General features: G+C 61.6%; 50 protein-coding genes, 1 tRNA gene and 1 pseudogene (1 of these 52 cut by a window edge). 24 read left to right on the top strand and 28 right to left on the bottom strand.

The genetic code is table 11. From position 1 onward, the window contains the following. Positions 1-120 (top strand): annotated as a pseudogene (locus tag KGA98_RS08640) (IS30 family transposase); the annotation flags it as partial. A 69-nt stretch (positions 121-189) separates the two neighbouring features. On the opposite strand, the gene KGA98_RS08645 reads toward KGA98_RS08640, so the two are convergent. Then, the gene (locus KGA98_RS08645) at positions 190-1,026 is read right to left on the bottom strand and encodes an MliC family protein (protein WP_223502076.1); all 837 of its coding nucleotides are present in this window, start codon (positions 1,024-1,026) and stop codon (positions 190-192) included. Between the two features lie 407 nt (positions 1,027-1,433). Between KGA98_RS08645 and KGA98_RS08650 the strand changes: the two genes are divergently transcribed. Further along, positions 1,434-1,784: a BON domain-containing protein gene (locus tag KGA98_RS08650; RefSeq protein ID WP_057715287.1), complete on the top strand. Its 351-nt coding sequence runs from the start codon at positions 1,434-1,436 to the stop codon at positions 1,782-1,784. A 235-nt stretch (positions 1,785-2,019) separates the two neighbouring features. On the opposite strand, the gene KGA98_RS08655 is transcribed toward KGA98_RS08650, so the two are convergent. The 3 genes from KGA98_RS08655 to KGA98_RS08665 all read right to left on the bottom strand — a co-directional run bounded on the left by KGA98_RS08655 (position 2,020) and on the right by KGA98_RS08665 (position 5,854). Beyond that, complete coding sequence (locus tag KGA98_RS08655) at positions 2,020-4,452, bottom strand: SAM-dependent methyltransferase (protein WP_223502077.1); 2,433 nt, start codon at positions 4,450-4,452, stop codon at positions 2,020-2,022. A 2-nt stretch (positions 4,453-4,454) separates the two neighbouring features. Further along, positions 4,455-5,198, bottom strand: coding sequence for a protein-L-isoaspartate(D-aspartate) O-methyltransferase (locus KGA98_RS08660; RefSeq protein WP_223502078.1), 744 nt, complete (start codon positions 5,196-5,198; stop codon positions 4,455-4,457). A gap of 287 nt (positions 5,199-5,485) precedes the next feature. Next, a complete protein-coding gene (locus KGA98_RS08665) occupies positions 5,486-5,854 on the bottom strand; it encodes a hypothetical protein (protein ID WP_223502079.1) in 369 nt (122 codons plus the stop codon). A 559-nt stretch (positions 5,855-6,413) separates the two neighbouring features. On the opposite strand from KGA98_RS08665, the gene KGA98_RS08670 reads away from it, so the two are divergent. After that, positions 6,414-7,547: an aminotransferase class V-fold PLP-dependent enzyme gene (locus KGA98_RS08670; RefSeq protein ID WP_223502080.1), complete on the top strand. Its 1,134-nt coding sequence runs from the start codon at positions 6,414-6,416 to the stop codon at positions 7,545-7,547. Positions 7,548-7,636: 89 nt separating this feature from the next. Then, positions 7,637-8,191, top strand: a complete 555-nt coding sequence (locus KGA98_RS08675; RefSeq protein WP_223502081.1) for a YdeI/OmpD-associated family protein — start codon at positions 7,637-7,639, stop codon at positions 8,189-8,191. Positions 8,192-8,303: 112 nt separating this feature from the next. On the opposite strand, the gene KGA98_RS08680 is transcribed toward KGA98_RS08675, so the two are convergent. After that, on the bottom strand, positions 8,304-9,188 hold the full coding sequence (locus KGA98_RS08680) for a serine hydrolase domain-containing protein (protein ID WP_223502082.1): 885 nt from the start codon (positions 9,186-9,188) through the stop codon (positions 8,304-8,306). Between the two features lie 317 nt (positions 9,189-9,505). Between KGA98_RS08680 and KGA98_RS08685 the strand changes: the two genes are divergently transcribed. Beyond that, positions 9,506-10,270, top strand: a complete 765-nt coding sequence (locus KGA98_RS08685) for a tetratricopeptide repeat protein (protein WP_223502171.1) — start codon at positions 9,506-9,508, stop codon at positions 10,268-10,270. An 80-nt stretch (positions 10,271-10,350) separates the two neighbouring features. Here the strand turns inward: KGA98_RS08685 and KGA98_RS08690 are convergent, their stop codons facing one another. The 4 genes from KGA98_RS08690 to KGA98_RS08705 form a co-directional block, all read right to left on the bottom strand. Then, positions 10,351-11,523, bottom strand: coding sequence for a helix-turn-helix transcriptional regulator (locus KGA98_RS08690; RefSeq protein WP_223502083.1), 1,173 nt, complete (start codon positions 11,521-11,523; stop codon positions 10,351-10,353). A 129-nt stretch (positions 11,524-11,652) separates the two neighbouring features. Beyond that, positions 11,653-13,545 carry a sulfate adenylyltransferase subunit CysN gene (gene cysN / locus KGA98_RS08695; RefSeq protein WP_057715276.1) on the bottom strand — a complete coding sequence of 631 codons (1,893 nt, stop codon included), beginning with the start codon at positions 13,543-13,545 and terminating at the stop codon, positions 11,653-11,655. After that, positions 13,545-14,639 carry a sulfate adenylyltransferase subunit CysD gene (gene cysD, locus KGA98_RS08700; RefSeq protein ID WP_317848815.1) on the bottom strand — a complete coding sequence of 365 codons (1,095 nt, stop codon included), beginning with the start codon at positions 14,637-14,639 and terminating at the stop codon, positions 13,545-13,547. Before cysD ends, cysN begins: the two co-directional genes overlap by 1 nt. Beyond that, entirely contained in the window at positions 14,554-15,024 is a 471-nt protein-coding gene (locus tag KGA98_RS08705; RefSeq protein WP_223502084.1) for an SRPBCC domain-containing protein, read from the bottom strand. The genes cysD and KGA98_RS08705 overlap by 86 nt, the downstream gene beginning before the upstream one ends. Before the next feature lie 209 nt (positions 15,025-15,233). Between KGA98_RS08705 and KGA98_RS08710 the strand changes: the two genes are divergently transcribed. The 7 genes from KGA98_RS08710 (at position 15,234) to KGA98_RS08740 (ending at position 22,586) form a co-directional block, all read left to right on the top strand. Beyond that, a complete protein-coding gene (locus KGA98_RS08710) occupies positions 15,234-16,349 on the top strand; it encodes a DUF1214 domain-containing protein (RefSeq protein ID WP_159389773.1) in 1,116 nt (371 codons plus the stop codon). After that, entirely contained in the window at positions 16,346-17,515 is a 1,170-nt protein-coding gene (locus tag KGA98_RS08715) for a sulfotransferase family protein (protein WP_223502085.1), read from the top strand. Before KGA98_RS08710 ends, KGA98_RS08715 begins: the two co-directional genes overlap by 4 nt. A gap of 32 nt (positions 17,516-17,547) precedes the next feature. After that, entirely contained in the window at positions 17,548-18,336 is a 789-nt protein-coding gene (locus tag KGA98_RS08720) for an SDR family oxidoreductase (protein WP_223502086.1), read from the top strand. Positions 18,337-18,348: 12 nt separating this feature from the next. Beyond that, a complete protein-coding gene (locus KGA98_RS08725) occupies positions 18,349-19,317 on the top strand; it encodes a DHH family phosphoesterase (protein WP_223502087.1) in 969 nt (322 codons plus the stop codon). A 188-nt stretch (positions 19,318-19,505) separates the two neighbouring features. Continuing rightward, complete coding sequence (locus tag KGA98_RS08730) at positions 19,506-20,327, top strand: ABC transporter substrate-binding protein (RefSeq protein ID WP_223502088.1); 822 nt, start codon at positions 19,506-19,508, stop codon at positions 20,325-20,327. Beyond that, entirely contained in the window at positions 20,324-21,169 is an 846-nt protein-coding gene (locus tag KGA98_RS08735; RefSeq protein ID WP_223502089.1) for an amino acid ABC transporter permease, read from the top strand. The genes KGA98_RS08730 and KGA98_RS08735 overlap by 4 nt, the downstream gene beginning before the upstream one ends. Positions 21,170-21,203: 34 nt before the next feature. After that, complete coding sequence (locus KGA98_RS08740) at positions 21,204-22,586, top strand: LLM class flavin-dependent oxidoreductase (RefSeq protein WP_223502090.1); 1,383 nt, start codon at positions 21,204-21,206, stop codon at positions 22,584-22,586. Positions 22,587-23,372: 786 nt separating this feature from the next. On the opposite strand, the gene KGA98_RS08745 is transcribed toward KGA98_RS08740, so the two are convergent. The 7 genes from KGA98_RS08745 to KGA98_RS08775 all read right to left on the bottom strand — a co-directional run bounded on the left by KGA98_RS08745 (position 23,373) and on the right by KGA98_RS08775 (position 31,485). Beyond that, entirely contained in the window at positions 23,373-24,845 is a 1,473-nt protein-coding gene (locus tag KGA98_RS08745; RefSeq protein WP_223502091.1) for an aldehyde dehydrogenase family protein, read from the bottom strand. Beyond that, positions 24,838-25,665, bottom strand: a complete 828-nt coding sequence (locus KGA98_RS08750) for an ABC transporter permease (RefSeq protein WP_015095519.1) — start codon at positions 25,663-25,665, stop codon at positions 24,838-24,840. Before KGA98_RS08750 ends, KGA98_RS08745 begins: the two co-directional genes overlap by 8 nt. Position 25,666: 1 nt before the next feature. Further along, positions 25,667-26,584, bottom strand: a complete 918-nt coding sequence (locus tag KGA98_RS08755; protein WP_223502092.1) for an ABC transporter permease — start codon at positions 26,582-26,584, stop codon at positions 25,667-25,669. A gap of 31 nt (positions 26,585-26,615) precedes the next feature. Next, entirely contained in the window at positions 26,616-27,758 is a 1,143-nt protein-coding gene (locus KGA98_RS08760; protein ID WP_057715263.1) for a PotD/PotF family extracellular solute-binding protein, read from the bottom strand. A 39-nt stretch (positions 27,759-27,797) separates the two neighbouring features. Then, positions 27,798-28,913: an ABC transporter ATP-binding protein gene (locus KGA98_RS08765; protein WP_223502093.1), complete on the bottom strand. Its 1,116-nt coding sequence runs from the start codon at positions 28,911-28,913 to the stop codon at positions 27,798-27,800. A gap of 355 nt (positions 28,914-29,268) precedes the next feature. Next, positions 29,269-30,093 (bottom strand): response regulator transcription factor, encoded by an 825-nt coding sequence (locus tag KGA98_RS08770; protein ID WP_150814504.1) that lies wholly within the window; start codon positions 30,091-30,093, stop codon positions 29,269-29,271. Positions 30,094-30,264: 171 nt separating this feature from the next. Further along, positions 30,265-31,485: an MFS transporter gene (locus KGA98_RS08775; RefSeq protein WP_056727878.1), complete on the bottom strand. Its 1,221-nt coding sequence runs from the start codon at positions 31,483-31,485 to the stop codon at positions 30,265-30,267. A 133-nt stretch (positions 31,486-31,618) separates the two neighbouring features. Here KGA98_RS08775 and KGA98_RS08780 point away from each other — a divergent pair, with 133 nt between their 5' ends. Next, complete coding sequence (locus KGA98_RS08780) at positions 31,619-32,392, top strand: AraC family transcriptional regulator (RefSeq protein ID WP_057715259.1); 774 nt, start codon at positions 31,619-31,621, stop codon at positions 32,390-32,392. A gap of 53 nt (positions 32,393-32,445) precedes the next feature. Here KGA98_RS08780 and KGA98_RS08785 read toward each other — a convergent pair whose 3' ends face one another. Further along, positions 32,446-33,792 carry a 2-hydroxycarboxylate transporter family protein gene (locus KGA98_RS08785; RefSeq protein ID WP_223502094.1) on the bottom strand — a complete coding sequence of 449 codons (1,347 nt, stop codon included), beginning with the start codon at positions 33,790-33,792 and terminating at the stop codon, positions 32,446-32,448. A 128-nt stretch (positions 33,793-33,920) separates the two neighbouring features. Here KGA98_RS08785 and KGA98_RS08790 point away from each other — a divergent pair, with 128 nt between their 5' ends. After that, positions 33,921-34,838 (top strand): LysR substrate-binding domain-containing protein, encoded by a 918-nt coding sequence (locus KGA98_RS08790; RefSeq protein ID WP_057715257.1) that lies wholly within the window; start codon positions 33,921-33,923, stop codon positions 34,836-34,838. 123 nt (positions 34,839-34,961) lie between these two features. On the opposite strand, the gene leuD is transcribed toward KGA98_RS08790, so the two are convergent. Next, positions 34,962-35,570, bottom strand: coding sequence for a 3-isopropylmalate dehydratase small subunit (gene leuD / locus KGA98_RS08795; RefSeq protein WP_223502095.1), 609 nt, complete (start codon positions 35,568-35,570; stop codon positions 34,962-34,964). 3 nt (positions 35,571-35,573) lie between these two features. Further along, positions 35,574-36,995 (bottom strand): 3-isopropylmalate dehydratase large subunit, encoded by a 1,422-nt coding sequence (leuC, locus tag KGA98_RS08800; RefSeq protein WP_223502096.1) that lies wholly within the window; start codon positions 36,993-36,995, stop codon positions 35,574-35,576. Between the two features lie 250 nt (positions 36,996-37,245). On the opposite strand from leuC, the gene KGA98_RS08805 reads away from it, so the two are divergent. Continuing rightward, the gene (locus KGA98_RS08805; protein ID WP_223502097.1) at positions 37,246-37,869 is read left to right on the top strand and encodes an NIPSNAP family protein; all 624 of its coding nucleotides are present in this window, start codon (positions 37,246-37,248) and stop codon (positions 37,867-37,869) included. A 33-nt stretch (positions 37,870-37,902) separates the two neighbouring features. Here the strand turns inward: KGA98_RS08805 and KGA98_RS08810 are convergent, their stop codons facing one another. Continuing rightward, a complete protein-coding gene (locus KGA98_RS08810; RefSeq protein ID WP_223502098.1) occupies positions 37,903-38,817 on the bottom strand; it encodes a LysR family transcriptional regulator in 915 nt (304 codons plus the stop codon). 106 nt (positions 38,818-38,923) lie between these two features. Here KGA98_RS08810 and KGA98_RS08815 point away from each other — a divergent pair, with 106 nt between their 5' ends. After that, positions 38,924-40,663, top strand: coding sequence for an amidohydrolase (locus KGA98_RS08815; RefSeq protein WP_223502099.1), 1,740 nt, complete (start codon positions 38,924-38,926; stop codon positions 40,661-40,663). Positions 40,664-40,748: 85 nt separating this feature from the next. Continuing rightward, positions 40,749-41,489 carry a TorF family putative porin gene (locus KGA98_RS08820; RefSeq protein WP_057715251.1) on the top strand — a complete coding sequence of 247 codons (741 nt, stop codon included), beginning with the start codon at positions 40,749-40,751 and terminating at the stop codon, positions 41,487-41,489. Between the two features lie 46 nt (positions 41,490-41,535). On the opposite strand, the gene KGA98_RS08825 is transcribed toward KGA98_RS08820, so the two are convergent. From KGA98_RS08825 to KGA98_RS08845, 5 genes are all read right to left on the bottom strand, one after another. Further along, on the bottom strand, positions 41,536-42,822 hold the full coding sequence (locus tag KGA98_RS08825; protein ID WP_223502100.1) for an NAD(P)/FAD-dependent oxidoreductase: 1,287 nt from the start codon (positions 42,820-42,822) through the stop codon (positions 41,536-41,538). A gap of 3 nt (positions 42,823-42,825) precedes the next feature. Further along, positions 42,826-44,403: an aldehyde dehydrogenase (NADP(+)) gene (locus tag KGA98_RS08830; protein WP_223502101.1), complete on the bottom strand. Its 1,578-nt coding sequence runs from the start codon at positions 44,401-44,403 to the stop codon at positions 42,826-42,828. Between the two features lie 106 nt (positions 44,404-44,509). Then, positions 44,510-45,457: a dihydrodipicolinate synthase family protein gene (locus KGA98_RS08835; RefSeq protein ID WP_223502102.1), complete on the bottom strand. Its 948-nt coding sequence runs from the start codon at positions 45,455-45,457 to the stop codon at positions 44,510-44,512. Between the two features lie 57 nt (positions 45,458-45,514). After that, positions 45,515-46,441, bottom strand: coding sequence for a 4-hydroxyproline epimerase (locus KGA98_RS08840; protein ID WP_223502103.1), 927 nt, complete (start codon positions 46,439-46,441; stop codon positions 45,515-45,517). A gap of 45 nt (positions 46,442-46,486) precedes the next feature. Next, positions 46,487-48,133: an APC family permease gene (locus KGA98_RS08845; protein ID WP_223502104.1), complete on the bottom strand. Its 1,647-nt coding sequence runs from the start codon at positions 48,131-48,133 to the stop codon at positions 46,487-46,489. Between the two features lie 187 nt (positions 48,134-48,320). On the opposite strand from KGA98_RS08845, the gene KGA98_RS08850 reads away from it, so the two are divergent. The 3 genes from KGA98_RS08850 (at position 48,321) to KGA98_RS08860 (ending at position 51,792) form a co-directional block, all read left to right on the top strand. Then, complete coding sequence (locus KGA98_RS08850) at positions 48,321-49,115, top strand: AraC family transcriptional regulator (protein ID WP_223502105.1); 795 nt, start codon at positions 48,321-48,323, stop codon at positions 49,113-49,115. 76 nt (positions 49,116-49,191) lie between these two features. Further along, positions 49,192-49,572, top strand: a complete 381-nt coding sequence (locus tag KGA98_RS08855; protein ID WP_008021538.1) for a RidA family protein — start codon at positions 49,192-49,194, stop codon at positions 49,570-49,572. A 231-nt stretch (positions 49,573-49,803) separates the two neighbouring features. Then, complete coding sequence (locus KGA98_RS08860; RefSeq protein ID WP_223502106.1) at positions 49,804-51,792, top strand: peptidase U32 family protein; 1,989 nt, start codon at positions 49,804-49,806, stop codon at positions 51,790-51,792. 103 nt (positions 51,793-51,895) lie between these two features. On the opposite strand, the gene KGA98_RS08865 is transcribed toward KGA98_RS08860, so the two are convergent. Then, positions 51,896-52,324: a hypothetical protein gene (locus KGA98_RS08865; protein WP_057715243.1), complete on the bottom strand. Its 429-nt coding sequence runs from the start codon at positions 52,322-52,324 to the stop codon at positions 51,896-51,898. 321 nt (positions 52,325-52,645) lie between these two features. Here KGA98_RS08865 and KGA98_RS08870 point away from each other — a divergent pair. Next, positions 52,646-52,720 (top strand) — tRNA-Gln (locus KGA98_RS08870). Between the two features lie 99 nt (positions 52,721-52,819). On the opposite strand, the gene KGA98_RS08875 is transcribed toward KGA98_RS08870, so the two are convergent. Continuing rightward, positions 52,820-53,482 carry a glutathione S-transferase family protein gene (locus tag KGA98_RS08875; protein WP_223502107.1) on the bottom strand — a complete coding sequence of 221 codons (663 nt, stop codon included), beginning with the start codon at positions 53,480-53,482 and terminating at the stop codon, positions 52,820-52,822. A gap of 158 nt (positions 53,483-53,640) precedes the next feature. Here KGA98_RS08875 and KGA98_RS08880 point away from each other — a divergent pair, with 158 nt between their 5' ends. Further along, entirely contained in the window at positions 53,641-54,573 is a 933-nt protein-coding gene (locus KGA98_RS08880; RefSeq protein WP_223502108.1) for a GlxA family transcriptional regulator, read from the top strand. 101 nt (positions 54,574-54,674) lie between these two features. After that, positions 54,675-55,649: a carbon-nitrogen hydrolase family protein gene (locus KGA98_RS08885; RefSeq protein ID WP_223502109.1), complete on the top strand. Its 975-nt coding sequence runs from the start codon at positions 54,675-54,677 to the stop codon at positions 55,647-55,649. 69 nt (positions 55,650-55,718) lie between these two features. On the opposite strand, the gene KGA98_RS08890 is transcribed toward KGA98_RS08885, so the two are convergent. Next, positions 55,719-56,225: a DoxX family protein gene (locus tag KGA98_RS08890; protein WP_218498280.1), complete on the bottom strand. Its 507-nt coding sequence runs from the start codon at positions 56,223-56,225 to the stop codon at positions 55,719-55,721. Positions 56,226-56,571: 346 nt separating this feature from the next. Here KGA98_RS08890 and KGA98_RS08895 point away from each other — a divergent pair, with 346 nt between their 5' ends. Continuing rightward, a protein-coding gene (locus KGA98_RS08895; RefSeq protein ID WP_223502110.1) for an aldehyde dehydrogenase family protein crosses the window boundary here: on the top strand, positions 56,572-56,899 show its start. It continues 1,175 nt past the right edge of the window; 328 of the gene's 1,503 nt are visible here — the first part of the coding sequence; the start codon lies at positions 56,572-56,574; its stop codon lies beyond the right edge, outside the window.

Below are 56,899 nucleotides of genomic sequence, written 5' to 3' on the forward strand. Positions count from 1 at the left end.
GAGCACTCGCAAGCCACGCTCAATGAAGTCGCAAGGCAGCTAAATAGCCGCCCTCGGAAAACACTAGACTACGAAACACCCGCTGAACGATTTAGCCAATCTGTTGCGTCGACCGGTTGAATCCACAGCCGATTTCTGCCTGTCACGAGGGGCAGCAATATGCAATTACCCAGCTGATTGAATCGTTGCTCAAGGCTTTCTTTTGCACTGCGACTTGGGCCCACCATATCCCCACGTGATTATGGTCTCGGCCTGATGCTCCCAAAGCGTTTCATTGCGCCCAAGGTACTTTATGCCACTGCCACTTGGCTGCTGGTACATCAGCGATACGCTGTCGCCACGCTCGGCGATTAATGTCGGCGGATCGGTTTTGAAGAACATGACAGTCACCTCTCTAGCAGGGTTGCCGTCGCATTCGTAATAGACAGGCCCAGTGCCCGATACCAGTCGGTACCGTGCTTGCAACTCGGCGATGCGGCGCTGGTATTCCATGCGCAAGCATGCACCGACGTCATCACTCTTCCAGCAGTCGTCGCGTCCCTTGATCCATCCACGTTGTTCTGCTTTTAGCCGGGGAGGATGCTCGTTGCCGGCCTTAATACTCGCACTGGCATAAACTGCCGACAGATTGCGATCGAGCGCGGATAACGCCTTGTCCTCACATATCATCGCTTCGATACCGCCAGACTCCACTCTGGCGCAATCGTATGAAGGGCCAGGTGTCACATTGGCAGTCGACGATTTTTCCGTGCCGCCCCCAGTCGGCTGCATTGCATTGATATGCTGATCAATGTACTGGCACCACTGTTCGGAGCTTCGTTCAGGGACGTTTGCTCCATCGCGAACCCCTAACTTGAATTCGATCACCGATTTCCATTCGTCGGAGCCTATATCTGGCCCGTGCCCTTGCGCATCGGCTGTGTGCAGTATCTTATCGATCGATTGATACCATGGGTAAGTGCATATGGATTGCGCCTGAGCAACGCCTGTGGCGCCAGCCAGTAACAAAACCAAATATTTGCTCATGCGCGGTCCCTTTTGATTTATGCAGTCGCCAAGCACCGACCTAAGCTTGATTCATCCGCCAGCGATCGGTGAATCACGCCCGATTTATCTTAGACCCCAGGGGCAGTTCTTGGCCGGTATCTCCCCGCCGCGAAGGGCAGCTAAGGGTTGATCAGGGCTGATCGCAATAAGGACTGTTTGGAGTGCTCTGTAGGTGTTGCGCCTGGCACAGAGCGACCAAGGCGGACGTTCACGGGGACAGCGCTCTGACCGCAGGCAACGGCCGTACTATAATTAATTTCTGTCAATGTTTGCGTGACGAGCGCTCCAAAGCGAATCAGGTATCCATAGCGTTCACCTGACAGGCAGAGGGCGACACAGCAAATGGGATGGACGGTACGTCTGATTACGCGACAGAGGGTTCAGCCATGAAAATTCACTCCTTCCAGCATTACTCCCATGGTCTGGAAATGGCCGTTCACGATGCATGGATTACCGCCAAGGTGAAGTCGGCCCTGGCATTTTCCGATCCGACCCTTAGCCTGCATATCAATGTCAAAACCCATGCGGGCATAGTGGGGTTAAGCGGCCGCGTCAACACTCATAGACAGTGTGAACAGGCCATTGTTCTGGCTCGTTCGGTTCATGGTGTCGCCGAAGTCGATGCCAGCGACTTGCAGACCCATGTGTTCACGCCAGGGAGTTTTCCAGAAGCGCCCAACGCCGAAGAGAGCACTGAGCGCCGGCCACAATCGTCAACAAAGATGGACGACAAATGATAATGGCAACATTGTAGGCGCCGTGCTCCCGGTCGGGAACCGAGGGCGGAGGGAAGCTGAATGCCAATGTGCCCCGGAGTGAATCGCCCATGGTTTCGTGGACATTTCCGACTGGCTGCTTTTGGCCGGTTTCTGCCGGTCACCACCGGCGAGACGTGTGGACTGGGCAAGCGGCGTTCCAACAGACCATTCGTCTCACCAGGGTCTGTTGACGTTTTGCTGCGAACCGCCGCGATCAGGGAAACATGACTGCCGCCACGAGATACAGTAGCAACGCCAGCAGCAACACCACGGTGAAACCCAGGTGGATCGCCAACAGGGTCGCCAGCACGGCCGCCACCACCGATACGCTGGCGTTGACGCCCCAGGCGATCGGCACCAGTGCTTCGGCGCACGCGGAGACGCGCCCGAGTCCGAGCGGAAACGGCATGCCCATGGCGAACGCCAGCGGCGCTACCAGCGCGGCGCAGATGCCGAACCTGGCGAGGGTCCCCACCGGCGCCAGCAGCTGGAACAACGGGGGCAGGGCGATCAGGTAGAGCAGGGCGATCGCGCAGATCGCCAGGACTGGCCGCGCGAGCGGATGATGGGGCCCCACACCCGTTCCAATGTCCCCCCGCCGCCGGCCGGAGTAACGGCTGCCGAGGCCAGCGAAGATCAGGAACGCGCTGAGCGTGACCGCCACCGAATACAACGGGTGGCTGAGGAACAGGGTGAACTTCTGGATGAAGGCGATTTCCACGAACATGAACGCAAAGCCGATGGCGGCGAAGTAGGACACGACCCGAAGTTCGAACCTGGCCAAAGCCGCATTTCGAGAGCGCCGCTGGCGCCGCCGCGCCCCCCATAACGGCGCCAGAATCAGCAGCACGGCGGCCACGCTGGACTGCAGAAGTGTGGCGATCAGCACCGGATAGCCCCACTCCAACATTGACAGGCCGCCCTGCGCCTTCAGTGCCAATAGTTCCGGCAGCGAGCGCCACTTGAAGAAGTGGAAGAAATACGGCCGATCATCCGTAGTCGGACGCACGTCGAACTTGTAGCGCGCCAGGAACTCCGCGCGCTCGCCGGACAGCAGGGCCTGCGCCGCTTCGAAGAACCAGGGCCGGTCGAGCAGGTTGTAGCGGTTCGCCTCGGCCACGGTCATCCCGGGGTAGTAGGCCAGGTCGAAGGAGCGCGCCCGGCAGAATTCCCGCAGCACGGCGATGCCAGCGTCGTCGAAATCCCTGTTGCTGACCAGCAGCGTCGCGGTCTTCCAGCCGCGGATCATGACGATGCGGCGCGCCGCGCTGGCCTGCCCGTCGCGCTCGATGGCCGCGGCCGCGGTGGCCAGCAGCCTGGGAACATCGCGCGGCGGCAGGGCGACCCAGCGGGTGATGGCCAGCAGGCCGCCGGGCGCGAGATGGCGCAGGTACTCGGCGAAGGCATCCACCGTGTACAGGTAGTTCTCGGACAGCGCATGCAGGCCGCCCGAGGCAGTGCCGAAGGAGTCCAGCAGGGCGATCTGGATCAGGTCGTAAGGCTCGCCGCGCGAAGCCACCAGGCCGCGCGCCTCGCCGATCAGCACACGGACGTTGGGCGCGCTGTACGGCTTGCCGGAGAAGTCGGCGAAGCGGCGCTGGACCAGATCGATCACCTGCGGGTTCAGTTCGATGGCATCCACCGCGCTGGCGCCGTGATAGATCGCCTGCAGCACATCGGCGCCGGCGCCGCTGCCCAGCACCAGCACGCGGGGTTGGCGCAGCAAGTGATAGGGCAGAGCTGAGGTCAGGTAGTCCAGGTAGGCGAGCGGCTCGCGGCGCCCGTCATAGCGGTTCAGCACGGAAAGGCCGTCGCCGTCGGTAAAGATGGCCAGTTGTGCGGGCGGTTCCTGTGTCGCGTTGAGGCTCAGACCAGGCGCGTAGCGCAGGGGAATGGTCGGGCTGTCGACGACCGTGAGCAGACCCAGCGGACTCCAGGTCTGGGCGATTGCGCGCGCATCCTTGATACGCAGCGTCTGGCTCAGTTCCTTGTACTCGGAGGGCGACAGGGCGATCCAGCGCCCGGGCACGCCGGCCGGCACCGCGACTGCCGCCGCCAGCAGCAACGGCGCGAGCCAGTGCCTATGCCCCGTGCAAGCCATTGCGGCCAGCGCCCCGGCGGCGATGCCGGTGCCGCCCAGCAGCCGCAGCGCATCGATGGGCGTCAGGGCGAACAGCGCGGCGACGATCGCCAGGCTGCCCACGCCGGCGCCGAGTATGTCGAAGGCGTAGATCCGATGAATCTGTTCCTGAAAGCAGGTGAAGGTCAGGCAGATGCACACCGCCGCGCAGAAGAACGGCACGAACAGCAGCAGGTAGATCATCAGCAGGCGCGCCGACTGCCGCGCGTCCCAGAGGATCTCGAGGGGATTGAACGGAACCTGCTGGGCCAGGCTGAAGCAGGCGATGGCGCTCAGCCCGAACAACACCGCGCCGCCAATGAACACGCCGTGGAAGCGCGGCGCCAGCACAGGCCGTGCCAGCGCCACGGCGGTGCCGGCAGCGCCGTAGCCGAGCAGCGCGACGCTGATCATCATGTAGGCGAAATGGTGCCACTGGATTATCGAAAGCAGTCGCAGCAGCAGCACCTCATAGCCGAGCGCGGAGGCAGACAGCAGCGCCAGGGCGAGCAATGGCGGCGAATGCATGCTCAACCGCCTCCGACCAGCGGCACGAAGCGCACAGGCAGCACCTGCCGGGTGGACACACTGCCATCGCCGGCCTTCTCGATCAGCAGCAGGTACTGGATCATGAACGGCGCGCCGACCGGGATTACCATCCGTCCGCCGGCCTTGAGCTGGGCGATCAGTGGCGGCGGCACATGGCTGGCGGCGGCGGTGACGAGTATGGCGTCGTAAGGCCCGTGCTCGGGCCAGCCGTGGTAGCCATCGCCCAGCCGGGCCTGCACCTTCGCATATCCTAGACGGCCCAACCGCTCCCCGGCCTGCACTACCAGCGGTTCGATGATCTCCATCGTGTAGACCGCCTGCGCCAACTCGGCGAGGATCGCCGCCTGATAGCCCGAGCCAGTGCCGATCTCGAGTACCACGTCGCCGGGCCCGACCTGCGTCAGGTCGGTCATCAGGGCGACGATGTAGGGTTGGGAGATGGTCTGACCGTAGCCGATCGGCAGCGGACGATTCTCGTAGGCGTAGGGCACCTCGTCGGGCGGGACGAATTTATGGCGTGGCACCTTGGCCATCGCGGCCATCACCGGCGCGGCAAACTCGACCCTGCCGGTTTCGTCGCGGGTGACGGACGACATGTTGGCGATCTCCCGCACCATGGCGTCGCGCAATGGCGCGAACGGGTCGTCGGCATTCAGGCCGGCAGATACCAGCGCCAGAGCGATGGCAGGTGCCAGGATGCGCGTCAGGAGCATCACCGGCTTCACAATGACTCCTCCGCCTGAGGAATAGTCGAATCGTATGGCCGGCGGGCTGACTCGGCAAGCCGGGGGTGCCGGCGACCAAACCAGGCTGCGGCGACTGCCCGGGAAAATATCGCAACCCGTAACTGCACTGATAGCACCCAGCCAGTTCAGGCGGTGATACAAAAGTGAATGCGATTGTCAGCTAGTGGCCGGTTTCTGCCTGTCACGAAGGGCCGCAGTCCAAAGCAGCCGCTCGCCAAGGCGTACTTTCGGCACCTCCCGAACAGGGAGCCAACGTCGTCATCGGCCTATTCAATTCCCCCCTGGCTGTTGAGGGTAGCCATTGCTCGCTGCTCTGAAATCGGCATAAGCACTGGATTTGTGTCCTCGACATGGATGTAGACAAACCAGCGATCCGGCGGGCAGTGAAGAATCCTGTGGACATCGAACAGCTTTTTCCCGACTTTCCCATGGGCCCCTAACGTTGTGTGATCCTGTCGGATTTCCACATTTTCAATACCGTGCTGCGCCATGGAATTGCGAAACGCTTCATCGATTTGTTTTTTGTTGCGGCGCTGATGGGTCACATGCATGTGGTACATCGCATAGCAAAAAAATACGCTGAACGTCATCAATATCAGTTCGAGGCCGAACCTGCTCCAGAAAGAATTGCCCATGCCAGGTAGTCCTGAGATAGTCCTTGGGTTGTACTGTCTGTAAACGTCTACCTACCACCCTTGCGTATGTTAATCAGGTGTTCATTTATGTTATGCGGCAGCAGCTCGGCAATGTCATTTGCCTACTGCGTCAGCAAACACGTGAGCACGACCTTCAAAAAAGCATACGAACCATGCCAGTTGAGCCATGCTGACGAGATTCGACTCAGCATAGCAGCGGCTCGCTGGCCGCTGCTTAGTGACGTTTTCTTCTGCTCGAAAGCAGCTTTGCATCGACCGGTTGAATCCACAGCCGATTGCAGTCGTTAGCGAACGTCTGCATTGGGTCGGCTGCCGCCTTTTGTAGTTGGTCGCTATCGAACGAATGTAAGGAGGTAGGAACCTTTAAGCCCCCCTCCCACAACTCAGCAGCCACCTGCGAGCATTGCAACGTCCAGTAATCGACCTGATGCTGCCAGCCGCTCGACAGAAGTCGCCATTCAATCCCGAGCAATCTTGTCATTTGCCAAGGCTTAGGGCAGGGTCGATACCACTGAGATCCCTGCCAAAGGAGTCACCCATGTCAAAGCTATATCCCAGTATCGATCCCGAGGGGCTGGTCGAGTACTCAGTGGTCTACACCGACCGCTCACTCAACCACATGTCGCAGTCATTTCAAGGCGTGATGAAGAACATTTCCAAGACCCTGAAACAGGTCTACAACGCCCAGGCTGTTGCGGTGGTCCCGGGCAGCGGCACATTCGGCATGGAAGCGGTGGCACGACAGTTTGCCACCGGCCAGCAATGCCTGGTGATACGCAACGGCTGGTTCAGTTATCGCTGGAGCCAGATCCTTGAGATGGGCAACATCCCGGCGGCCACCACGGTGCTCAAAGCCCGACCGGTCGACACGGGTCGCCAGGCTGCCTACGCTCCACCCCCTCTGGACGAAGTGCTGGCAGCCATTGCGGCGCAGAAGCCGCAGATTGTCTTCGCCCCCCACGTTGAAACCTCATCAGGGATTATCCTGCCCGACGAGTACCTGCGGGCCGTTGGCGACGCGGTGCATGCGGTGGGTGGCCTGTTCGTGCTGGACTGCATCGCCTCAGGCACGATTTGGGTTGATATGCACAAATGCGCAGTCGACCTGCTGATCAGCGCACCGCAGAAAGGCTGGAGCGCCTCCCCTTGCTGCGCCCTGGTGATGCTCAGTGCTTTGGCCCTCGAGCGCATCGAACAGACGCAGAGCAGCAGCTTCGCCTGCGACCTGAAAAAGTGGCTTCAGATCATGCAAGCCTATGAACAGGGCGGACATGCCTACCATGCGACCATGCCCAGCGATTCCCTCGCACGGTTTAACGAAGTGATGAAAGAGACGCAAGCCTACGGTTTCGACAAGGTCCGCGGCGAACAACAGGCTCTGGGCGATCGGGTGCGCGCAATGTTGACCGGCAAAGGCATCAAAAGCGTGGCCGCAGCCGGCTTTCAGGCTCCTGGCGTAGTGGTGAGCTACACCGATGATGCCGACATCAAGAGCGGTAAGAAATTTGCCAGCCACGGCCTGCAGATCGCCGCCGGAGTGCCATTGCAATGCGACGAGCCGGCCGATTTCCAGACCTTTCGCATCGGTCTGTTCGGACTCGAAAAGCTGCACAATATCGAGCGCACGGTCAGCACCCTCGAGAAGGCACTGGACGAGGTGATGGATAACTAAGCGCCCATCTTGGCGTCATCAATGTCGTATTTAAACGCTACAGTGATGTTGCCAGAAAGTAGTCAGGCGTATTAGTTGGAGGAGTGGCAATGACAATAATCGATGTGAAATCCCGATTCGAAGCAAAGCTTCTTCGTCCGGCAAAGCCCGGTAATGATACGTCGTGGGCGTTCGCAGTACTGCCAAGAGACGCGAGTGAACCGCTTCCGAGGCGGGGAAGGACGACAGTTGAAGGCACAATCAATGGGCACCATTTCCAGGCAACCCTTGAGCCCGATGGTCAGCTGAGCCATTGGCTGAAGGTAAGTAGCGAGTTACTCGACGCCGCAGGTGTGGCCGTTGGGGATATCGTTACACTCGAGCTAACCCCTGTGAAAAAGGAACCCGAGCCTGACATCCCGGCAGACTTTGAGGAGGCACTGGCAGCCACTCCTGAGGCTCGTAAAGTTTGGAATAATACAACGACCATCGCACGAATAGACTGGATCCACTGGATTACTTCAGCCAAGCAACTCAAGACGCGCGAAAAGCGAATTGGTGATGCCTGCGATATGCTTGCAACCGGCAAGAAGCAGGTTTGCTGTTTCGACCAGTCCGGCTATTACAGTAAGGCCTTCCGTGCGCCCGAGGTAGAAAACTCTTAAATGGAATGTTCCGTTGAATACGCCTGACGATTTTTGGTTGACTGACTTCCTCAGGGCGTGAAGCGGTCATCCGGCAAATCATGAGGTCGACGCCAAAAGGACTTAGCCATCTTCAGCCACCGCGCATAACTTGCATCAGCTGTTTCACAGCGATGGCTTCGACGGCACCTTCACTGGCACCCGCTTCAAAAACAGCGCAACAAGCCGATGCGTCGCCGTCGCGGATACGGTAGACAGCAATGACACTGCCTGGCCCGCAGCCTGTGTGCCCGCATAGGGAATGTCCGCCGTCAATCGACCCTTGCATCACACCTAGGCCATAACCCGGAATGATCCATGGACGCCCGGGAATCGGGCCGCCCAATGTTCGTGCTGTCTGCATTTCCTGGAGCAAGCCCGTGGAGAGCAGTTCTGCGCAGAGGAGTCGATCCAGAAATAGCGCTGCTTGGGAAATTGGGCCGATCAGCAAACCATGATAGACCCACGCGGGGTCATAATTCGAGGTGCTTCCAAGATGGGTCGTTTGCAAGTCTGCTCGCGTTTTAGCAAAGCGAACGTTCGACAGGCCCAGGGGAGTAAGTGCACGTTGAGTCACCGCATCATCAAGCGTCAGATCAGTTAGCCGTTCAATAAGCCTGCCGATGAGCAAGTAGCCAACATTCGAGTAACGCCAATCGGTTCCGGGATTGCATCGAAGTCGAGCACCGTCAAGGCGTTGCATCATTTCATCTGCCGACCAGGCTGGCTCACTGTTCGTAACAGCGGCGTGGTACTCAGCAAGTTCGCCGTAATCGGCCAGACCTGCTTCATGCCGCAGTAGCTGGCGTAACGTGAAAGGCTGATCAGAAATTGGGTCGTCCAGTCCGATGAGCCCGTCACGTACCAACGACAGGGCTGTCGCAGCCAGGACTGTTTTCGTAAAACTCCACCAGGGGGCCGTCAGTTCTAACCGGTCAGGCGTTTGTGGCTGACCATTTGATACGAGTGAACTGAGCATTGGCTTCCTTGGAATGTTGAGCGGATCGACAGCTCGACAAGATATCTCACTCACTCTTCTTCGCCAGAGTGAAAAGTCAGCCGTTTGTACTGCCCTGAACGACGGCTCTTGGCCGTTTTGCGCCCTGCGTGAAGAACAGCAACAGATCGTGCCTGGATGTTGGGGGTGGTAAAAAATGGTACTGATCGCGACGGTCGTTGCAGCAGGAACTTCAGGGTATTGGCCAGGTCAATAGCGGCCCTGTATCGCAAATGCCGAGCAGCGTTGTGGCCTGTTTTACGGCAGTGCCGTTTGAATTCAGTCGAGTCCGCCCCCTGATGCCAACCAAGAGTTTTCTGCCGGGCTTCATCCTGGTGTTCTGCGCTGTCCCGTCGCTTTGTTCGGTTGCTGCCGAACGAAGCGCGCCGGCGCAGAGTAACAGCGCATCAACCACCCTGATCGAAACCGCCTCGCGCCAGTATGAAAATGGCCAACTGGACCAGGCCGCCGCCACGCTGGAGCGTGCCCTGCATATCCAGCCGAACAATCCCGCGACGTTGCATTACCTGGGTGTGTTGCGCCTTCAGCAGGGGCAGTACCAGCAGGCTGAAACCCTGGCGGCGCGCTCGAACATACGGGTTGGTCGCAACGTCGAGTTACGCAACCGCAACTTCCAATTGATCCAGGCGGCGCAGCAGGCCCAGTCTTCGGGTACCCCACCCAATGCAAAAGAGGACTTGGTCGCAGTACAGAAGGGGCTGCAAGAGGAGGCCCAAAGGCGTCGTGAAGCGGAAATGGCCGTTGCTGCGCAATCCACTCCGGACACTGGGAGCGACGCTGGCAACTTGGCTCGCGCAGAGGCAGATCGGCTTCTGGATGCGCCGTCGGCTGGCAGAGCCGGGCCCGAAGGAAAATTACAAATGGCTAATGTCGAGCCAGAGCGGGCGTACGCTGAGGTCGAGATTCCCCGCGGCCATATGCCGCGTCCGGGCAAATGCCGAATCTGGTTTCCTGATCGCCCGGCGGGGCATCAGCCCGCACCCGGCAAATGCAAGAAGCTGCGACATCGGGTTCCCCCGGGGGCCTACCTGGTGCGCGGTTGAGTTTCTGAGTGTCCACTTCAGCCGATTGCTGCCTGACGTGAAGGTCCGTGAGTGCAGTCATGGGCATCATCGGCAGACAGCTACCCCAACGACGCCACGCTATTGAGCAAGGTCTTGACCAGTTGTGCCTGGCGCGTGGCGCCAGTCTTGGCGAATACACCGCGCAAGTGAGCGCGCACGGTGTTGCGCGAAACCCCGAGTGTCTCGGCTGTTTCATCGAGGGTCTGGCCGTCCATGACCAGCATGGCCACTTCGGTTTCCGTGCGGGTCAGTTGGAACAGGCTACGCAGCAGGTCACGCGAGGCTTGTGGCGAGTCGGCGGGATCGCGGATGAACACCACCACTGCCGGGCGTCGGGCGCTGTTGTGGGTCTGGTAGTTCATGGCAATCGGGCGCAGCAGCAGGTTCAGCGGCATCTCACCGCTGGGCCGCGACAGGGTCAGGACTTGCAGGTCGTCGAGGCCGCGGGGGCGTTGTTTCAACATGGCCTGGATGGCCTGCTGCAGTGTGCGGTTCTCATGGTTGGCGAAGGCACAGAGCTTGTCGTGCTTGCACTCCAGACCGTCATGGCTGTCGAACAGGCGCTGGGCGGCACGGTTGCAGCGCATCATCCGGCCGTTCTCGTCGAGGATGGCCGTGCCCACCATCAGGCGGTCGATGGTTGCCGCGTAGAGCTGGCGTTCGGCATCCAGTTGATCCACCGCCGAGTGCAGGTCCACCGCCTGTTGCAGGTGCGGCAGCAACAGGCGGATCAGGTTGATCTGCGCCGGGGTGAACGCTTCGCTGGCGTGGTCGCGGCAGGCGAACAGTGCGCAGTGCATGCCGGCGGCAGTGCGCATGTTGGCCACCAGCACATCGCGCAGGTCCAGGGGGTGCAGGTAGTTGCGGTAGAAATCATGGGCCAGCCAGGCCTCCGTGCCCAGCACCTGGTCGGCACTGGCCACCTGGTCCGCGGGCCAGTCGAGGAACGGGCAGATCGAATAGAAGTGTTCGCTGTAAGAGGGCTCGCCGGGCAACAGCGCGCCATGCACCGAGGCATTGACGATCAGCCCGGGGCGTTCATGGTCGGGGTTGCGCAGCACCAGGGTGAAGAAGCTGGCGGCGAATCGCTGGCGCAGGGCTTCCAGCAAACTGGCCCAGGGCGTGGGCTCCAGCGTACCGTGGTAGACCAGCCCGAGCAGGCTGCTGAGCTCGGCAGAGGGGATGTCGATGCTGGCGTGCAGGTCCGGGCAGGTGGAAAAGGGCAGGGTCATGCGCGCCTCTTTGGCTGCGTGTTGTCATGGGCGAGTATCGACCGGGGTCACGACGGCAAAATCGTCCGTTTGGCCTAGGCACTGACGGGCGCAGCGCATGCCCAAGGGGCAGGCTGCGCCCGGTAGCTCTTACAGCGCCAGCAGGGCTTCGACTATGCGTTCGGCGGCGGCCTCGGCAGACTCGTGCCGGGTGTCGATATGGATATCCGGCGCCACTGGCGGCTGGTAGGGCGAGTCGATGCCGGTGAAGTTCTTCAGCTCACCGCGCCGGGCTTTGAGGTACAGGCCCTTGGGGTCGCGCTGCTCGGCCAGGGCCAGCGGCGCATCGATGAAGATCTCGAGGAAGTTGCCGTCACCGGCCAGGCTGCGGGCCATGTCACGCTCGGCCCGGAACGGCGAGATGAACGAGACCAGGGTGATCAGTCCGGCATCGAGCATCAGCCTGGCCACCTCCGCGACCCGGCGGATGTTTTCCACCCGGTCGGCTTCGGTAAAGCCCAGGTCGCGGTTCAGGCCGTGGCGCACGTTGTCGCCGTCGAGCAGATAGGTGTGCCGGCCCAGGGCATGCAGCTTGCGCTCGACCAGGTTGGCGATGGTCGATTTACCCGCGCCGGACAAACCGGTAAACCACAGCACCCGTGGCGACTGGCCCTTGAGCGCGGCGTGGGCCTCGCGGTTGACGTCGATGGCCTGCCAGTGCACGTTCTGCGCACGACGCAAGGCGAAGTGCAGCATGCCGGCACCGACCGTGCGATTGCTCAGGCGGTCGATAACGATAAAGCCCCCGGTATCGCGGTTGTCGGCATAAGCATCGAAGGCGATCGGCCGGTCCAGGTGCAGGTTGCATACGCCAATGCCGTTCAGCTCCAGGGTCTTGGCCGCCAGGTGCTCGAGGCTATTCACATCGACCCGGTGCTTGAGGTTGGCGCAGCTCATGCCGACGGTGCGGCAACCGATCTTCATCAGGTACGGGCGCCCCGGCAGCAGGGGTTGTTCGTCCATCCATACCAGGGTCGCTTCGAACTGGTCGGCCACCGCCGGCGGGGTGTCGGCCAGCGCGATCAGGTCGCCGCGGCTGATATCGATCTCGTCCTTGAGGGTCAGGGTCACGGCCTGGCCGCACAGGGCTTGCTGCTGCTCCCCGGCGCTGCCAAGGATGCCGGTGATCTCGCTCTGCTGGCCCGAGGGCAGCACGCGGATGCGCTCGCCGACGCGCACGCTGCCGGCCACGACGTTGCCGCAATAGCCACGAAAATCCAGGTTCGGCCGGTTCACCCACTGCACCGGCAGACGGAACGCCGCCTGGCTCTGCCGGTCCTGCTCCAGCGGTACGTCTTCAAGGTAGGCAAGCAGGCTCGGGCCCTGGTACCAGGGCGTGTTGGGGCTGGCCTGGAGCATGTTGTCGCCGCGCAGCGCCGACAGCGGGATGCACTGGATATCCTGCAGGCCGATCTGTGCGGCGAAGGCGCGATACTCGGCTTCGATGCGCTCGAACACCGCCTGGGAGTAGTCCACCAGGTCGAGCTTGTTGATCGCCACCACCACCTTGCGGATGCCCAGCAGCGACACCAGGTAACTGTGCCGGCGGGTCTGGGTCAACAAGCCCTGGCGGGCGTCGATGAGGATCACCGCCAGGTCGGCGGTGGACGCGCCGGTGACCATGTTGCGGGTGTACTGTTCGTGGCCGGGGGTGTCGGCGACGATGAACTTGCGCTTGTCGGTGGCAAAGAAGCGATAAGCCACATCGATGGTGATGCCTTGCTCGCGCTCGGCGCTCAGGCCGTCGACCAGCAGGGCGAAATCCAGTTCGTCACCCTGGGTGCCGAGCTTTTTCGAGTCGGCTTCGAGCTGGCCAAGCTGGTCCTCGAACAACACCTTGGATTCATACAGCAGTCGGCCGATCAGGGTGCTCTTGCCGTCGTCGACACTGCCACAGGTGATGAAGCGCAGCAGCTGCTTGTTCTGCTGTTGTTGCAGGTAGGGCGTCAGGTCGCCATTGCGTGCGTCGGTGATTGCGTTCATCAGAAATACCCCTCTTGTTTTTTCTTCTCCATGGAGCCCGCCGAGTCGCTGTCGATCAGGCGGCCCTGGCGTTCCGAGGTGCGGCTGACCAGCATTTCGCCGATGATCGCCGGCAGGTTGTCGGCGTCACTGTCGATGGCGCCGGTCAACGGGTAGCAGCCCAGGGTGCGGAAGCGCACCTTGCGCAGTTCCGGGGTTTCTCCCGGCAGCAGCGGCAGGCGCTCGTCGTCGACCATGATCAGCGTGCCGTCACGGCGTACCACCGGGCGCTCCTTGGCGAAGTACAAGGGCACGATGGGGATCTGTTCCAGGTAGATGTATTGCCAGATATCCAGCTCGGTCCAGTTCGACAGCGGGAACACACGCAGGCTTTCACCCTTGCGCTTGCGTGTGTTGTACAGATGCCAGAGCTCCGGGCGCTGCTGCTTGGGGTCCCAGCGGTGCTGCTCGGAGCGCAGCGAAAACACCCGCTCCTTGGCCCGCGACTTTTCCTCGTCGCGCCGGGCGCCGCCGAACGCGGCATCGAAACCGTAGTGGTCCAGGGCCTGCTTCAGGCCCTGGGTCTTCCACACATCGGTGTGCAAGGCCGAGCCGTGGATGAAAGGGTCGATGGCCTTTTCCACGCCTTCGGGGTTGATGTGCACCAGCAGTTCCAGGCCCAGACGTTCGGCGGTCTGGTCGCGAAAGGCGATCATTTCGCGAAACTTCCAGGTGGTGTCCACGTGCAGCAGGGGGAAGGGCGGCTTGCCCGGGGCGAAGGCTTTCATCGCCAGGTGCAGCATGACCGCGCTGTCCTTGCCGATGGAGTAGAGCATCACCGGGTTTTCACACTCGGCCACCACTTCACGGATGATCTGGATGCTTTCCGCTTCCAGCCATTGCAGATGAGTCAACATCGAATACCTCCTCGAGTTCTGCCGGGATTGGCGCCGGCTGAACACCACGGTAGGTAAAGCACCGCCGGCACATCTTCGTCTGCTTGGACGAAGAGGCGCCGGCAGCTGCAGGTCACGCGACGGACGCGTACAGCGTCTCGACACGGATCTTGAGGGCGTGGGCAACGGCATCGAACCCTTGTTTGACCCAAGCGCCATGATCGGTCATGACCTGGTCGGCGGTGGCGCCGAGGAACTGGTCGGTGGTGTGGTATCGGCAACTGGCCGCGTCGGTGGGCTCGATGTGCTGCTCGCGACGGGCCGCGTCGGGATTGTCGGCGTTGGCATACATCTCCCAGGCGAGTAACCGGTGGGGTTCGAAGTCAGCCAGGTACTCGACCACGTGCAGCAGTTCACCGGGTCGCCCCGGATCGGGCAGAAACAGATTGACCGGTTCGCCCAATTGCAAGCTGGACTCGACCTTGACGGTGTAGGGGTTCCACTGCGGATAACGCACCAGGTCGATCAGTACCGACCAGACAAATTCGGCCGGTGCGGCGATGTCCACGGTCACTGAACGGACCAGATTTTTCTCTGCGGTCATGGGTAACTCCTCTGAGGATGACTGCGCGCCACGAACTGCGGCGGGAAGTAAGCCATGGGCTCAGGCGCGATCCTCGCCGCTCGCGGCGCACGGCTCCTCGTCCGTGCGGACTAGCAGGCGATTTAGTCCGCTTGGACGAAGAATCGGCAAGGGGGTGCTCCCTAAGGTCACTGGCAGCGGCGGGCTTTCCGCCAACAGAGGAGACCGACATGGTTACAGACAGGATCGATCAGGAGGTGCTCAGCGGCGAAAGCTGGAACCTCTTCTGCGAGCAACTGCGGCGCAGCGGCGAGCAAATATTGCGCGCCGAGGCTCCGGCCGATGTGCAGACCCGCGCCGAAGGATTTCGCTATCTCACGCGCTTGCTGCGCATTGCATTGGAAATGCACCTGGAATTTGCCGATCCGGACTTCCCGGGCTTCATCACTCCCTCCCATGAAACCGCGAAAATTGGCGCCGACAACCCCGATAATCTGTATAGCTATGCGCGTCTCAACGGCGCGCATGAGTATCGGGTCAGCGGCCAGCGCGGCAGTGTTGCCTACCTCAGTTTCGGCTCCCAGAAGGGGGGCTACGAGACGGATGGAAAGATGATCCAGACCGGCTTTCTCGATGCAGGCATGTTGCAGTCGGATGCCGAAGGCAACTTCGAAATCATCCTCAGCCAGCATCCACCCGGCATCGGTAACTGGCTGCGGCTCGAACCGCAGAGCAATGCCTTGATTGTCCGCCAAACCTTTCTGGACCGTAGCAGCGAGCAGCCGGCGCAACTGCGCATTGAACGCCTCAATGCCCGCCAGACACCCGAACCGCTGAATGCGCCGCGCTTGCAACAAAGCCTGCAGCGGGTGGGAAGTTTCGTCGAGAACACCGCGCGGTTATTCGCCGACTGGGCTCAGGGTTATCAGAAACACACCAATCAACTGCCCGCCGCCGACCAGGCACTGTGCCAGTCGGTGGGGGGCGACCCGAACATTTTCTATTACCACTCCTACTGGGCTCTGGCTGATGACGAGGCATTGCTGATCGAGGTCGATCAGGTGCCCGACTGCGATTTCTGGAACGTGCAGATCAACAACTACTGGATGGAGTCGCTCGACTACCGCTACCACCGCATCTGTCTGAACAAACAGTCGGCGCAACTGGAGGCGGATGGCCGCTTGCGCATGATCCTCTGCTGCGTTGACCCTGGTCTGGCGAACTGGCTGGAAACTGCCGGCCATCCCCATGGCACCCTCTGCCTGCGATGGGTGGGAGCAAAGCAGCCGGTGCAGCCAACGACACGCGTGGTCAAACTCAATGATCTGAAGGAGCTTGTGCGATGAGTGCCAATGACTTCGCCCTGGATACCTTGCTGGCTGAAGCTTGCGCACGTGCGGGCGGCCTCGACGATTTCGGCCCCGGCGATTTTCGCCAGGGCCTGGTGGTGCTGGCTGACGCCCTGGAAAAAGAAGCGCGGCTATCCGTGTCGGGGCGCGGACTGTTGCGTGAGAAACTGTTGGCGCAACTGGTCAACCGTCTGATCATCGAGGATCACTGTCGGCGTTACCCACAAATCCTCGAGCTGGAAATCAACGACCCACTGGTGATCGTCGGCCTGCCACGCACCGGCACCACGCTGCTGCAACGCACCCTGGCGGTGGACCCGCAGTTCAGCAAGGCGCAGTGGTGGGAAACCCGCTACCCGGCGCCCCTCGACGGGGAGACCGTGGAGCAGCCGTTGCAGCGCCTAGGTCGGGCGCGCGCCGAAGTCGCGGCGATGGTCGAGTTCCTTCCGCAACTGCTGGCCATTCACCCACTGGACGCCGAGCAGCCCGACGAAGAGTTCATGCTGATGGAGCACTCGTTCCTCTGCGCCATGGACTCCTACGTCAACGTCCCCAGCTACACCGCCTGGCTCGACCGTCAGGACCAGACCCAGGTCTACCGTTACCTCAAGCGCTCCCTGCAGTTCCTGCAATGGCAGCAGGCACGCCGTGGCATCGCCCCCGGCCGGCGCTGGTTGCTCAAGAGCCCGCAGCACCTGCATACCCTGGAGCTGTTGTTCGAAGTGTTCCCCGGTGCGCAGGTGGTGCTCACCCATCGCGAACCGGCCAGGACCATTCCCTCGCTGGCCAGCTTCATCCATACCCTGTGGCAGTTGTACAGCGACCAGGCCGATTCCCAAGCCGTCGGCGAACAGTGGAACCGGCGCATGGCGCGGGCCTTGCGCCATGCCATGGCGGTGCGCGAGGGCATGCCGGCCGGGCGCTTTCTCGATGTGCAGTTCGAAGACACCCTGGCCGCGCCTCAGGCCGTGGTCGAGCGCATCTATCGCTTCGCCGGCCTTGAATGCACGGCAAAGGTTCAGGCGGCGATGGGCCAATGGTTGTCCGTCAATGGCCGGGAAAAACGCGCTGCCCATCACTACAGCCCTGACCAGTTCGGCCTCAGCGATGCGCTGCTGCAGCGTGACTACGCCGAGTACCGCGCCCGGCATCTGAGCGCCTGAGCCTGCCCCATAACAATAAGAGGATTCATCCCATGCTGCTTAAAGACAAAGTCGTGATGGTCTCGGGCGTCGGCCCCGGGCTGGGTATCAAACTGGCCCTGGAGGCCGCGCGCGAAGGGGCGCGGGCCGTGGCCATCGGCGCCCGCGACAAGGGCCGACTGCTTGAGGCGCAACAGCGCATCAAGGCGGTCGCCGGGCATTGCGAAGTGCTGTGCGTGGCCACCGACATCACCGATGTGCAGGCCTGCAATCGTTTCGCCGAAGCCACCCTCGAGCAATTCGGCCGTATCGATGCGCTGATCAACAGCGCCTTTTCCCATGGTGGTTTCCAGGCGGTGGACGAGGCGGACAACGACCCGCTGCGCGAGGCCCTGGAGGTCAACCTGCTGGGCTCGCTGAACATGAGCCGCGCGGTGCTGGCGCCAATGCGCGCGCAGGGCGCGGGGGCGATCGTCATGATCAACACCCTGGGTGTGCGCAAACCGTATCAGGGGGGCGCGGCCTATGCCGCGTCGAAAAGCGCCCTGGCGGCCAGTGTGCGCTACCTGGCCAGCGAGCAGGCGGCCCACGGTTTGCGGGTCAACGCTCTGGCCTGTGGCTGGATGTGGGGCGAGCCGGTGCAGGCCCTGGTACGTCAGAGTGCTGCCGCCCGGGGTGTCAGCGAAGAGCAGGTGCGCGCTGAGTTCAGTGCCGGTATCCCCGGCGGGCGCATGCGCAGCGACGAGGAGTGCGCCCGCGCTGCGTTGTTTCTGGCATCGGACTACGCCAGTGCGATCAATGGCGCGCAACTCGATGCCAACGGCGGCGAAGTCATGTACTGAGGAGCAGGGCAGATGAACACAATCGATCACTGCGCTTTCAACGGCGATGCCGACGGTCTGTGCGCCCTGCAGCAGTTGCGCCTGGCTGGCGAACTGGATCCGCAGGTGCGCCTGGTCAGCGGGGTCAAGCGCGACATCGAGTTGTTGCGCCGGGTCCAGGCCGGGCCCGGCGAGCGGGTCACGGTGCTGGACGTGGCCCACGAGCAGAACCGCGAGGCCACCCGGCGCCTGCTCGACGCCGGCACCCGGGTACGCTACTTCGACCACCACTTTGCCGGTGAACTGCCACAGCATCCGGCATTCGAATCCTTCATCGACACGGCCGCCCAGGTGTGTACCAGCCTGCTGGTCAACACCTACCTGGACGGGCGTCATCACCGCTGGGCGGTGGCCGCCGCCTTTGGTGACGGCCTGGCCGGCCCGGCCCGGGTGCTGGCGACGCAGCATGGCCTGGCCAGCAACGAGGTGCAGGCCCTGGAGGAACTGGGCCTGCTGCTCAACTACAACGCCTATGGCGACAGCCTGTCGGACCTGCACTTCGAGCCGCTGGCCCTGGCCGCCGAGCTGCTGCCTTACCACGACCCGCTGGACTTCATCCGCCACAGCACAAGCTTCACCACCCTGCGCACCGGCCACGCCGCCGACATGGCTGCAGCCGCAGGCCTTGTACCCTGGCACGAGGGCCGTGGCGCGCAGCTGTACCGCCTGCCCGCGCAACCCTGGGCGCGGCGGGTCAGTGGTGTGCTGGCCAACCAGCTGGCGGCCGGTGCGCCACGCAAGGCGATCGGCTTGCTCAGCGCCAGGGCGGATGGCGACTGGGCGTTCAGCCTGCGGGTACCGGAAGAGGCCGGGCTGGCGGCGGATGCCTTCTGCCGGCAGTTTCCCACGGGGGGCGGGCGCAAGCGTGCTGCCGGGATCAACCGTCTGGCCGACGCGCAGTTGAAGGAAGTCGCCGCACGCCTGCTCGATTGCTATCGCTGAGCAAAGGGCAGCGCCCGACCGGATTTGTCGGGGTGTTGCTTGCCACCAAGAGTCAGCGGTTCAAGCACCTGAACCGCTTGATCCAATATAGCTTGAACGCAGTCTTATATTCCATAAAGCTAGTACAAACTGTTTTTATAGTGCGTTTTAATCTATTCAGTATTTTGAATCGATTGGAGCACTTGTCTGTGAAAACTAAGGCGCTTTTACCTTTTGGCTTGGCATTACTGGCTACCTGCTCGACGGCTTTGGCGGGCCCCACTCTGGATCGCATAACCAGGAGCGGGGAGCTGACCGGCGTTCTGATGGAAAGCTATCCGCCATTCTCCTTTCTCAATGAACAGAACCAACTGGACGGGTTTGACGTCGATGTCGCCAAGGCCGTTGCGCAACGGCTAGGGGTGAAGCTGAAGCTGCAGACACCGTCTTGGGATGTCATCGCTGCCGGCCGCTGGAACGGACGATATGACATCTGCGTCTGCTCGATGACCCCGAGCAAGGCACGGGCCGAAGTGTTCGACTTTCCGGTGGCGTATTACCAGTCACCGGCCGTGATCGTGGTCAATGCCAAAGACAAGAACATTGTCACGGGCAAGGATCTGTCAGGTAAAAAAGTCGGCGTGATCAGTGCGTCGACCTATGAAGCCTATTTGAACAAGGATCTGGTGATTGAGGGCGCCGAGGACAAGCCGTTGAGCTATCCATTCGAAAGCGTCCAGATCGCGCCATACGACAACGAAACGGTAGCTTTCCAGGATCTGGCCTTGGGCACGGGCGTGCGCCTGGATGCCATGGTCACCAACCTCATCACTGCTCGCGAACGCATCGCCCAGGATCCTCGCTTTAAAATTGCCGGCGACACGCTGTATGCAGAGCCCAACGTGGTAGCGATCGAAAAGGGTGATCCGCAATGGAATGCCAAAGTCACTGAGGTCGTCACCCAGCTCAAGGCCGACGGCACATTAAGCAAGATTTCACAGAAGTGGATCGGTGCCGATATCAGCCAATGACAGCCCTCAATCCACACCCGGCCAAGACGGCTGTCGCCCCCGAGACCGAGTCGCGTCGTTTCAGCCCGCTACCTGGTTTTCGCACTCGCCTGTATTTGACCTGGGCAGTGCTGTTTGGCCTGTGCGTCATGTTTTTCATGAGCTTCGATCTGAAGTTCTCGATCATTGTGCAGAAGCTGCCCAATCTGGTCGGCCTGCATTTGGGGCCTGACGGTTTCTTGCAAGGCGCCGCGCTGACACTGTTCCTGTGCTTCTGTTCGATCTGGCTTTCGTTGCTCCTTGGCTTCGTGACGGCGCTGGCGCGCCTGTCTCGCAGTGCAGTGGCTTTCGGCGTTGCCAGTTTCTATGCGTCTTTTTTTCGCGGTACTCCACTGTTGATCCAGATCCTGCTGATCTACCTGGGTCTGCCGCAGTTGGGGGTCGTGCCGGGCGCCATCAGCGCGGGAATCATTGCGCTGTCGCTCAATTACGGTGCCTACCTCAGCGAGATTTTTCGTGCCGGCATCATGGCTGTAGCACCCGGACAGCGCGAAGCCGCGATGGCTCTGGGGCTGGGGCCGGCGGCAACGTTCCTGCACATCGTCCTGCCGCAAGCCATGCGCACGATCATTCCCCCGACAACCAGTCAGTTCATATCAATGCTCAAGGACTCATCGTTGATATCGGTGATGGGGGTCTGGGAAGTGATGTTCCTGGCGCAGTCGTACGGTCGCTCGTCTTATCGCTACATCGAAATGCTCACCACCGCAGCCGTTATCTATTGGCTCCTGTCCATTGGACTGGAGTTGATACAGAACCGTCTTGAACGCCACTACGGCAAAGGTTTCAAGCATCAGCGCTGACCCGTCCGTTTAATGACTTTTTACAGGTACTACGATGTCCGATCCAAAACCTCTGTTGTTTGCGTTATACGAGCAAGCCAGCGTTGGCTGTGGCGGCGCGCCGAGCCTCTGGACGCACCCGGCCGACGAGCGACTGACCATCAACTCGCTGGGCTACTGGTCGAACCTGGCACGCATCGCCGACCAGGCTCATCTCGACATGCTGTTTTTTGGTGATGTGCTGGGTTTCTACGATGTGTTTGGCGGTAATGCCGACGCGGCCATGAAGTGGGCGGTGGAAGCACCGGCCAACGACCCGTTGATGATCATCCCGGCATTGGCCGCCGTGACGGAAAACCTCGCATTCGGCGTCACTGTCACCACCAGTTACGAGCATCCTTTCACCCATGCCCGGCGCTTCAGCACGCTGGACCACATGACCAATGGCCGGGTCGGCTGGAACATCGTCACCTCCTACCTGACCAGCGCCGCTCGCAACTTCGGCCTGGAGCAGATGATCAAGCACGATGATCGCTATGAACGCGCAGACGAATTTCTCGATGTGGTCTACAAACTCTGGGAAGGCAGCTGGGCAAACGATGCCGTGGTTGCCGACAAGTCTCGCCAAGTCTATGCCAAGGGCGATCGCGTGCGACCGATCAATCATGTTGGCGAGCATTACCGGGTGGCCGGGCCGCATTTGACGTCCCCGTCACCGCAACGCACACCCTTGCTGATCCAGGCCGGTTGGTCAGGCCGCGGCCGCGAGTTTGCAGCCAAGCACGCCGAACTGATTTTCATCGCCAAGTCCAACCCGCTGGAGATTCGCCAGGGATTGGAAGATATATGGACGCAGGCCAGGGCACGGGGGCGTGATGCCGGGGATGTCAAATCACTGACAGTACTTCGCATCGTCACGGCCAGGACCGAGATCGAAGCCCAACGCAAATATGACGAACTGCAAAGCAACTATCACTTGCAGGCGCAACTGGTGAGTTATGCCGGTGATACCGGTATCGACATCAGCCGCTACGCGGACAGCGACGCGTTGTCCACTCACACCGAAGGCATGACTTCCTATGTGATGCGTCCTGATGGCAGTGGCAAGCCCTTGACCGCCGGCGATGTCAAACAGCGCTTTGCCAAAGTCACCCGGGGCAGTGATCTGATTCTGGTGGGAACGCCGCAACAAGTGGCCGATCGGATCGAAGAACACGCCCGTATTTCCGGCACCAGCGGCTACATGCTCAACCCGCTGATCAGCCCGGGCAGCCTTGAGGACTTCGTTGAACTGATCATTCCTGAACTGCAAAAACGCGGCTTGTATCGTACCCAGCCACAGAGCGGTACTTTCCGTTCGCGGTTACGGGACGATGGCGCCAGCCATTTACCGGACTCTGCTTACGGCGCCTCATTCCGCTTTGATAAAGGTTTTTAGGACGGGACAGTCCTGAAAAAAAGCGGCTCTCCAGAGGCTAATGCCAGTCAGCTAATCCCGGGACACTGTGGGAGCGGGCTTGCCCGCGAAGAGGCCGGCACATCCAACATAGATACTGGCTGACCCACCGCTATCGCGAGCAAGCTCGCTCCCACAGTTCTGATCTTCAGTGAACGCCAATCCTGCGGTTGGCCACCATCCCTGTGGGAGCGGGCTTGCCCGCGAAGAGGCCGGCACATCCAACAAAGATATTGGCTGACCCACCGCTATCGCGAGCAAGCCCGCTCCCACAGTTTTGATCTTCAGTGAACGCCAATCCTGCGGTTGGCCACCATCCCTGTGGGAGCGGGCTTGCCCGCGAAGAGGCCGGCACATCCAACAAAGATATTGGCTGACCCACCGCTATCGCGAGCAAGCTCGCTCCCACAGTTTTTGATCTTCAGTGAACGCTAATCCAACGACCTGCCACCATCCCTGTGGGAGCGAGCAAGCTCGCTCCCACAGTTTTGACTTTCGGTGAACGCCAATCCAACGACCTGCCACCATCCCTGTGGGAGCGGGCTTGCCCGCGAAGAGGCCGGCACATCCAACAAAGATATTGGCTGACCCACCGCTATCGCGAGCAAGCTCGCTCCCACAGTTTTGACTTTCGGTGAACGCCAATTTAACGACCGGCCACCATCCCTGTGGGAGCGGGCTTGCTCGCGAAGAGGCCGGCACATCCAACAAAGATATTGGCTGACCCACCGCTATCGCGAGCAAGTTCGCTCCCACAGTTTGACCTGCTTACTTCAAGTACCACCCCCAAGGCTGGTCGCTGACGTACTCGGTCACCTGTTTGACCTCCAGGTAATTGTGTAGCCCCCATTGGCCCAGTTCGCGGCCGATGCCGCTGTGTTTCATGCCGCCCCAGGGGGCTTCGACGAAGGTCGGTTGCGAGCAGTTGACCCAGACGATCCCGGCGCGCAGCTGGTTGGCGACCCGGGTGGTGCGCTGCAAGTCCGCGCTCATCACGGCAGCGGCCAGGCCGAAGCGACTGGCGTTGGCCATTTGCAGCGCTTGCTCTTCGGTCTTGAAGCGCTTGATGCACAGCACCGGGCCGAACACTTCTTCGCGCCACAAAATGCTGCTGTGGCCAGGCTCGTCGAAAATCGCTGGCTCGACGAAGTAACCTTCGCGCAAGTGCGCCGGTCGCCGTCCGCCCGTGAGCAAACGGGCGCCACTGGCCAGGCCCTGGTCGATGAAGCCGAGCACCTTGTCGTACTGCCCCTGGCTGACCAGCGGACCGAGCAGCACGCCGGGCTGCATGCCTGGGCCAATGCTGATCTTGCGGGTTTCCTCCACCAGCCGTTCGATCAGGCGCGCAGCGATGGTTTCCTGCACCAGCAGACGAGACGTGGCGCTGCACACCTGGCCCTGGTTCCAGAAAATCCCGAACAAAATCCACTCCACGGCGGCTTCGACATCGGCGTCGTCGAACACGATAAAGGCAGACTTGCCGCCCAGTTCCAGGCTGATGTTCTTGATGTCGCGGGCCGCCGCCGACATGATTTTCGCGCCGGTGGGCACGCTGCCGGTGAAGGCCAGTTTGTCCACCCCCGGATGCTCGGTGAGCGGGCTGCCGGCATCGGTGCCGAGGCCGGTGACCAGGTTCAAGACCCCGGCGGGCAAGCCGATACGATCGGCGGCAGCGGCCAGTTCCAGGGCGGTCAGCGGCGTCAGTTCCGACGGCTTCAACACCACAGTGGCCCCGGCAGCCAAAGCTGGCGCAACTTTCCACGCGGCCATCAGCAGCGGGTAGTTCCAGGGAATGATCTGCCCGGCCACGCCAATCGGTTCGTGGCGGATGCGGCAGCGGAAACGCGCGTCCGGCAAGTCTAGCGGCTGATCCTGTTGCTGATCCAGTTCGCGGGCCAACCCGGCGTAATAACGGAAGCAACCAATAGCATCGCCAATGTCCCACTGCGCTTCGGGCAAAGGTTTGCCGTTGTCGCGCACTTCCAGTTCCGCCAGCGCCTGCTGGCCACTTTCCAGTTCATCGGCCAGCGCCTCCAGCCATTGCCCGCGCTCGGCGCCGCTGGTCTGGCCCCAGCCATTGTCAAAGGCGCGACGGGCCGCACGCACGGCATGGTCGACGTCTTCTTCAGTGCCTGCCGCCACGCGGTGGAAGACTTGCTCGGTGGCCGGATCAATCACGTCCAGATAGCCGCCCAGGTCCGGGCTGACCCATTCGCCGTTGATATAGAGCTGATCACGCATGGTGCGACTCCTGGACGCCGGTGCGGCGGTTTTGCAGATGGCGGGAAGTGAACAGCAGGGCCAGTGACACGCAGATGATTACCGTGGAAATTGCGTTGATCTCCGGCGTCACGCCACGGCGGATGGAGGAAAAGATGTAGATCGGCAACGTCGTTTCGGAACCGGCAACGAAGAACGCGATGATGAAATCGTCGAAGCTGAAGGTGAACGCCAACAGGAACCCGGCCATGATCGCGGGGCTGATCTGCGGCAGGGTCACCCGCCAGAAGGTGTCCATCGGTGGCGCGTACAGGTCCGCGGAGGCTTCCAGCAAGGCCTTGTCCAGGGAATCGACGCGGCTGCGCACGATCACCATCACCAGTGCCATGGTGAAAAGCGAATGCGCGGCGATCACGGTGAAGAACCCCATGTTCAACTTCGGTACCGTCGGCAACCAGCTCGCCAGCAACGGGTTGATCAGGTCGAACAGGCTGATGAAGGCAATCAGCGTCGAGATGCCGATGACGATGCCCGGCACGATGATCGCGCAATAGGTCAGCGCGTCGAACAACAGGCGCACCTTGGCGCCGCAACGCTGCAGGCCGAACACCGCCAGGGTGCCGAACAGCGTGGCGATCACCGCCGAACTGAAGGCGATCAGCGCGCTGTTGCCCAGGGCTTCCATGATGAACGGGTTGCCGAACGCGGTGCCGAACCATTGCACCGAGCAGCACTGGAACGCCAGGCCACTGCGTCCGGCGTTGAAGCTGAACAGCACGATCAAGGCAATCGGCGCGTAGAGAAACAGGTACAGCGAGGTTGAATAGCTGCGCAGCCACATGTCACAGGCCTCCGTCGGCAGGGTTGCCGCCGTAGCGCGCCACCAGTTTCAGATACACGCCGATGATCAGCAGCATCATCGCCACCAACGTCATGGCCAGCGCACTGCCGAACGGCCAGTTGCGCGATTGCAGGAACAGGTCGACCAGCGCGTTGCCGACAAAGAACACTTTGCCGCCGCCGAGAATGGCCGGGATCAGGAACTCGCCCATCAACAGGATGAACACCAGCATCACCCCGGTGATGATCCCCGGCGCGGACAGCGGCAGAGTGATCCGGCGGAAGCTTTCGAAGGCGCTGGCACCGAGGTCCGCCGAGGCTTCGAGAAGGCGTTTGTCGAGTTTTTCCAGGCTGACGTAGATCGGGAACACCATCAGCGGCAGGTAGCCGTAGACGATGCCGATCAGCACCGCCCACGGCGTGTTGATCAGCCGTACATCCTCAAGACCCAGGCTGGCCAGCAGCGCCGGGATGCCCTTGCCGCTGAGGATGAAAATCCACGCGTAGGTGCGGATCAGGAAACTGGTCCAGAACGGCACGATCACCAGGGTCAGCAATAGCGAGCGGTTCCTTGTGACCTTGACCGCAAGGAAGTACGCCAATGGATAAGCCGCCACAAGGCACACCAGGGTGCCCAGCGGCGCCAGCATCAGCGTGTTGCTGAAGGCCGCGCCGCGAGAACCGAGGTTCAGGTAGTTGGCCAGTGTGAAGCCACCGGCGTAACCGCCCACGGCGCTGCGCTCGCCGAAACTGAAGACCAGGATGATCACCAGCGGCATCAACAACAGCAGCAGGAACCACAGGGTCGAAGGCAAGAGCATCAACAGGGTAATGCGCCGGCCGAGGCTGCGCCGTTGGCGAACCTCGACCGACAGGGCATGGCCCGGCTGCACCGTTTGCGGGTGGGCGGCGGCATTCATGGGTGACTCCTCATTGGCCATGGTCAAGCGATCAGGCGGACTTGAAACGCGCCATCAGTTCGGCGCGCGCCGGGCTGGTCAGCGTCGCGGCGGCACCGAACTCCAGCGGGCTCAGGGCCTCGGCGGCCGGGTACATGATCGGATCGTCGAGCATCGCCACAGGCAGCAGCGCGTCGACACGCTTGTCGCCGCTCGGGTAGCCGTGGCTCAGCACTTCCAGCTTGTTGTGCTGCGGATCGAGCAGGTAGTTGATGAACGCGTAGGCGGCATCCTTGTGCTCCGAGCTTTTGGGAATCGCGAAGAAGTCGCTCCACAACTCGCCACCTTCCTTGCCCAGTTCGAACTGCATTTGCGCATTGTCGCGGTGCAGTTGCGAAGCATCGCCGGTCCAGGACATCGCCAGCCAGGCATCGCCGCTGCGCATCGACGGCTGGATGTCGGAGTTGATCGCGAACAGGTGTGGCTTGACCTCGATCAGCAGTTTTTCCGCGTCGGCCAGTTCTTTCGGGTCCAGGGAGTTGAAGCTGTAGCCGAAGCTTTTCAGCGCGTTGCCGATGGCGGTCAACTGGTAGTCGTGGACCATTGTCCGGCCACTGGCCGGGCCTTGGGCGGCGGCCCAGAATTCCTTCCAGCTGGCTGGGCCGTTCTTCAGTTTGCCGGCGTCGTAGAGCATGCCGGTGGTGCCCCAGTTTTTCGGTACCGCGTAGACCTTGCCGTCCACCGTGCCCTGGGCCATGAACTTCTGCTGGAACGCCGAGGCGTCGAAGTTGGGGATGCGCGACAGGTCCAGCGGCTCGATCAGGCCCAGGCCGACGTAGGTGCTGATGGTGTAGTTGGTCGGCACCAGCACGTCCCAGCCACTGCCGCCGGCCTGTAATTTGGCGAGCATTTCCTCGTTGGAACCGAACACGCTCATCGACACCCGGGCGCCTGTGGTCTTGCCGAAGGCGTCGAGGTTTTCCTGGCTGTGGTAGTTCGGCCAGGTCGCCAGCGACAGGCGATCACCAAGCCTGGTTTGCTCGGCGGCTTCTGCGGTGGAGGTCAGCAGGCCGGGCATGTTGGTCGCGACCACGGCGGCGGCGATCCCAAGGCCCGTGCGGCCAAGGAACTCACGGCGGCTGATCGAGCCGTTCTGCCAGCTGCGCAGGGTTTTTATAAAAGTCTTCTGGTCCATAGCACGCTCCACATCCGGTTGATGAAACGAATCGATGATTTACAACGCCATGGCCAGGCCATTGGCGTGATCCCAGCCGACGCGCACTGCCGCGCCGTGTTCGAATGCATTGGCGCCGTGATCCTGCTGGCGCGGAACCCGCACGCAAACCACGCCAAAGGCCTGGGTGCGCACGCGGTACTCGGTGGAATTGCCCAGATAAATGCGATCTTCAACGCAGCCCGGCAGCTTCACTTCCCGGGTCATCTCGGCGTTGGCCCCGGCGATGCTGATCAGCTCCGGCCGCACCGCAATGCAACCGGCGGTGTTGGCGCTCAGGGCTTTGCCGGTGGGGGTGAGGGGGCTGGTCAGTTCCAGCCCTTGCTCGGTGCGCAGCACCACGGAGTTGCCGTTGAGCTGGCGCACGGTGCCGTCGAACAGATTGGACTCACCGATAAAATCCGCCACGTAGCGGCTGGCCGGGGCTTCATAGAGTTGTTCCGGAGTGGCGGTCTGGATGATCGAACCGTTGTGCATCACGCTGATGCTGTCACTCATCGACAGGGCTTCTTCCTGGTCGTGGGTGACCAGCACGAAGGTGATGCCGACCTCGCGTTGCAAGCGCAGCAATTCCGATTGCATCTCCTTGCGCAGCTTGCGGTCCAGCGCGGCCAGTGGCTCGTCGAGCAGCAACACCGTCGGCTTGTTCACCAGCGCACGGGCGAGGGCGACACGCTGTTGCTGGCCGCCGGACAGTTCGCTCGGCTTGCGCTGGCCGAAGCCGCTCAGGCGTACCATCTCCAGCGCTTCATCGGCCATGCGCAGTTGCTGTTTTTTGTCAGGGCGCGGGGTGCGATAGCGCAGGCCATAGGCAATGTTCTGTGCCACGGTCAGGTGCGGAAACAGCGCGTAATGCTGGAACACCATGTTCACCGGCCGCTCGAACGCCGGCACACCGGCCACGCTCTTGCCGGCCAAGCGGACCTCGCCGCTGGTGGGCTGTTCGAAGCCGGCGATCATGCGCAAGGTGGTGGTCTTGCCGCAGCCCGAGCCGCCGAGAAAGGAATGAAACGAGCCACGCTGCACCGCGAAATTCAGACCGCCGACGGCCTGCACCTCGCCATAGAGTTTGACCACATTGCAGAATTCGATATCGCTTGGCGGGGTGTTGTTCACGAGACGGGCTCCCTTGCAGTGATGAATCAGTGCGTCGGGGGCCAAACTAGCAATCGCGGTTTTGCGGTGTATATATCCCTTGGGGGATAGGAGCTGCTTGTTGTAGGAGCGAGCTCGCGATGGACTCAAGAGCACTGCATTGAGCCAGTCATCACGCGTAATCGTTAACGACCATCGCGAGCGGGCTCGCTCCTACAGGGATTTGAGGTGAATACAAATTTTGTTTACACCGCCGACCATTGTGGGAGCGAGCTTGCTCGCGATGGCGGTGTGTCAGACACATGGATGTTGAATGTAAGGCCGCAATCGCGAGCAAGCCCGCTCCCACAGGGGGGGGGCTGCTAGCCGACAGGTATCAGGCTTGCAGCTTGAGGCCGGGGGCCTGCAACGGATCCTCCGTCAGCTCTCGAATAAACAACCCCAGCAACTCCGACTGGCTGCCGATGCCCAGCTTGGCGTAGATGTTCTTGCGGTGAATCTTTACCGTGCCGGGGCTGATGTTCAGTTGTTCGGCCACCGAGGCGCTGGAGTGGCCGCGCAGCAACAGTTGAACGATTTCCTGCTCGCGTCCGGTGAGGATGTGCGCACCGAAGTGGTCGAAGGCTTCGCGGATCTTGAAGTCCAGGTCCTGCGCCGGTCGCGGTTCCTGAGCCTGACGCAAGCGCCAGGCCTCATTGATGACCTGCTCGACCACCGCTTGCGCGCACTCGACCAGTTGCATTTCGTCCCGGCTGAACGCACAACTGGCGCTGGAGCGCATCAACGACAACACTGCCATGGCGCCACCACCGAGGTCGACGAAGAACGCCACTTCCTCGGCCAGTCCGGTTTGCTGGTAATAGGTCAGGAAGTACTCGCCGAGGTAGAAGTGGTCGGGGGCGAACTGGCGCAGACGCCACAGCCCCGGCGCCTGCCCACGGGTACAAGCCAGGTAGAAGGGATCCAGCAGGTAAGGCCCGCACTGATAGTCGTCGACATACACCGCCCGCTTGTCCGCAGAGAACGTATCGAACAACGCCAGTGGCCGGTGATTGCCTTCGTAGACAAACAACACGAAATGATCCACCGGGCAGATTTGCCGAAGCCAATGGCTCAACCCCGACAGCCGCCCATGCCCGGCAGGCAGGTCGAGCAGGTGGGCGACACCGGTGGTCCAGAGTTTCAGTTCCTTGGGGCGCATGGCGGCTACAGGCAGAAGAGGATGGCCTTTGGATGCACAAAGTACGCCATGGCGGTATTGCCCGTGTGAAGCGCGGCGGTTGGCGGTGCGTCGTGGCAAAGACGCACCGCAACAGGGCTTGGTGTTACCGAGTGCTACAGGGCAGGTATCAAAAATGATCGGCTGAATCCTTTAGCGAGCACTCCGGGTCGAAGGCAACAGGATCGTCAGAATCCCCAGCAACGGCAGGAACGAACACAAGGTGTACACGTACTCGATGCCATGGATATCCGCCAGGTGCCCCAGCAGCGCGGCACCGATCCCGCCGAAACCGAACATCAGGCCGAAGAACACCCCGGCGATCATGCCGACGTTGCCGGGCACCAGTTCCTGGGCGAAGACCACGATGGCCGAGAACGCCGAGGCGAGGATGAAGCCGATGATCATGCTCAGCACACCCGTCCAGAACAGGTCGACGTAGGGCAGGGCGAGGGTGAAGGGCGCGGCGCCGAGGATGGAAAACCAGATCACCTGCTTGCGGCCGATCCGGTCGCCGATCGGGCCACCAAAGAACGTGCCCGCCGCGACGGCGCCAAGAAACAGGAACAGGTACAGCTGCGAACTGGCCACCGACAGGTCGAACTTCTCGATCAGGTAGAAGGTGAAGTAACTGGTGAAGCTGGCCATGTAGAAGTATTTGGAAAACACCAGCAGCGCTAGCACCACCAGGGCGAATGTCACCCGCCGTTTCGACAGGCCGTGGGTGGCCTTGCTGCCTTGCTTGAGCTTGAACAGGTTCAGGTGATTGCGGTACCAGCGGCTCAGGCCGTATTGCACGAGGATGGCGAACACCGCGAACAGGCCGAACCAGGCGACGTTGCCCTGGCCGTAGGGAATGATGATCGCGGCGGCCAGTAGCGGACCGAAGGCGCTACCGGCGTTGCCCCCGACCTGAAAGGTCGACTGCGCCAGGCCGTAGCGACCGCCCGAGGCCAGCCGCGCCACCCGTGAGGTCTCCGGGTGAAAGGTCGACGAGCCAACCCCTACCAGTGCCGAGGCCACGAGAATCGCCGGGAAGCTGCCGACCATCGACAGCATCAGAATACCGATCAGGGTGCAGACCATGCCGGCCGGCAGCAGCCACGGTTTGGGATGACGGTCGGTGTAGAAACCGATCCACGGTTGCAGCAGTGAAGCGGTGAGCTGGAAGGTCAGGGTGATCAGGCCGACCTGGGTGAAGCTCAGGCCATAACTGGCCTTGAGCATCGGGTAGATCGACGGCAGCACGGCCTGGATCAGGTCGTTGATCAGGTGCGCCAGCGCACAGGCGCCGATGACGCGCATGACCAGGGGGCTGGCCTGGCTGGCCACCGAAGCGGTGGGTGAGGGAGAGCTCAGGGTAGTGGTCGACATAGGCGAGTTTCCGGATAAAAACGCGAACTGCGAACGCAAGGCGCAGCCAATTTCAGGGTTCGGCGTTATCCTAGGGGCCTCAACGGCGCCCGTCTCGCGCAACTCGGGCATGGACCATCGCAAAAAGGGCGTCATGATCAAACCATTGCAGACATTTCTCGCGGAGATCGACCAGGGCGGCTGGAGCGTACGCAGCAGTGCGACCGACTACCCGGAAAACTGGTTCATCCCGCCGCACTCCCATGAAAAGCATCAACTGATCTATGCCATCGAAGGCGTGATGGTGGTGCACGCCGCCACCAGCCAATGGACGGTGCCGCCGAGCCGTGGCATCTGGATGCCAAGTGGAGAAGTGCACTCGATTCGCTGTGTGGGGGCGATCAAGATGCGCAGCGTTTTCGTGCACCCTGACGCGAGCCCGGATCTGCCCGCCGAAACCCGGGCGGTGAGTGTTTCCGCGTTGCTGAGCGAGCTGATCAAGGTCTCGGTCGATTTCGACTTCGCCTGCAATCCGGACTCGCGGGAAGCCCGGGTGCTGCGGCTGATCCTGGATGAGCTGACGATCCTGCCGACCTTGCCATTGAACCTGCCGCAGCCCGCCGACCAACGTATCAACCTGATCTGTAGTGCGTTGCAGCGTGACCCTGGGGATGGCTCGACGTTGTCGGACTGGAGCGCCCGGTTGAGCCTCGACGCCAAAACCATCCAGCGCAGGTTTCGCAAGGAAACCGGCATGACTTTCGGCCAATGGCGCCAGCAAGCGCGACTGCTGTTGGCGCTGGAACGGATAGCCGTCGGGGAGAAGATCATCGACATCGCCGGGGAGCTGGGATACGACAGCCCAAGCGCATTCACGACCATGTTCAAGAAGCAGTTCGGCAAGACGCCGAGTGATTTTTTCAAGTGATGGAAAGGGTGTTCTCTTGCACAAGAGAACACCCTTGGGTCACCGGCACCGAGTCAAACAAAAAGCCGCAACAATATCGTCGCCAGAATCACCGTCGAAGCCCCGCCAATGCGCGTGGAGATTTGCGCGAACGGCATCAGCGACATGCGGTTGGAAGCCGAGAGGATCGCCACGTCTCCGGTGCCGCCCAGGCCGCTGTGGCAGCAGGTCACGATGGCCGATTCGATGGGGTACATTTTCATCAGGTTGCCGATGAAGAAGCCGGCTACGGTCATAGACACCACCACCGAGACGCATACCAGCACGTAGCCGACCGAGAACACTTTCACCACACTGTCCAGCGGCACGTAGAGCATGCCCAGGCCGATCATCACCGGCCAGATGAACGCCGATGACACCAGTTTGTAAAAGCTGTTGGCGCCTTTTTCGAGTTTTTCCGGCAGCACCCGAAGGTACTTAAACAGCACCGCCGCGAGGATCATCATCACCGGGCCGGGAATGCCCACGACTTTTTCCAGCAGGCCGCCGAGGACGAAGAACGCGCAGATTACCAGCACCCCTGCACCCATGACGCGGAAGTCGACAATAGTGCCTGTGTCTTCCTTGACCAGGAATTGGTCGTTCTCGTCCTTGGCGCGAATCAGCGAGCCTTCGCCATTGATGGTCGGGCGCTTGAGGGCCAGGCGCGCCAGGTAACCGGCACAGATGATCGCCACGATGTTGCCGACCACGGCGGCGGGCGCCAGTTGAGCCACGTAGATATCCGGGGTGCCGCCGAGGATTGCCGAGTAGGCCAGCGACAGGGGCAGTATCCCTTCGCCGATCCCGCCGCCAATGATCGGCACGATGATGAAAAAGAACGTGTGGTGGAAGCTGTAGCCGACCAACTTGCCAACGATCAACCCGCTGGCAACGGCGGTCAGGGTGCCGACGAGCAAGGGAATGAACATCCGCAGCATGCCCTGGACCAGAATGAAACGGCTCATGCCCAGAATGCTGCCGACCACCAGGCTGGCGATCACGAAGTAAAGGAAGTTGGCTTCTTTCATCAGCATTTTGGTTGCGTCGATCGTCACCGGCCCGAAGAAGCCGTAGAACACCAGGATCGATGGCAGCATCAGGCACAGGATGGCACCGCCGCCGATTTCCTTGAGGATCGGCAGGCGCGAGCCCATTTGGCCGAAAAACACGCCCATGGTCATGATGACGGCGAGCCCGCCGATCATGTTCTTGGGCAGGAAGCCCAGATGGGCCGAGAGATAAACGATGACCGCGATGCCGAGAAAGATCGGCAGCGGGATGACGCCGATTTCGTAGGCGCACAGGCTGCGCAGGCGTTGCACAAACCCGCCGTCGGAGGCGGTTTCGATTTTCAGGGATTGCTCATAGGGCTTGTTCATGTCGCGCTTTCCTCATGTTGTTTTTATCGAGGATTCAGAAACCACGGTTGGCCGGGGATGGATTGCCACTTGGTAGATCGATGGTATCCTTCGCTAATAGCGCAATAAACAGCGAAAGTATGAGGCGTATGAACACGAATCGTGATCAATTTCCCTTGCCTGAAGACCTCAAGGTGTTCCTCACCGTCGTTCGAAAAAACGGCTTCGCCAGCGCCGCCGAGGAGCTGGGGTATTCACCGGCCTACATCAGCAAACGCATCTCCGTGCTGGAAACCACGCTCTCGACTCGACTGCTGCACCGCACCACACGGCGCATCGCGCTGACTGACGACGGCGAGCGGGTGCGGGTGTGGGCGGAGAAGTTGCTCGGTGACTTCGATGACTTCGTCGGCGAAATATCCCAGGCGCGGCAACAGCCGATGGGTTCGCTGCACATCTGCAGCAGCTTCGGTTTCGGGCGCAACCATGTGGCACCGGCGATCTGCGAGCTGTCGCAAACCTATCCCAGGCTTGAATTGCGCCTGGACGTGTTTGATCGCGTGGTCGACATCGTCGGCGAGGGCTTCGATCTGGAAATCCGCGTGGGTGATGACCTGCCGGGCCAGCACCTGGGACGCAAACTGGTGAGCAACCGGCGGGTGCTGTGTGCGACGCCCGAGTACCTGGAGCGCAGGGGTGTGCCGCAATCGCTGGCGGACTTGAAAGACCACGATTGCCTGGTGCTCAAGGAGCGCAACAACGCGTTCGGCGTGTGGAGCCTGACGAAGGACGGGCAGGAAGAATCGGTACGCGTCAGCGGGCCGTTATCGTCCAACAACGGTGAGATCGTGTTGCAGTGGGCCCTGAGTGGCGGCGGGATCCTGTTGCGCTCGATGTGGGATGTGAAGCCGATGCTGGAGCAGGGGCGACTGGTGCAGGTGCTGCACGATTACACCCAGAGTGCCAACGTCTGGGCGGTGTACCCGACGCGGTTGAGCCAGTCGGCCAAGCTGCGGGTTTGCGTGGAGTTTCTTGAGGAATATTTTCGTCATCTTTCGGTTGAATGAACCACCGGCATCTCTGTAGGAGCGAGCCTGCTCGCGATGGATTCAAGAGCGCCGCGTATAGCCAGTAAACACGCGTTATCGTTGACGACCATCGCGAGCAAGCTCGCTCCTACAAAGTCCTCATCAGCCCAGCCAGGGGTTTTCCGCCAGATGCCGGGCCTCGAAGCTGCGAATCTGTTCGGCGCGTTGCAACGTGGTGCCAATGGCATCCAGCCCCAGCAGCAATGATTGCTTGCGCAGTTCATCGATCTCGAACGGGATCACGTTGCCGTCTGCCAGTTCGATGGTTTGTTCCGGCAGATTGACGCTGATTCGAGCCGTTGCCGGGTTGCTGGTCAACGCGGCAATCTGATTGAGTTGAACCTCGGTCAGCTGGATCGCCAACACGCCATTGCGTTGGCAGTTGTCGTAGAAAATACCGGCGAAGCTGGTGCCGATCAGGGCGCGTATGCCGACCTGTTTCAGCCCCCAGACCGCATGTTCGCGGCTCGAACCACAGCCGAAATTGGGACCCACCACCAGGAACGCAGCCTCGCTCCAGGCCGGTTGGTTGAGGATGAACCCGGGATTGGGTTCGCCGGACTCAAGGAACCTCAAGTCAAAGAACAGACCCTTGTCCAGCCCCTTGCGATCAATCCCTTTGAGGAACTGCTTGGGCATGATCACGTCGGTGTCGATGTTGGAGGCCAGGAGCGGGGCGGCGCTGCCGCTGACGAAATCGAAAGGTTGCATGGTTCAAGCCTCCAGCGCGAAGGTGCGCACGTCGGTCAGGTGCCCGGTAATCGCTGCGGCGGCGACCATGGCCGGGCTCATTAAATGGGTGCGCGCACCGGCGCCTTGGCGGCCTTCGAAGTTGCGGTTGGTGCTTGAGGCGCAGCGATCACCGGGGGCGAGCACGTCGTCATTCATGGCCAGGCACATCGAGCAACCCGACTGGCGCCATTCAAAACCGGCGTCGAGGAAGATCTGCGCCAGCCCTTCGTCTTCGGCCTGATCACGCACCAGGGTCGAACCGGGAACAATCATGGCCCGCACGTGGGCTGCCACCCGTTTGCCGCGCACGACGCGGGCGACGTCGCGAAGGTCTTCGATGCGCGCGTTGGTGCATGAGCCGATGAAGGCGTGGCTGATCACCACGTCGCTGAGCGGCATGCCCGGTGTCAGGCCCATGTAGTTCAGGGCGCGTTGCATGCCCTGACGCAGGATCAAGTCAGGTTGCGCGGCCGGGTCCGGCACATGCCCGCCCACCGATGCGGCCTGATCGGGGCTGGTGCCCCAGGTGACCATGGGTTCGAGCGTCGCGACATCCAGGGTGACTTCGCGATCGAACTCCGCACCTTCGTCGCTGTGCAGGCCGCGCCATTTTGCGACGGCCTGTTCCCACAGTTGGCCTTGGGGGGCACGGGGTTTGTGTTGCAGATAAGCAAAGACCTTGTCATCCGGGGCCATGAACGCGCCTCGGGCGCCCGCTTCGACGGCCATGTTGCAGATGGTCATGCGCGCTTCGACGCTGAGGTCGCTGATCGCCGGGCCGGCGAACTCTATGGCATAGCCGGTGGCACCGGAAGCGCCGATTTTTTCGATCAGGGCCATGATGATGTCCTTGGACGTCACGCCCGTACCGAGTACACCGTTAACCGTCACGCGCATTGTCTTCAGGCGCTTGTAGACCAGGGTTTGCGAGGCCAGCAGGTGTTCGATTTCCGAAGTGCCAATGCCGAAACCGAAGGCACCGAGGGCACCGTAGGTGGTGGTGTGGCTGTCGCCGGCGGCAACGACCATGCCGGGCAGGATAAAGCCTTGTTCGGGGGCCACGACGTGCTCGATGCCCTGGCGCTTGTCCAGCACGTCGAACAGTTCGATACCGAAGTCGCGGCAGTTTTCTTCGAAGTACGACACCTGACGAGCGCCGCCAGCATCCGGTATGGCGGCAGTGCGTGTCGGTGCCGTGGGATTGACGTGGTCGACGACCGCCAGGGTCGCGCCCGGGCGCCAGGCTTTGCGACCGGCTTCGCGCATGCCACTGAAGGCTTGCGGGCTGGTGTATTCGTTGGCGACCTGGCGGTCGATGTACAGCAGCACGTGGCCCTGATCGTCGAGGGCGCATACGGTGTGGCTGTCGATGTGTTTTTGGTAGAGCGTTCTGGGGCTGTGCATGGAGTGGGCTCTTGTTGTCATGCGAGATCACGGAAACGTCCCCACAGCATATTCGTCGCCATTCCTGCATCAAGCGCCATTAAGTGAAGGCATTGAACACGATCTGTGAATTACCGGGCGCTGCTCAACGTAAAGAAACTACCTAGAACACTGCGGCAAATGCCGTTACCGATGGGGTTCGTCTCAATATCCCGCTGGTGGGGGCTGCCCTAGGCTGTGTGCTTTTGGCAAACCGGTGGGCGGAGTTGTTATGCGTTTGTTTGAACTGATCACTTTTACCGTGCGAGTGCGCACGATGGTCGATGCGCTGGTACGCATCGAGGCTGAGTTGGCGAAGCCGGAAGTCGGCGGGGTGTTAATGGGCTGCTGGGCTTCGGAGATCGGCCAGTTGAACCAGATTGCCGTGCTGCGTGGCTATGAGGACGAAAACCTGCGGCAAGCCGAGCGCGAGCGTTTCCTGCTGGGGGGCGGGGCGTTTGGCATCAACGAGTTCATCACCGATCTGCGCATCGAAAACTACACGCTGTTTCCCTTCCTCCAACCCTTGAGCGCAGGCCGGCACGGTCCGTTCTATGAACTGCGCGTCTACGACCTGGTCAGCAGCGGCTTGCAACCCACCCTCGACGGCTGGAGCAAAGCCATCGAAGCGCGAACCGCCGAACAGTATTCACCGGTGTACGCGGCGTTTTATGCCACTGACGGTTCGTTGCCGCGCTATCTGCACATCTGGCCATGGACCACCCTTGAACAACGCTTGCAGGTGCGCACCCAGGCGGTTGCCGACGGCGTCTGGCCGCCGGAAAACTCCGGCCCGCAACTGCGTGACATGCGCTCGACGATCTACCTGCCTGCAACGTTCTCGCCCTTGCAATGACCAAAGCACGGTTTGACTGGCCGGATGCCCGCCTCAATGCAAGGCCTGCTCGTCCAGGTACTCGTTCAGGCACTCGATGAACGCCTGATGCTTGCGCGTGTGGCGTCGGTGCGCCGGGTAAATCACATGGATTTTCCGGCCGAACTGCTCAGGGTCGAGGTCGGCGTCCGGTAGCAGTTGCACCAGTTCGCCGCGCCTGAGGTAGGGCGCGGCGCTCCACTGCGGGCAGAACTGCAAACCCCGGCCGGCCAGCAGGGCGCCGAACAGGAAGTCATAGTTGTCGCTGCTCAGCCGGGGTATCGGCTGGGGGATTCGTTTGCGTTCGCCTTCGTGCTCCAACCACCAGTAATGCGGGTTCAGGGCCGGGTGGCGAAACAGCAGCCAGTCATGTTGATTGAACGTGTGGGGTTGAACCTCCAGCGGGTTGCGTTGCAAGTAGCGGGGGCTGGCGCACAAGAGGATGCGGTTGGCGGTCAGTGGGCGGGTGATCAGGTCGGGCAGTTCCACCGGGCCGTCTCGCACCGCCAGGTCGAACCGGCCTTCGACCAGGTCGACGAACTCATCGCTCAGCACCACGTCCAGGCGCATCTGCGGGTAGCGCTCGAGAAAGCGACAGCACACCGCATTGAGAAAGGCCGGCGCGAACGAGGGTGGGGCGGTCACGCGCAGCAGGCCATACATTTCCCGCTGCAACTGGTCGATGTCCTCTCGGGCTTGCTCCAGTTGCGTGAGCACTTGCCGTGAACTGGCGAGGAAAATCTCCCCGGCCTCGGTCAGCGCGATGCGTCGCGTGGAACGCTCGAACAGGCGCGTGCCCAATTCCTCCTCCAGGTGGGTGATGGCCCGGGTCAGGGCCGAGGTGGTCTTGCCCAATTGCGAGGCGGCGCGGGTGAAACTGCCCTGGTCGGCGGTTTCGACAAACATCGCGATGGCGCTGAGTTGGTCCATGCAGTGTTTCCTGTTTGGAAAGTATGTGTTGCGTGGGCCGAGTATTCTTTACTGCCGCCCGGTTCGCTAGTCTCTCGGCATTCTTACAAGAAAAAGGTGCGGGACGATGAAGCGAGTACTCCAGTCGGCATTGGCCATGGCTATTGGTCTTTCCTCTATGGAAAGCATGGCGGCCGCCGATCTGATTTTGCATAACGGCAAAGTCTTTACCGCCGAGCAAGGCAAGGCCCTGCAACAGGCAGTGGCCGTGGAGGACGGAAAAGTCGTCAAGGTCGGCAGCGACGCCGAGGTGCTGGCTCTCAAGGACCCCGGCACGCAAGTCATCGACTTGCAGGGCAAGGTGTTGATGCCCGGCCTTATTGACACCCACAGCCACGCGGTGTTTGGTGGGATGAAGCTCAAGTCCGCCGACCTTGAGACGCAAATGCTGCCGTTCGACGAACTGGAGCAGCGCCTGCGCGAGTGGCGCGACAACGGCAAGGCACGGCATGGCGACATCCTGGTCGTCGGTGGAACACCCTCGACCTACTGGAGCCAGGTGGCGGAGTTTGAAAAGCGCTTCAACCAGGGCGAGTGGGCAGGCACGCCGATATTGTTCGTCGGTTGGGATTACCACACCGGTTGGGCCAACAAGGCCCTGCTCAAACGCGCCGGTATCGATGCCGAGCGGGTCAAGGCACTCACTGGCGAAGCGGTGGCGACCATCGGCCACCATGACAACAACACCCCCAATGGTTTCGTCGCCGATGCCGGTCTGTCGGCGGTGATGTCGCAGCTGCCGCCCGCCAGTCTTGAGCAATTGATCGGCGCAGCCGAAGCTGCCCGCGATCTTTACCACAGCCTGGGCGTGACGGCCCTGATGGACCCGGCGGCCAACGCGGTGCCCGGGGATGCGTTGTTCGACTTCAAGCCCACGGTGAAAAATGTCGGGGTGCTGCCGGCCTACAAGGCGTTGGCGGACAAGGGCGAACTGCGTATGCACGTGGCGGCCTTGATGGTCGTCAACCCCAAGAGCAAACCCGCCGACCTTGAGGTCATGGAGCAGGTCCGCCAACAGTTCGCCGACGTCGACAATCTCAGCCTGCCGGGCATCAAGGTGTTTGCCGACGGCGTCGCCGAGTTTCCGGCACAAACCGCATCGTTGCTGTCGCCCTACAAGAACTCGCTCAAGGGCGGCGAATTGCTGATCGACCCGGCGCACTTCGGCGAATTGGTGGGCGCTGCCGATGCCCGCGGCTGGCTGGTGCATGTGCATGCCATCGGTGATCGTGCGGTGCGAGCAAGCCTCAATGGCATCGAGCAGGCGCGCCGCGAAGGGCACAACAAAGTGGTCCACTCCATCACCCACTTGCAGATGGTCAACCCCAAGGAATTCACCCGGTTCAAGCCGCTCAACGTCATCGCATCGATGCAGCTTTACTGGGCATCGGCAGACGAGCTGAGCATCGATCTGCTGCAGCCTTACATCAATGCCATGCAATTCCAGTTCATGTACCCGGCGCGTTCGTTGCTCAAGAACGGCGCGACTATCTCCGGGGCCAGCGACTGGCCGGTGTCGACACCGGATCCGTGGAAAGCGATCGGGCAAGCCATCAGCCGCAAAGGCCCCAAGGGTGTGCTGAACCAGGCAGAAGCCATCGACCGCGAAACCATGTTCAACGCCTACACCCGCAACGCCGCGAAAACCATTGGCCTGGAGCAGCAGATCGGTACGCTGACCCCTGGCAAGCAAGCCGACATGATCGTTGTCGATCGCGATGTGTTCAGCGCGCCGGAAACGCAACTGGCCGACACCCAAGTGCTCAAGACTTACTTCGCCGGCCGCGAAGTCTACAGCCGCCCGTAACCCCTCCCTGTTCGCCCACCCTTTGCCCTGCCGGCAAGGGGAGGGCGAAGCCTTGCCAACTCAATAATAAGAAAGGACCTGAAACATGCATCGCCCTGCATTGACCCTGTTTGTCGCCTGCACTTTTTTGCCGCTGGCCGCCCACGCCATTACGCTGAACGATGACTTTCAACTGATGCTCAAACCGGCGGTGGTCAGCGACTACCGCAGCCGTGGCTTGTCACTGACTCTGGGCGACCCGGCGGCGCAACTGGACGCCACACTGCTGCACAGCAGTGGTGCCTACGCCGGGGTCTGGACCTCCAATGTCGATTTCGGCCTGAACTATAAAACCCGGTTGGAGCAGGATTTCTACGCGGGCTTCTTCAAGCAGATCACCGATGACGTCAGCCTCGACCTGGGCTACCTCAAGTACACCTACGCCAGGCAATCGGACTTCAACCAGAGCGAGGTCTACGCCATCGTCAAAGCCTATGGCTTCAAGTTTGCCAGTTACTACTCCAACGATTTGCAGACTTTCGTGGGCAAGGACCAGGACACGCTCTACACCTGGCTGGGCTACAGCTACGCGCTACCGGCGGACACGGGGCTGGAGGTGCGCTATGGCCGATTCGATTTCAAGGATGACGTGTTCATTGCCGGTAACGGCGATGCCCGCGGCGACTATCACGAGTGGGAGGCCCGGCTGACCCATAGCGCCGTGGGCGTCGACTGGGCGGTGGCCTACATCGACACCGATCTTTCCGCGCACGAGTGCACGAGCTACTACGGCTATGGCGACGTGTGCACCGCCACCGTTGTGGTCAGCGCCAGCAAGACCTTCTGATCGAGGTGCGCTAGCGTCCTGATCAGAAGGTTTTCGGTGGGTTCATTCAGAATCTATCCAGCCTGTATGGCGCAGTCGCCGGCAGGCTGTGGGGCTGGGTGCCAGTCAAGGGCGAGGCCATTTGCGCGATCATTTCCGCCGTGACCGCCGCCTGGGTCAACCCCAGATGCTGATGACCGAAGGCGAGCAGGACCTTGCCGTCGCACACCCGGTCGATGATTGGCAGGGAGTCGGGCAAGGACGGCCGGAAACCCATCCACGGTGTGGCGGCTTCGGCACTCAGTTCACGCTTGAACAGGCCTTTGCTCAGGCGGTGCAACTGCCAGGCGCGTTCCATGGTCGGTGGGCAGTCGAGACCGGCGAACTCGACGGTGCCGGCCAGGCGCAGCCCGTCTGCCATCGGCGTCATGATGAACTTGCGCTCCAGCGAGGTGACGGCGAACGGCAAGCGCCCGTGTTCGTGGGGCAGCATCAGGTGATAGCCGCGCTCGGTGTCCAGCGGCACCTTCTTGCCGGTCAGCGCGGCGGTGAGCTTGGCGGAATGGGCGCCACAGGCAACCAGCACCTGTCGACTGCTGAGGCGGCCCTGATCAGTGATCAACGACACGCCGCTTTCATTCAATTGCCCACCCTCGACCCGCTGCTTGAGGAACTGCACGCCGCTGCTTTTGGCCGCGTGCACCAGTTCGCCGACCACCTGGAAGGGATCGAGAAAATGCCCGGTGCGCGGGAAGAACAATCCGCCCCGGAGCTGCTCGCTGAGTTGCGGCGCCGCATCGCGTACCGCCTTGGCCCGCCAGAAATCCACCGGCACTTGTTGCTGGCGCATGCGCGCCTGTAGCGCTTCGATGGCCTGTTGCGAGTCGGCGCGCTCGAACACCAGCAACGAGCCGTCTTCCTTGAGCAACCCGGGGCGGTCGATAGTCTCCAGCAACCGGTGCCAGGCCCCCAGGCTGCTTTCATTGAGCGCGCGGATGCCGGCCACGGTGCGCTGGAACGGCGCCGGTCGCAGGTTGAGCAACAGGCGTGCGAACCAGGGCAGGGCCCGGGGCATGTATTTCCAGTCCAGGCGCAGCGGGCCCATCGGGTCCATGAGCATGGCGGGCAGGCGTTTGAGGATCGACAGGTCGGCGATGGGGAACACCTGCTCGGTGGCCAGGTGCCCGGCATTGCCGAACGAGGCGCCACGACCGGGCTCCTGCTGATCGATGACCACCACCCGCCGGCCCTGGCGCGCCAGGCGCAGGGCGCAGGCGACGCCGATGATCCCGGCGCCGATCACGGCAACGTCCGACACTGCATTGGGGCTGTTGAAAAGGGAGTCGTTGGACATGGCCTAGGCTTCTCTCTGGCCGTCGAGCAGGCGACGCAACTGCAATGGGTTGCCGTGCTTGAGCGCGGCCGGCAACAAGGCGTCCGGGAAGTCCTGATAGCAGACCGGACGCAGGAAACGCAGAATGGCGGCGGTGCCGACCGAGGTGGTGCGCGCATCGGACGTCGCCGGGAACGGGCCGCCATGGACCATGGCATCGCACACCTCGACCCCGGTCGGCCAGCCATTGACCAACAGGCGTCCGGCCTTGCGCTCCAGAGTCGGCAGCAAGGCCCTGGCGCTCTCCACGTCGGCATCGTCCAGGTGCAGGGTGGCGGTCAACTGGCCTTCCAGGTGTTCGATGACCTGGCGGATTTGCTCGTCGTTGGCGCATTGCACGATCAGCGACGCGGCGCCGAACATTTCTGCCTGCAACGCCGGGTCGGCGAGAAATTCACTGGCCTGGGTGACGAACAGGTGGGTCTGGCACTGGTTCGGGGTTTCGCCCTTCAAGCCGACGGCCACTGTTTTCGCGTGGGCGTGCTCGGCCAGCGCGCCGACGCCGGCCTCGTAGGCCTTGAAAATACCGGGGGTGAGCATGGTCTGTGCCGGGCTGCGCTGTAGCAGTTGCGCAGCCGACTGGATGAAACGGTCAAGGTCCGGGCCTTGGCGGGCAATCACCAGACCCGGGTTGGTGCAGAACTGGCCGGCGCCTTGGGTGAGGGAGGCGACGAAGCCTTGCGCCAGTGCTTCGGCTCGCGATTGCAGGGCTGCCGGGAACAGCAAGACCGGGTTGATCGAGCTCATTTCCGCATACACCGGGATCGGCTCGGGACGCGCCTGGGCCGCGTTGCACAAGGCGATGCCACCGCTGCGCGAGCCGGTGAAACCCACGGCCTTGATGCGCGGATCGGTGACCAGGGCGATGCCCACTTCGCGGCCGGAGCCGAACAACAGCGAAAACACGCCTTCATGCAACCCGCACAGTTTGACCGCACGGGCCAGGGCTCGGCCCACCAGCTCGCTGGTGCCGGGGTGCGCGCCATGGGCCTTGACGATCACCGGGCAACCGGCGGCCAGCGCCGACGCGGTGTCACCGCCGGCGACGGAGAAGGCCAGGGGAAAGTTGCTGGCGCCGAACACCGCCACCGGGCCGAGCGGCACCTGACGCTGACGCAGGTCCGGGCGGGGCAGGGGCTGACGCTCCGGCAGCGCGCTGTCGACCCGTACATCCAGCCACTCACCGGCACGCACGGTGCGGGCAAAGGTGCGCAGCTGCTGGCAAGTGCGGCCCCGTTCACCCTGGATACGCGGGCGTGGCAAGCCGGTCTCGGCCACGGCACGGTCGATCAATTCATCGCCCAGGGCTTCGATTTCGCTGGCGATGGTTTCGAGGAATTCGGCGCGGGCGTCCAGGGACGTCGCGCGGTAGCTGTCCAGGGCACTCCACGCCAGGACGCAGGCCTGTTCGACGTGTTCGCCGCTGCCACCGTGATAGACCGGTTCAAGAGGTAGATCCGTGGTGGGATCGATGCCGCGGATCGCTTCGCGGTTGCCGGTGATGGCCTGCTGGCCGATCAACATGTTGCCTGTCAGAGTCATGATATTTCCTGAAAAAAAGAGGGTGGGCGTTTGCGAAAAAACGCGGTACCGCCGTGGGCGAAAATAAAGGCGGCGCGCATTGGCACGCCGCTGTACAGGTTGAATATCAGGCGAAGTCCTGCTCGGCCGACCACTGCTCGTACCACTGGCGGAACAGCGCGTACTGGTTCTCGGCATAACGACGCTGGGCATCGCTGAGCGCATCGGTCTCGTTGAAGTGCAGGGTGTATTCCTTGTCGCCATTGAGCACCATCAGGTGCTTGTAGTAGAGCACCAGGTCGCAACCCTCATCGAAGGACGACAGCATCGCCAGTGCCGATTCCAGTTCCCGCGCCTGACGACGCGCCTTGGCATCGCCCTTGGCCGCTTGTTTGCTCAAGGCCACCAGGCGCAACACTTCGCGTGGCAGCGCGTTGCCGATGCCGGTGATGGCGCCGGTGGCGTTGCAGTTGACGAAGCCATGGACCACCTGGGTGTCGACACCGACCATCAGGGTCACGTCATCGTCCCTGGAGGTGATGTGTTCGGCGGCGTAGCGCAGGTCGGCGGCACCGCCGAACTCCTTGAAGCCGATCAGGTTCGGGTACTCGCGGCGCAGTTCGAAGAACAGGTCGGCGCGGGTGGCGAAGCCGTAGTAAGGGCTGTTGTAGATCACCGCCGGCAGGCCTGGAGCGGCTTTGAGGATCGCGGCGAAATGGGCTTTTTGCGCGGTGGCCGAAGCGCCGCGAGACAGCACGCGAGGGATGACCATCAAGCCATGGGCACCGACTTTGGCCGCGTGTGCCGCATGGGACACCGCTTCGCGGCTGTTGACGGCACCGGTGCCGACGATGGTCGGAACACCGGCGGCCACCAGGCGTGCCACGCCTTCCTGACGCTCGGCTTCGGTCAGCAGCGGCCAGTCGCCCATGGAACCGCAATACACCACGGCGCTCATGCCAATGTCGATCAGCTCGCGACCCTTGGCCACCAGCGCGTCGAAGTCCGGCTTGCGCTCGGCGGTGCATGGGGTCATCAGTGCAGGGATGCAGCCAGTGAAAATGTTGTCGCTCATTTTGTTGTCACTCCTTGAGGCGTTCATTCAGATTTGGTCAGGGAAAAGGCGTGGGGCTCAAATGCCCCACGCAAAGGGATCCTGTTCGTCGATCAGCAAGGTGCTGTCGGCGGTCATGTAGGCGCGGCCGGTGATGAAAGGGATGATGTGTTCGCCTTCCCATTCGTAGCTGCCGACAAATTGGCTGGCGGTGATGCTGGCCTGGACCCAGCGTTCACCGGCGGCCAGTTTTCCGTCAGCCGCCAGGCACGCCAGTTTTGCGCTGGTACCGGTCCCGCAGGGCGAGCGGTCGTAGGCCTTGCCCGGGCACATGACGAAGTTGCGGCTGTCGGCCGATTCGTCGTCGGCAAACAGTTCGATGTGGTCGATCAGCGCGCCGTCTTCACCGTGGATGCCCTGGGCCTCGAGGGCCTTGAGCATTGCCCAGGTGTACTCGGTGAGGAACTCGACGTTGTCCATCTGCAAGGACTGGTCGTGGTCGGACACCAGGAAAAACCAGTTGCCGCCCCAGGCGATGTCGCCGTACACGCGGCCATGCCCCGGCACTTCGACCGGCACCTGTTGGCGGTAGCGGTAGGCGGGCACATTGCGCAGGGTGACGTTGCCGTCCTCATGCAGCGTGGCGCTGACGGGGCCGACCGGCGTATCGATCTTGTGCTCGCCGGGCTGGATATGCCCCAGGTAATGCAGCGAGTTGACCAGGCCGATGGTGCCGTGACCGCACATGCCGAGGTAGCCGGCGTTGTTGAAGAAGATCACACCGCAAGTGGCATCCGGCGACACCGGTTCGCAATACAGCGCCCCCACCAGCACATCGTTGCCACGGGGCTCCAGCAGGCAGGCGCGACGCCATTGGTCATGCTGCTCGCGCAGGGCATCGCGCTTCTCGGCCATGGTCCGGCCGGGCAACTGGGGCAGGCCCGACATCACCAGGCGAGTCGGTTCGCCGCCGGTGTGGGAATCAATGACATGTACTTTTTTCATAAACCTTTCCATTTGAGGAACACGCAGGCTTTGCTGGCCTGAATTTCAGCGAGAGGTCTGGGCGGATACACCGATCGGACGCTGGCCTGTGGTCGTGCCGCTGTAGACGGGATCGGCTTCTTCTTCACCGTCCTCGGCTTCCAGGCGAACCAGATGCGCCGGCACGCCGGTGGCCGCGCCCCAGTAGTAGATGCCCATCGCGCAGGCCGCCACGACCACTGTGTCGAAGGGATGGGTGAGTACGCCCATGCCGCCGAAGCTGCCGAGCCAGGACAGCACGATAGTCACGGCGTAGAAGCCGATCAGCCATGCCGAAGAGCGCACTTGTTGGGCCAGGCTCAGGTGTTGGGTCGGCACGAAACGTCCACACAGCAGGTACACCACGAACATCAGGATCTGTAGACCGAGTAGCCAGGACACGGTGCTCCAGCCAGACCAGTAGACGATCAGCGCGGCGATGATGAACGACACCGGGCCGAGGACACCCATGCGCTTGACCTTGAATGGGCGCGGCATGTCGGGCGCATTGCGGCGCAGGGCAGCCACGGACACTGGGGCGACGGCGTAGCTCAATACCAGCGCGGCGGAGACCACGTTGATCAGCGCTTCCCACGAAGGGAAAGGCAAGGTCCAGAACACCGACAGGGCAAAGGTCAGCCACAGCGCCGGACGCGGGATGCCGGACTTTTCGTCAATGCGCGTGAAGATCTTGAAGAAGGTGCCGGTCTGCGCCCAGCCGTAGATCACCCGCGGTGTTGCGTTCATGTAGATGTTGCCGCAACCGCTGGGGGAGATCACCGCGTCGGCCACCACCAGATAAGCCAACCAGCCCACACCCAATGCCAGGGCGATGTCGCGGTAGGGCAGGGCCAGTTCCTTGGCCACGCCGGCCCAACCGTTGGCGAGCATTTCGGTAGGCACGCCGCCGAGGAACGCCACTTGCAACAACACATAGATGGCGGTGGACAGCAGTACGGAAAGGATCAGTGCAATCGGAATGGTGCGTTGTGGATTCTTCACTTCGCTGGCCACCGAGATGATCGGCGTCAACCCCAGGTAGGCGAAGATAATGCCGCCGGCGGACACCGCCATCTCGACACCTGACAGCCCGAACGGCATGAAGCCCTGGGACTGGAAGTTCTCCGGTTTGAAGAAGGTGAACAGCACGCCGATCACCAGCAGCGGCACGATGAACTTGAACATGCTGATCAAGTTGTTGGCCTTGGCGAACGTTTTCACGCTGTAGTAATTGAGCATGAAGAACAGGCACAGCAGGCCGAACTGGACCAGCCAGCCAAGCGCCGTTGGATTGCTGGAACCGGCCTGGGTCAATGCGGGAAACCACGCAGCGGCATACTGGCGCGCGGCGACCACCTCGATGGCCACCAGGCTGGAAAACGCGATCAGCGTGATGAAGCCCATCAGGTAACCCAGCAACGGGCCGTGGGAGTAAACCGGGTAGCGAACCACACCGCCGGCACGGGGCAGCGCTGCGCCGAGTTCACAGTAGACGATGCCCAGCAGCAGCACCGCAAAACCGCCCAGCAGCCAGGAAAAGATCCCCGCCGGCCCCGCGATGGCGGACACGTGACTGGCTGCGAACAACCAGCCGGAACCGAAGATGGCCCCCAGTCCGATAAACGTAAGGTCTATCAACGAAAGTTGTTTTTTGAACTTGCCTTGGCCTGACATGGCATCGCCTTCTTGTGAGTTATTGGATAGGCAGGTGTGCACTTCAAGACGCCCCGGTCGGTTTTGCCGAGGAGGGCGGTGGCCATAGAGTGAACTTGGCGGCGTGCCCGCGATTGATGTTTTCCTTGGGTGTCGATGACGAAATCAGCACAATGGGCAGATACCGATCATTGGGAGAGACGGGTAGATGACTCAGGATGCGTTTGCGCTGTTTTGTCAGGGCGACGACTCGAACCGCCCCGAATCCATCGAGCAACTGCTGGCAGGTGTCGCGCTTTTGCTGCCCATGCTGGATGTCATTCCGAATGCGGCGATCTTTATCAAGGATGTCCAGGCGCGCTATGTCATGGCCAACCGCACGCTGGTGCAACGCTGTGGCTTGAAGCAGCTCCAGCCGCTATTGGGTAAAACCAGCGCCGAGGTGTTCCCGGAGCAACTGGGGCCTGGTTACACCGAGCAGGACCGGCGGGTGCTGGAGCAGGGGCTGGTGCTGGAAGACCAGCTGGAGTTGCATCTGTACGGCAGCCGCGAGCCGGGCTGGTGCCTGACCCATAAGCGCCCCTTGTATAACCGCCGCAATGAAATCATCGGTCTGGCGGGCATCTCGGTCGACCTGCAATCGGCCAGTGACACGCACCCGGCGTACCAGCGCCTGGCGGCAGTGGACGAACACATTCGCGCGCATTTCAACCGGCGCGTCACCCTGGGCGAGTTGACGCGCATCGCCGGAATTTCCGTGGCGCAACTGGAACGCTACTGCAAGCGCGTGTTTCACCTGACGCCACGGCAGATGATCCAGAAGGTTCGCCTGGAACACGCGCATCGACTGCTCCACACCGATATGCCGATCACCGAGGTCGCCCTGCAATGCGGCTATACCGACCACAGTGCGTTCACCCGGCAGTTCAAGGCATTGACCGGTTTCACCCCGCGCCAGTACCGGCAGGCCACCGGTCACCAGCAGCCGTCCGGTCTGGATTAGCGACGCGCCGCCAATGGCCCTGTAAACTGGCCGCGCAAAAGGCGCCTGCCTCACCACCTCAAGCAAGAGAGTCCTCATGGCAAACCACGACCTGACCTTCACCCCTGATCCTGATGCGGATTCGATTTCCTCCGACGTTGTCGGTTTCGGCGGTGTGCTGGTCTCCACCCAGATCCCCACCCGCGCCGACGGCAGCCTGGAACTGGGCGACATCACCCTGCAAAGCGAATGCACCCTGCAAGCGCTGAAGGTCGCGCTGGAGCGAGCCGGCAGTTCCATGGACCGCGTGATGCACCTGACCATCTACCTCACCGACATGGCCGACCGCGCCGCGTTCAACGAGGTCTACAAGCGCTACTTCGCCAAACCATGGCCGGTGCGTGCTGCTGTCGGGGTTGCCTCGTTGGCGGTTGAAGGCATGCGCGTGGAAGTGACCGCGATGGCGGCCAAGGCCTGATCTCAGTCAGACATACACAAAACCCTGTGGGAGCGGGCTTGCTCGCGAAGACGGCGTGTCAGCTGGCACAAGTGTTGACTGACCCAGCGCTTTCGCGAGCAAGCCCGCTCCCACAGGGGATGAGGCATGCCAGGCCTGCTCGAAGCACCACCTGGCAGCATACGGGTGCCGGTCAGGCGTTTCGCCGCTACAATGCACGCCTCGACCGTGACAAGCCTGACTAAAAAAACTATGTCTTTGCCCAAACATCACCTGGAATTGCTCAGCCCTGCCCGCGATGTCGCCATCGCCCGCGAGGCCATCCTGCATGGCGCCGATGCCATCTACATCGGTGGCCCGAGCTTCGGCGCCCGCCACAATGCCTGCAACGAAGTGAGTGATATCGCCCAATTGGTGGAGTTCGCCCGTCGCTACCACGCCCGGGTGTTCACCACCATCAATACCATCCTGCACGACAACGAACTGGAACCGGCCCGCAAGCTGATCCATCAGTTGTACGACGCCGGCGTCGATGCGCTGATCGTCCAGGACCTGGGGGTGATGGAGCTGGACATTCCGCCGATCGAGCTGCACGCCAGTACCCAGACTGACATCCGCACCCTGGAGCGAGCGAAGTTTCTCGATCAGGCCGGTTTCTCGCAACTGGTGCTGGCCCGTGAGCTGAATCTCCAGGAGATCCGCGCCATCGCCGACGAAACCGACGCAGCCATCGAGTTCTTTATCCATGGTGCGTTGTGCGTGGCGTTTTCCGGCCAGTGCAACATTTCCCATGCGCAAACCGGGCGCAGCGCCAACCGTGGCGACTGCTCCCAGGCCTGCCGTCTGCCGTACACCCTCAAGGACGAAAAAGGTGGGGTGATCGCCTACGAAAAGCACCTGCTGTCGATGAAGGACAACAACCAGAGCGCCAACATCCGCGCCCTGGTCGAGGCCGGCGTGCGCTCGTTCAAGATTGAAGGCCGCTACAAGGACATGGGCTATGTGAAAAACATCACCGCCTACTACCGTCAGCGCCTCGACGCCGTGCTCGAAGACCGCCCGGACCTGGCCCGTGCCTCCAGCGGCCGCACCGCGCACTTCTTCCTGCCCGACCCGGAAAAAACCTTCCACCGTGGCAGCACCGATTACTTCGTCACTGACCGCAAGATCGACATTGGCGCCTTTGATTCGCCGACCTTCACCGGTCTGCCGGTGGGTGTGGTCGAAAAAGTCGCCAAGCGCGACATGCAGGTTGTCACGCACGAACCGCTGTCCAACGGCGACGGCCTCAATGTGCTGGTCAAGCGTGAAGTGGTGGGTTTCCGCGCCAACATCGCCGAACCCAAAGGCGAATTCGAGGAGGACGGCGAGAAGCGTTATCGCTATCGCGTCGAGCCCAACGAGATGCCGGAGGGGATGTACAAGCTGCGCCCCAATCATCCGCTGAATCGCAACCTTGATCACAACTGGCAACAGGCGCTGCAAAAGACCTCCGCCGAGCGTCGAATTGCCCTGAACTGGGTCGCTTACCTGCGTGAAGAGCAACTGGAACTGACCGCTACCAGCGAAGAGGGCATCAGCGCCAGCGTCACCCTGTCCGGCCCGTTCGGTGCCGCCAACAAGCCGGAACAGGCGCTGGAGCAATTGCAGGATCTGCTCGGCCAACTGGGTACCACGCAGTACCACGCCATCGACATCAAGCTGGACGCGCCGCAGGCGTACTTCATCCCCAACTCGCAGCTCAAGGCCCTGCGCCGTGAAGTGATCGACGCCTTGACCGAAGCGCGGATCGCCGCCCACCCGCGTGGCAGCCGTAAGGCCGAGACCACGCCGCCGCCGGTGTACCCGGAGTCGCACCTGTCCTTCCTGGCCAACGTCTACAACCAGAAGGCCCGCGACTTCTATCACCGCCACGGCGTCAAGCTGATCGACGCGGCCTACGAGGCCCACGAGGAAACCGGCGAGGTGCCGGTGATGATCACCAAGCACTGCCTGCGTTTCTCCTTCAACCTGTGCCCGAAACAGGCCAAGGGCGTGACTGGCGTGCGCACCAAGGTTGCACCGATGCAGCTGATACACGGCGATGAAGTGCTGACGTTGAAGTTCGACTGCAAGCCTTGTGAGATGCACATCATCGGCAAGATGAAAGGCCACATCCTCAACCTGCCGCAACCGGGCAGCGTGGTGGGGCACATCAGCCCCGAAGACCTGCTCAAGACCATCCCGCGCGCGCCGCACTGAGTGACCGGTGAGTGCGCTGCAATGGCGCGCTCACCTGTTCCAGCCGAAACCTCTTTTGCTGAATTCCAGACGCTGACGATAAACCTGGAGCTGGCGGTCGACACTATTTACAGGTATCGGCGACGGCCTTTTCAGCTCGTTTGAATTCCTGTTTGACGTCGGTCGGGATGCGTTGCCTTTTCAGTTCCTGACCGAGGAAGGGTTGTTCGCCTCGGGACTGGACCTCAGCCTCCTCGGCCGTTATCTGCGCCTCGATGGCAGCGGCGTGCTTGTCGATGACGGCATCGACCTCGGCTTCATTCCTGGCGGTATCGAGTGCCAGGACCAACTGGCCGGCCTCGGCTTTTTCGGCTTCGGCATAGGCTTCGACCGTCAACCCGGAGGCCAAGGCTCGCGCTTGGGTTTCCAGGTCATTCAGGTGCTCCCGGGCGGCCTTGCAGACCGCTTCCTGTCGCTGGTTCTGGATGTGCTCCCAGGTGTTCAACCCATAAACCGCGGTCCCGAGTACCAGAAGGGTTGCAGCGGCCCCCATTAATTTGCCTTTCACTTTTGGCGCCCTCAAATGGCAAGGGAAGGGTGTTGCATAAACGATTCCCGATTCAATTCGAGTAAAGAAAAGCGTAGCAGAGCTGTTCGGGCTGAATGTGCGCCGATAAATCCCCGAGATCCGGCTCAACACTAAGCGCCTGTTTTAATGAACAATTTTTTTTGTTTGGGCTTCCCAGACGAGGAAAAAGTTGGTAAATTTGCGCCCACTCTTGCAGCGGCCCTCAGGGAACCAGCCGCGAGAGCAGGCAACAGGTCTTGTTGCCACTCAAGAAAGCGAGTGCCAGGCACTCAACGCAACAGATACAGGGGCGTCGCCAAGCGGTAAGGCAGCAGGTTTTGATCCTGCCATGCGTTGGTTCGAATCCAGCCGCCCCTGCCATTTTTTTATTCCTGCATAATCAGAAAACACTCGACCGACGGTTATTATTCGTTGACTCGTTGGTTTTTTGCCTCCCGTTGCCCGGTCGCGCTGGCGCCACTACCGAAAGCGCTCCGGGATGGCCTCGGCAAACGGGTACCAGGAAAAATACGGCCTTGCCTCGTCGATGACCTGCTTGACCGAGGACCTTTGGGTCAACCTGTCGAAATAAGCACTCAAGTGGCGATGATCGCCGGGAAAGGGGACGAGGGTGCTGGCGTAGAACAGTGCCGGGGCGGCAGCACAGTCGGCCATGCTGAACGTGGGGCTGGCGACCCAGGTTCTTGCCGCCAGCTGACGTTCAAGCATGCCGTACGCCGTCATTAGCGCGGCGCGTTCGCGGGTCAGGTCGCCGTTTGCGGCATTGATTCTGTCAGCGACGATCTTCTGCATCGGCACCTGGATGTGCAGGTCGAAAAAACGATCCCACAGACGCACCTCCAGCGCGGTTTCCCAGTCGTCCGGAACCAGATGCACCTGGCCGGGATGAAGCCGGTCCAGGTACTCAATGATCACACTCGACTCCGGCACATCCTTTTGCCGGGCGTGATCGCGCAGCACCGGAAACTTGCCGATCGGCCACAGCGCTTGAAGCTCGGCCCGGTCAGCCTCGTTACCCAGGTCTATGACCCTTTTTTCAAACTCGATTCCCAGTTCATAGAGAGCGATCAGCGCTTTGTGGCAGAACGACGAGAGCGGATGGAAATAAAGAGTCAGTGACATCCTGCAATTCCTCGGTGGGATGGAAACCACCTGATTATCCGTCGCTATCGGCCAACGCGCGAGGTGCTCCGCCCTGATGCCCGGCGCCTGCTGTTCGGGTTAGAGTACAAGTCTTCTGGCCTGAAAATCAGGCATGCCACGTTTAGGGTCATATCGCCATGCACCAGATCGGACTCATTGTTTACCCCGGCTTCCAGGTTCTGGGCCTGGCCATGTGTGCCGCCTTCGAGTTGGCCAATAGCGCCGGCGACGAGCCGTTGTACCGCATTGCATTGCTGTCCGAGCCGGGTGGCCTGGTGCAAACGTCCGCCGGTTTTGCAGTGCAGACCGAAGCGTTCGACCAGCGCGCGTTCGATACGCTGCTGGTCCTGGGCGACAACCTCATCCGCCCGACCACGCCGGGCATGTTGGAGTTTCTGCGTCGCGCCAGCCACGGCACCCGGCGTCTGGGCTCGATTTGCACGGGGGCGATTGCCTTGGCCCAGGCCGGTTTGCTTGATGGTCGGCGGGCGACCACCCACTGGGCGCATGTGTCGGCCTTTCGCAAGGCGTACCCGAACGTGAAGGTCGAGGAAGACCGGATCTTCATCAACGACGGCAACGTCTGGACGGCTGCCGGCATGAGCGCATGCGTCGATCTGGCGCTGGCCCTGGTAGAGAGCGATCTGGGCGTCGACGTTGCACGCAAGGTAGCGCGGCAATTGGTGGTGTATCACCGGCGTTCCGGCGGGCAGTCGCAGTTTTCGGTGATGCTGGAGCTGGCCCCCAAGACCGATCGCATACAGGCCGCGCTGAATTACGCCAGGCAGAATCTCAAGTCCGCGCTGTCGGTCGAGGAGCTGGCCAGTGCGGCCAATCTCAGCCCTCGGCAATTCAGCCGGGTGTTTCATGCCGAAACCGGCCAGTCTCCGGCCAAGGCCATCGAAAACCTGCGGGTGGAGTCGGCCCGGTTGATGATGGAAACCGGACGGCACTCTATCGATGCGGTAGCGACGGACACCGGCTTTGGTGACCGGGAGCGGATGCGCCGCGCTTTTATTCGTGCGTTCGGGCAGCCGCCGCAGGTGATTCAGCGTGCCAGTCGGGGCTGAATCGTGATGTCCTGAAAGGTGGTGTATACGACATTCAGGTCTTAATGTTATTTACGTAATATTTATCTCGTTGAAACCTTTCCCTCAATGAGATCACCGCCATGACCCTCGTCAAAGCCGCCGCCGTACAAATCAGCCCTGTTCTTTACAGCCGAGAAGGCACCGTCGACAAAGTGGTGCAGAAGATTCTCGAACTCGGCGAGCAGGGTGTGCAATTCGCCGTATTCCCGGAAACCGTGGTGCCGTACTACCCGTACTTTTCCTACGTGCAGTCGCCATTCGAAATGGCCGCCGAACACCTCAAGCTGCTGAACCAGGCGGTCACCGTGCCTTCGCACGCCACCGATGCCATCGGCGCTGCGGCCAGGCAAGCGGGGATGGTCGTGTCCATCGGCGTCAACGAGCGCGATGGCGGCACGTTGTACAACACGCAGTTGCTGTTCGATGCCGACGGCTCGCTGATCCAGCGTCGCCGCAAGATTTCCCCGACCTACCACGAGCGCATGATCTGGGGCATGGGCGACGGCTCCGGCCTGCGGGCCGTCGACAGCGCGGTAGGGCGCATCGGGCAACTGGCCTGCTGGGAGCATTTCAACCCGCTGGCCCGTTATGCCTTGATGGCCGATGGCGAACAGATCCATGCGGCCATGTACCCGGGGTCGTTTGCAGGTCCGCTGTTCGCCTCGCAAATGGAAGTCAGCATTCGTCAGCATGCTCTGGAGGCCGCGTGCTTTGTGGTCAACTCCACGGCGTGGCTGTACCCCGAGCAACAGGCGCAGATCATGGCCGACACCGGTTGCGCCATCGGTCCGATCTCCGGCGGTTGCTACACCGCGATCATCAGCCCGGATGGCTCGGTGCTGGGTTCGTTGCATGAAGGTGAGGGCGAGGTGATCGCCGACCTCGACATGGGCCTGATCGACAAGCGCAAGCGCATGATGGATTCCCGTGGACACTACAGCCGCCCGGAACTGCTGAGCCTGCTGATTGACCGCACGCCGCAATCCCATGTGCATGAGCGCAGCGCGCATCCAAAGCTGGCGGAACAGACCGGGCTGGAAGAGGTGATGGGTTAGTTCCGGGGAAAAAAAACAGGGGACTTCATGGAAGTCCCCTTTTTGTTTGTCGGCGTTGCAGCTGTCGTTTCAGCGTCGCCAGAAGCAACGCGCCAGCAGCGCATCGATACCGAGCTTGCCGCCACCCGACAGCAACAGCGGCGTGAGGGCCACAAGATAGATCAAAGGCAGCTTGAAGTTGCCGTAACCCTTGTTGCTGATGGCATAGCCTTGGGCGAGTTCACTGAGAGTGTGCCAGTCGGCGGGCCAATGGACGGCGGCGGTTGCGACGAGGGTCACCACCATCAGGCTCAGCGCCGAAAAACGTGTGCCCAGGCCCACCAGCAAGGTCAGGGCGAAGATCAGTTCGGCCCACATCGACAGTTCCCAGTTCAGCGTCGCTGGAAGGTGGTCGAACGGAAACGGGAAGCGCTCCTGGATATCGGCGAACCAGTTCTGGCCGTTGAATTTTTCCAGGCCGGACTCGAAGAATTCCCAGGCGAGAAACACCCGCAGCGCCAGGGGGGCAACCCAGTCGCCGGCACGGTCGAGGTTCAGGTGCAGGCCTTTGACGGCCGAAGAAACGGAAGTGTTCATGGGCGTAGTTCTCTTTCAGGTCAGGGCGGCGGGGCAACGGCATACCCCCGAGAGTTGAGCGCTTTGATCGGCTTGGCCAATCGACAGGCGTATTTCATCAATGGGGTGTATCTGCGGTGTGTCGTTGTGGCGGGGTTTTGAGTGCGGGGTGTGTCTGGGGTGGGGCTGTATACACTGAGATACGTAAACGGCCATCGCTTACCCCCTGTGGGAGCGAGCCTGCTCGCGATAGCGGAGGTCAGGCAGCATCAATGCGACTGACCTGACGCTATTCGCGAGCAGGCTCGCTCCCACAGGGAAATTGCTATACATTTTCTGGCCGCCCCCTGCATGGTGAAACCGCTTCATGTCTCTTGCGCTCGAACGTCTAGTCGCTGGCACGCCAATCCCTTTCGCCGGTAATCGTGTCACTGTCGTCAGCCCCGAACTGGCGCAACGCTTCCAGCCCGGTGACCACCTGCTGGTGGAGCAGGTCAGCGGCGAGTTGCTGCTGATTCCCGTGGCGGACCAGCAAGCGGCCAACGTCGCGATCGAGCGCGCCCAGGCGGCATTCACCGCGCTGTCGGCAGTGTCCGATCAAGCCATCAGCGCCTTCTTCGACCTGTTTGCCCAACGCCTGGAAACCGCGCAATGCTGGGCCTTGATCGAAGCCGCCAACCTGGCCGACATCGAGC

Source organism: Pseudomonas sp. BF-R-24 (assembly GCF_019947335.1).
Taxonomy (GTDB): domain Bacteria; phylum Pseudomonadota; class Gammaproteobacteria; order Pseudomonadales; family Pseudomonadaceae; genus Aquipseudomonas; species Aquipseudomonas jessenii.

Excerpts from the sequence above, each read along its gene's own strand:
- KGA98_RS08645 (WP_223502076.1), bottom strand. The coding sequence starts at position 1,026 with ATGAGCAAATATTTGGTTTTGTTACTGGCTGGCGCCACAGGCGTTGCT.
- KGA98_RS08650 (WP_057715287.1), top strand. The coding sequence starts at position 1,434 with ATGAAAATTCACTCCTTCCAGCATTACTCCCATGGTCTGGAAATGGCC.
- KGA98_RS08655 (WP_223502077.1), bottom strand. The coding sequence starts at position 4,452 with ATGCATTCGCCGCCATTGCTCGCCCTGGCGCTGCTGTCTGCCTCCGCG.
- KGA98_RS08665 (WP_223502079.1), bottom strand. The coding sequence starts at position 5,854 with ATGGGCAATTCTTTCTGGAGCAGGTTCGGCCTCGAACTGATATTGATG.
- KGA98_RS08670 (WP_223502080.1), top strand. The coding sequence starts at position 6,414 with ATGTCAAAGCTATATCCCAGTATCGATCCCGAGGGGCTGGTCGAGTAC.
- KGA98_RS08675 (WP_223502081.1), top strand. The coding sequence starts at position 7,637 with ATGACAATAATCGATGTGAAATCCCGATTCGAAGCAAAGCTTCTTCGT.
- KGA98_RS08680 (WP_223502082.1), bottom strand. The coding sequence starts at position 9,188 with ATGCTCAGTTCACTCGTATCAAATGGTCAGCCACAAACGCCTGACCGG.
- KGA98_RS08685 (WP_223502171.1), top strand. The coding sequence starts at position 9,506 with ATGCCAACCAAGAGTTTTCTGCCGGGCTTCATCCTGGTGTTCTGCGCT.
- KGA98_RS08690 (WP_223502083.1), bottom strand. The coding sequence starts at position 11,523 with ATGACCCTGCCCTTTTCCACCTGCCCGGACCTGCACGCCAGCATCGAC.
- cysN (WP_057715276.1), bottom strand. The coding sequence starts at position 13,545 with ATGAACGCAATCACCGACGCACGCAATGGCGACCTGACGCCCTACCTG.
- cysD (WP_317848815.1), bottom strand. The coding sequence starts at position 14,639 with ATGGCGCTTGGGTCAAACAAGGGTTCGATGCCGTTGCCCACGCCCTCA.
- KGA98_RS08705 (WP_223502084.1), bottom strand. The coding sequence starts at position 15,024 with ATGACCGCAGAGAAAAATCTGGTCCGTTCAGTGACCGTGGACATCGCC.
- KGA98_RS08710 (WP_159389773.1), top strand. The coding sequence starts at position 15,234 with ATGGTTACAGACAGGATCGATCAGGAGGTGCTCAGCGGCGAAAGCTGG.
- KGA98_RS08715 (WP_223502085.1), top strand. The coding sequence starts at position 16,346 with ATGAGTGCCAATGACTTCGCCCTGGATACCTTGCTGGCTGAAGCTTGC.
- KGA98_RS08720 (WP_223502086.1), top strand. The coding sequence starts at position 17,548 with ATGCTGCTTAAAGACAAAGTCGTGATGGTCTCGGGCGTCGGCCCCGGG.
- KGA98_RS08725 (WP_223502087.1), top strand. The coding sequence starts at position 18,349 with ATGAACACAATCGATCACTGCGCTTTCAACGGCGATGCCGACGGTCTG.
- KGA98_RS08735 (WP_223502089.1), top strand. The coding sequence starts at position 20,324 with ATGACAGCCCTCAATCCACACCCGGCCAAGACGGCTGTCGCCCCCGAG.
- KGA98_RS08740 (WP_223502090.1), top strand. The coding sequence starts at position 21,204 with ATGTCCGATCCAAAACCTCTGTTGTTTGCGTTATACGAGCAAGCCAGC.
- KGA98_RS08745 (WP_223502091.1), bottom strand. The coding sequence starts at position 24,845 with ATGCGTGATCAGCTCTATATCAACGGCGAATGGGTCAGCCCGGACCTG.
- KGA98_RS08750 (WP_015095519.1), bottom strand. The coding sequence starts at position 25,665 with ATGTGGCTGCGCAGCTATTCAACCTCGCTGTACCTGTTTCTCTACGCG.
- KGA98_RS08755 (WP_223502092.1), bottom strand. The coding sequence starts at position 26,584 with ATGAATGCCGCCGCCCACCCGCAAACGGTGCAGCCGGGCCATGCCCTG.
- KGA98_RS08760 (WP_057715263.1), bottom strand. The coding sequence starts at position 27,758 with ATGGACCAGAAGACTTTTATAAAAACCCTGCGCAGCTGGCAGAACGGC.
- KGA98_RS08770 (WP_150814504.1), bottom strand. The coding sequence starts at position 30,093 with ATGCGCCCCAAGGAACTGAAACTCTGGACCACCGGTGTCGCCCACCTG.
- KGA98_RS08775 (WP_056727878.1), bottom strand. The coding sequence starts at position 31,485 with ATGTCGACCACTACCCTGAGCTCTCCCTCACCCACCGCTTCGGTGGCC.
- KGA98_RS08780 (WP_057715259.1), top strand. The coding sequence starts at position 31,619 with ATGATCAAACCATTGCAGACATTTCTCGCGGAGATCGACCAGGGCGGC.
- KGA98_RS08785 (WP_223502094.1), bottom strand. The coding sequence starts at position 33,792 with ATGAACAAGCCCTATGAGCAATCCCTGAAAATCGAAACCGCCTCCGAC.
- KGA98_RS08790 (WP_057715257.1), top strand. The coding sequence starts at position 33,921 with ATGAACACGAATCGTGATCAATTTCCCTTGCCTGAAGACCTCAAGGTG.
- leuD (WP_223502095.1), bottom strand. The coding sequence starts at position 35,570 with ATGCAACCTTTCGATTTCGTCAGCGGCAGCGCCGCCCCGCTCCTGGCC.
- leuC (WP_223502096.1), bottom strand. The coding sequence starts at position 36,995 with ATGCACAGCCCCAGAACGCTCTACCAAAAACACATCGACAGCCACACC.
- KGA98_RS08805 (WP_223502097.1), top strand. The coding sequence starts at position 37,246 with ATGCGTTTGTTTGAACTGATCACTTTTACCGTGCGAGTGCGCACGATG.
- KGA98_RS08810 (WP_223502098.1), bottom strand. The coding sequence starts at position 38,817 with ATGGACCAACTCAGCGCCATCGCGATGTTTGTCGAAACCGCCGACCAG.
- KGA98_RS08815 (WP_223502099.1), top strand. The coding sequence starts at position 38,924 with ATGAAGCGAGTACTCCAGTCGGCATTGGCCATGGCTATTGGTCTTTCC.
- KGA98_RS08820 (WP_057715251.1), top strand. The coding sequence starts at position 40,749 with ATGCATCGCCCTGCATTGACCCTGTTTGTCGCCTGCACTTTTTTGCCG.
- KGA98_RS08825 (WP_223502100.1), bottom strand. The coding sequence starts at position 42,822 with ATGTCCAACGACTCCCTTTTCAACAGCCCCAATGCAGTGTCGGACGTT.
- KGA98_RS08830 (WP_223502101.1), bottom strand. The coding sequence starts at position 44,403 with ATGACTCTGACAGGCAACATGTTGATCGGCCAGCAGGCCATCACCGGC.
- KGA98_RS08835 (WP_223502102.1), bottom strand. The coding sequence starts at position 45,457 with ATGAGCGACAACATTTTCACTGGCTGCATCCCTGCACTGATGACCCCA.
- KGA98_RS08840 (WP_223502103.1), bottom strand. The coding sequence starts at position 46,441 with ATGAAAAAAGTACATGTCATTGATTCCCACACCGGCGGCGAACCGACT.
- KGA98_RS08845 (WP_223502104.1), bottom strand. The coding sequence starts at position 48,133 with ATGTCAGGCCAAGGCAAGTTCAAAAAACAACTTTCGTTGATAGACCTT.
- KGA98_RS08850 (WP_223502105.1), top strand. The coding sequence starts at position 48,321 with ATGACTCAGGATGCGTTTGCGCTGTTTTGTCAGGGCGACGACTCGAAC.
- KGA98_RS08855 (WP_008021538.1), top strand. The coding sequence starts at position 49,192 with ATGGCAAACCACGACCTGACCTTCACCCCTGATCCTGATGCGGATTCG.
- KGA98_RS08860 (WP_223502106.1), top strand. The coding sequence starts at position 49,804 with ATGTCTTTGCCCAAACATCACCTGGAATTGCTCAGCCCTGCCCGCGAT.
- KGA98_RS08865 (WP_057715243.1), bottom strand. The coding sequence starts at position 52,324 with ATGGGGGCCGCTGCAACCCTTCTGGTACTCGGGACCGCGGTTTATGGG.
- KGA98_RS08875 (WP_223502107.1), bottom strand. The coding sequence starts at position 53,482 with ATGTCACTGACTCTTTATTTCCATCCGCTCTCGTCGTTCTGCCACAAA.
- KGA98_RS08880 (WP_223502108.1), top strand. The coding sequence starts at position 53,641 with ATGCACCAGATCGGACTCATTGTTTACCCCGGCTTCCAGGTTCTGGGC.
- KGA98_RS08885 (WP_223502109.1), top strand. The coding sequence starts at position 54,675 with ATGACCCTCGTCAAAGCCGCCGCCGTACAAATCAGCCCTGTTCTTTAC.
- KGA98_RS08890 (WP_218498280.1), bottom strand. The coding sequence starts at position 56,225 with ATGAACACTTCCGTTTCTTCGGCCGTCAAAGGCCTGCACCTGAACCTC.